This window comes from Kitasatospora sp. NPDC096140 (assembly GCF_040303045.1).
Lineage (GTDB): Bacteria > Actinomycetota > Actinomycetes > Streptomycetales > Streptomycetaceae > Kitasatospora.
Genome location: NZ_JBEOUW010000015.1, coordinates 113,047 through 168,890, shown reverse-complemented (window position 1 = coordinate 168,890; position 55,844 = coordinate 113,047). Strand labels below are relative to the sequence as shown.

At 72.6% G+C, this 55,844-nt stretch carries 53 protein-coding genes and 1 pseudogene (2 of these 54 only partly in view); 30 read left to right on the top strand and 24 right to left on the bottom strand.

Translation table 11 applies throughout. The annotated features are described in order from the left end of the window. Positions 1-1,843 carry the 5' portion of an SdrD B-like domain-containing protein gene (locus ABT048_RS18215; protein ID WP_350522412.1) on the bottom strand. Its footprint begins 332 nt before the window's first position, so only the first 1,843 of its 2,175 coding nucleotides appear in the window; it begins with the start codon at positions 1,841-1,843; its stop codon lies off the left edge, out of view. A 282-nt stretch (positions 1,844-2,125) separates the two neighbouring features. Between ABT048_RS18215 and ABT048_RS18210 the strand changes: the two genes are divergently transcribed. Then, positions 2,126-5,386, top strand: coding sequence for a DEAD/DEAH box helicase (locus ABT048_RS18210; RefSeq protein ID WP_350522411.1), 3,261 nt, complete (start codon positions 2,126-2,128; stop codon positions 5,384-5,386). 97 nt (positions 5,387-5,483) lie between these two features. On the opposite strand, the gene ABT048_RS18205 is transcribed toward ABT048_RS18210, so the two are convergent. After that, entirely contained in the window at positions 5,484-6,086 is a 603-nt protein-coding gene (locus tag ABT048_RS18205; protein ID WP_350522410.1) for a LysE family translocator, read from the bottom strand. A gap of 265 nt (positions 6,087-6,351) precedes the next feature. Beyond that, positions 6,352-7,224, bottom strand: a complete 873-nt coding sequence (locus tag ABT048_RS18200) for a MurR/RpiR family transcriptional regulator (protein WP_350522409.1) — start codon at positions 7,222-7,224, stop codon at positions 6,352-6,354. 75 nt (positions 7,225-7,299) lie between these two features. On the opposite strand from ABT048_RS18200, the gene ABT048_RS18195 reads away from it, so the two are divergent. After that, positions 7,300-8,157 (top strand): EamA family transporter, encoded by an 858-nt coding sequence (locus ABT048_RS18195; protein ID WP_350522408.1) that lies wholly within the window; start codon positions 7,300-7,302, stop codon positions 8,155-8,157. A gap of 109 nt (positions 8,158-8,266) precedes the next feature. On the opposite strand, the gene ABT048_RS18190 is transcribed toward ABT048_RS18195, so the two are convergent. Continuing rightward, entirely contained in the window at positions 8,267-9,445 is a 1,179-nt protein-coding gene (locus ABT048_RS18190) for a Cmx/CmrA family chloramphenicol efflux MFS transporter (protein ID WP_350522407.1), read from the bottom strand. Positions 9,446-9,703: 258 nt separating this feature from the next. Beyond that, positions 9,704-12,043 (bottom strand): GH92 family glycosyl hydrolase, encoded by a 2,340-nt coding sequence (locus tag ABT048_RS18185; RefSeq protein WP_350522406.1) that lies wholly within the window; start codon positions 12,041-12,043, stop codon positions 9,704-9,706. Positions 12,044-12,293: 250 nt separating this feature from the next. Here ABT048_RS18185 and ABT048_RS18180 point away from each other — a divergent pair, with 250 nt between their 5' ends. Beyond that, positions 12,294-13,217, top strand: coding sequence for a phosphotransferase family protein (locus tag ABT048_RS18180; RefSeq protein WP_350522405.1), 924 nt, complete (start codon positions 12,294-12,296; stop codon positions 13,215-13,217). A gap of 112 nt (positions 13,218-13,329) precedes the next feature. On the opposite strand, the gene ABT048_RS18175 is transcribed toward ABT048_RS18180, so the two are convergent. Next, positions 13,330-14,280, bottom strand: coding sequence for an AraC family transcriptional regulator (locus ABT048_RS18175; RefSeq protein WP_350522404.1), 951 nt, complete (start codon positions 14,278-14,280; stop codon positions 13,330-13,332). A 144-nt stretch (positions 14,281-14,424) separates the two neighbouring features. Here ABT048_RS18175 and ABT048_RS18170 point away from each other — a divergent pair, with 144 nt between their 5' ends. Beyond that, positions 14,425-15,141 (top strand): SDR family oxidoreductase, encoded by a 717-nt coding sequence (locus ABT048_RS18170; protein ID WP_350522403.1) that lies wholly within the window; start codon positions 14,425-14,427, stop codon positions 15,139-15,141. A gap of 114 nt (positions 15,142-15,255) precedes the next feature. Here the strand turns inward: ABT048_RS18170 and ABT048_RS18165 are convergent, their stop codons facing one another. Beyond that, the gene (locus ABT048_RS18165) at positions 15,256-15,525 is read right to left on the bottom strand and encodes a lipopolysaccharide assembly protein LapA domain-containing protein (protein ID WP_350522402.1); all 270 of its coding nucleotides are present in this window, start codon (positions 15,523-15,525) and stop codon (positions 15,256-15,258) included. A 116-nt stretch (positions 15,526-15,641) separates the two neighbouring features. Then, a complete protein-coding gene (locus ABT048_RS18160; RefSeq protein ID WP_350522401.1) occupies positions 15,642-18,044 on the bottom strand; it encodes a tetratricopeptide repeat protein in 2,403 nt (800 codons plus the stop codon). A 236-nt stretch (positions 18,045-18,280) separates the two neighbouring features. Between ABT048_RS18160 and ABT048_RS18155 the strand changes: the two genes are divergently transcribed. Both ABT048_RS18155 and ABT048_RS18150 read left to right on the top strand, forming a co-directional pair. Next, on the top strand, positions 18,281-18,739 hold the full coding sequence (locus tag ABT048_RS18155; protein ID WP_350522400.1) for a hypothetical protein: 459 nt from the start codon (positions 18,281-18,283) through the stop codon (positions 18,737-18,739). 11 nt (positions 18,740-18,750) lie between these two features. Further along, positions 18,751-19,842 (top strand): protein kinase domain-containing protein, encoded by a 1,092-nt coding sequence (locus ABT048_RS18150; RefSeq protein WP_350522399.1) that lies wholly within the window; start codon positions 18,751-18,753, stop codon positions 19,840-19,842. Here the strand turns inward: ABT048_RS18150 and ABT048_RS18145 are convergent. The 3 genes from ABT048_RS18145 to ABT048_RS18135 all read right to left on the bottom strand — a co-directional run bounded on the left by ABT048_RS18145 (position 19,823) and on the right by ABT048_RS18135 (position 22,555). Next, positions 19,823-20,185, bottom strand: coding sequence for a hypothetical protein (locus tag ABT048_RS18145; protein WP_350522398.1), 363 nt, complete (start codon positions 20,183-20,185; stop codon positions 19,823-19,825). The genes ABT048_RS18150 and ABT048_RS18145 overlap by 20 nt on opposite strands. A gap of 355 nt (positions 20,186-20,540) precedes the next feature. Next, positions 20,541-21,185 carry a GAP family protein gene (locus tag ABT048_RS18140; RefSeq protein WP_350522397.1) on the bottom strand — a complete coding sequence of 215 codons (645 nt, stop codon included), beginning with the start codon at positions 21,183-21,185 and terminating at the stop codon, positions 20,541-20,543. A 338-nt stretch (positions 21,186-21,523) separates the two neighbouring features. After that, entirely contained in the window at positions 21,524-22,555 is a 1,032-nt protein-coding gene (locus tag ABT048_RS18135) for an SCO2583/SCO2584 N-terminal domain-containing protein (RefSeq protein WP_350522396.1), read from the bottom strand. Between the two features lie 249 nt (positions 22,556-22,804). On the opposite strand from ABT048_RS18135, the gene ABT048_RS18130 reads away from it, so the two are divergent. The 3 genes from ABT048_RS18130 (at position 22,805) to ABT048_RS18120 (ending at position 25,390) form a co-directional block, all read left to right on the top strand. After that, on the top strand, positions 22,805-23,479 hold the full coding sequence (locus tag ABT048_RS18130) for a hypothetical protein (RefSeq protein WP_350522395.1): 675 nt from the start codon (positions 22,805-22,807) through the stop codon (positions 23,477-23,479). 213 nt (positions 23,480-23,692) lie between these two features. Further along, positions 23,693-24,322: a hypothetical protein gene (locus tag ABT048_RS18125; protein WP_350522394.1), complete on the top strand. Its 630-nt coding sequence runs from the start codon at positions 23,693-23,695 to the stop codon at positions 24,320-24,322. A 456-nt stretch (positions 24,323-24,778) separates the two neighbouring features. Continuing rightward, complete coding sequence (locus ABT048_RS18120; RefSeq protein ID WP_350522393.1) at positions 24,779-25,390, top strand: SMI1/KNR4 family protein; 612 nt, start codon at positions 24,779-24,781, stop codon at positions 25,388-25,390. A gap of 163 nt (positions 25,391-25,553) precedes the next feature. Here ABT048_RS18120 and ABT048_RS18115 read toward each other — a convergent pair whose 3' ends face one another. Beyond that, entirely contained in the window at positions 25,554-26,399 is an 846-nt protein-coding gene (locus ABT048_RS18115; protein ID WP_350522392.1) for a leucine-rich repeat domain-containing protein, read from the bottom strand. A 170-nt stretch (positions 26,400-26,569) separates the two neighbouring features. On the opposite strand from ABT048_RS18115, the gene ABT048_RS18110 reads away from it, so the two are divergent. Next, the gene (locus ABT048_RS18110; RefSeq protein ID WP_350522391.1) at positions 26,570-27,001 is read left to right on the top strand and encodes a hypothetical protein; all 432 of its coding nucleotides are present in this window, start codon (positions 26,570-26,572) and stop codon (positions 26,999-27,001) included. Between the two features lie 179 nt (positions 27,002-27,180). Here ABT048_RS18110 and ABT048_RS18105 read toward each other — a convergent pair whose 3' ends face one another. Further along, the gene (locus tag ABT048_RS18105; RefSeq protein WP_350522390.1) at positions 27,181-27,789 is read right to left on the bottom strand and encodes a helix-turn-helix domain-containing protein; all 609 of its coding nucleotides are present in this window, start codon (positions 27,787-27,789) and stop codon (positions 27,181-27,183) included. A gap of 114 nt (positions 27,790-27,903) precedes the next feature. On the opposite strand from ABT048_RS18105, the gene ABT048_RS18100 reads away from it, so the two are divergent. After that, positions 27,904-28,734: an MBL fold metallo-hydrolase gene (locus ABT048_RS18100; protein ID WP_350522389.1), complete on the top strand. Its 831-nt coding sequence runs from the start codon at positions 27,904-27,906 to the stop codon at positions 28,732-28,734. A 514-nt stretch (positions 28,735-29,248) separates the two neighbouring features. Here ABT048_RS18100 and ABT048_RS18095 read toward each other — a convergent pair. Together ABT048_RS18095 and ABT048_RS18090 are read right to left on the bottom strand one after the other, a co-directional pair. After that, the gene (locus ABT048_RS18095) at positions 29,249-29,824 is read right to left on the bottom strand and encodes a GNAT family N-acetyltransferase (protein ID WP_350522388.1); all 576 of its coding nucleotides are present in this window, start codon (positions 29,822-29,824) and stop codon (positions 29,249-29,251) included. A gap of 22 nt (positions 29,825-29,846) precedes the next feature. Continuing rightward, complete coding sequence (locus ABT048_RS18090; RefSeq protein WP_350522387.1) at positions 29,847-30,014, bottom strand: hypothetical protein; 168 nt, start codon at positions 30,012-30,014, stop codon at positions 29,847-29,849. 334 nt (positions 30,015-30,348) lie between these two features. Here ABT048_RS18090 and ABT048_RS18085 point away from each other — a divergent pair, with 334 nt between their 5' ends. From ABT048_RS18085 to ABT048_RS18065, 5 genes are all read left to right on the top strand, one after another. Further along, positions 30,349-32,790 carry a helicase C-terminal domain-containing protein gene (locus ABT048_RS18085; protein ID WP_350522386.1) on the top strand — a complete coding sequence of 814 codons (2,442 nt, stop codon included), beginning with the start codon at positions 30,349-30,351 and terminating at the stop codon, positions 32,788-32,790. A gap of 236 nt (positions 32,791-33,026) precedes the next feature. Beyond that, the gene (locus ABT048_RS18080; RefSeq protein WP_350522385.1) at positions 33,027-33,518 is read left to right on the top strand and encodes a DUF2975 domain-containing protein; all 492 of its coding nucleotides are present in this window, start codon (positions 33,027-33,029) and stop codon (positions 33,516-33,518) included. Continuing rightward, positions 33,518-33,739 (top strand): helix-turn-helix domain-containing protein, encoded by a 222-nt coding sequence (locus tag ABT048_RS18075; RefSeq protein ID WP_350522384.1) that lies wholly within the window; start codon positions 33,518-33,520, stop codon positions 33,737-33,739. The genes ABT048_RS18080 and ABT048_RS18075 overlap by 1 nt, the downstream gene beginning before the upstream one ends. Positions 33,740-34,194: 455 nt before the next feature. Beyond that, entirely contained in the window at positions 34,195-35,244 is a 1,050-nt protein-coding gene (locus ABT048_RS18070) for an NAD(P)-dependent oxidoreductase (RefSeq protein ID WP_350522439.1), read from the top strand. 186 nt (positions 35,245-35,430) lie between these two features. Further along, positions 35,431-36,288: a serine/threonine-protein kinase gene (locus ABT048_RS18065; protein WP_350522383.1), complete on the top strand. Its 858-nt coding sequence runs from the start codon at positions 35,431-35,433 to the stop codon at positions 36,286-36,288. 223 nt (positions 36,289-36,511) lie between these two features. On the opposite strand, the gene ABT048_RS18060 is transcribed toward ABT048_RS18065, so the two are convergent. Continuing rightward, positions 36,512-36,925, bottom strand: a complete 414-nt coding sequence (locus ABT048_RS18060) for a peptidoglycan-binding domain-containing protein (RefSeq protein ID WP_350522382.1) — start codon at positions 36,923-36,925, stop codon at positions 36,512-36,514. Between the two features lie 385 nt (positions 36,926-37,310). Here ABT048_RS18060 and ABT048_RS18055 point away from each other — a divergent pair, with 385 nt between their 5' ends. Then, entirely contained in the window at positions 37,311-37,526 is a 216-nt protein-coding gene (locus tag ABT048_RS18055) for a hypothetical protein (RefSeq protein ID WP_350522381.1), read from the top strand. A gap of 134 nt (positions 37,527-37,660) precedes the next feature. Here ABT048_RS18055 and ABT048_RS18050 read toward each other — a convergent pair whose 3' ends face one another. The 3 genes from ABT048_RS18050 to ABT048_RS18040 all read right to left on the bottom strand — a co-directional run bounded on the left by ABT048_RS18050 (position 37,661) and on the right by ABT048_RS18040 (position 40,496). Then, on the bottom strand, positions 37,661-39,052 hold the full coding sequence (locus tag ABT048_RS18050) for an alpha/beta fold hydrolase (RefSeq protein WP_350522380.1): 1,392 nt from the start codon (positions 39,050-39,052) through the stop codon (positions 37,661-37,663). 76 nt (positions 39,053-39,128) lie between these two features. Further along, complete coding sequence (locus ABT048_RS18045; RefSeq protein WP_350522379.1) at positions 39,129-39,470, bottom strand: hypothetical protein; 342 nt, start codon at positions 39,468-39,470, stop codon at positions 39,129-39,131. 177 nt (positions 39,471-39,647) lie between these two features. After that, positions 39,648-40,496, bottom strand: coding sequence for an SDR family NAD(P)-dependent oxidoreductase (locus ABT048_RS18040; RefSeq protein WP_350522378.1), 849 nt, complete (start codon positions 40,494-40,496; stop codon positions 39,648-39,650). Between the two features lie 104 nt (positions 40,497-40,600). Between ABT048_RS18040 and ABT048_RS18035 the strand changes: the two genes are divergently transcribed. The 4 genes and pseudogenes from ABT048_RS18035 to ABT048_RS18020 form a co-directional block, all read left to right on the top strand. Further along, positions 40,601-41,212 (top strand): CGNR zinc finger domain-containing protein, encoded by a 612-nt coding sequence (locus ABT048_RS18035; RefSeq protein WP_350522377.1) that lies wholly within the window; start codon positions 40,601-40,603, stop codon positions 41,210-41,212. A gap of 91 nt (positions 41,213-41,303) precedes the next feature. Beyond that, complete coding sequence (locus ABT048_RS18030) at positions 41,304-41,588, top strand: hypothetical protein (protein WP_350522376.1); 285 nt, start codon at positions 41,304-41,306, stop codon at positions 41,586-41,588. A gap of 99 nt (positions 41,589-41,687) precedes the next feature. After that, positions 41,688-43,268, top strand: coding sequence for an FAD-dependent monooxygenase (locus ABT048_RS18025; protein ID WP_350522375.1), 1,581 nt, complete (start codon positions 41,688-41,690; stop codon positions 43,266-43,268). 112 nt (positions 43,269-43,380) lie between these two features. After that, positions 43,381-43,761, top strand: a pseudogene (locus tag ABT048_RS18020) (transposase); the annotation flags it as partial. 25 nt (positions 43,762-43,786) lie between these two features. Here ABT048_RS18020 and ABT048_RS18015 read toward each other — a convergent pair. Beyond that, the gene (locus ABT048_RS18015; protein ID WP_350522374.1) at positions 43,787-44,008 is read right to left on the bottom strand and encodes a hypothetical protein; all 222 of its coding nucleotides are present in this window, start codon (positions 44,006-44,008) and stop codon (positions 43,787-43,789) included. Positions 44,009-44,175: 167 nt separating this feature from the next. Further along, a complete protein-coding gene (locus ABT048_RS18010) occupies positions 44,176-44,670 on the bottom strand; it encodes a MarR family transcriptional regulator (RefSeq protein WP_350522373.1) in 495 nt (164 codons plus the stop codon). A 139-nt stretch (positions 44,671-44,809) separates the two neighbouring features. On the opposite strand from ABT048_RS18010, the gene ABT048_RS18005 reads away from it, so the two are divergent. The 4 genes from ABT048_RS18005 (at position 44,810) to ABT048_RS17990 (ending at position 48,425) form a co-directional block, all read left to right on the top strand. Then, complete coding sequence (locus ABT048_RS18005; RefSeq protein WP_350522372.1) at positions 44,810-45,685, top strand: alpha/beta fold hydrolase; 876 nt, start codon at positions 44,810-44,812, stop codon at positions 45,683-45,685. Positions 45,686-45,776: 91 nt separating this feature from the next. Further along, complete coding sequence (locus ABT048_RS18000; RefSeq protein WP_350522371.1) at positions 45,777-46,127, top strand: hypothetical protein; 351 nt, start codon at positions 45,777-45,779, stop codon at positions 46,125-46,127. Positions 46,128-46,216: 89 nt separating this feature from the next. Then, entirely contained in the window at positions 46,217-47,656 is a 1,440-nt protein-coding gene (locus tag ABT048_RS17995) for a tetratricopeptide repeat protein (protein WP_350522370.1), read from the top strand. A 193-nt stretch (positions 47,657-47,849) separates the two neighbouring features. Further along, positions 47,850-48,425, top strand: coding sequence for a hypothetical protein (locus ABT048_RS17990; RefSeq protein WP_350522369.1), 576 nt, complete (start codon positions 47,850-47,852; stop codon positions 48,423-48,425). An 87-nt stretch (positions 48,426-48,512) separates the two neighbouring features. Here ABT048_RS17990 and ABT048_RS17985 read toward each other — a convergent pair whose 3' ends face one another. Next, positions 48,513-49,352, bottom strand: coding sequence for an SDR family oxidoreductase (locus ABT048_RS17985; protein WP_350522368.1), 840 nt, complete (start codon positions 49,350-49,352; stop codon positions 48,513-48,515). Positions 49,353-49,444: 92 nt separating this feature from the next. Here ABT048_RS17985 and ABT048_RS17980 point away from each other — a divergent pair, with 92 nt between their 5' ends. The 3 genes from ABT048_RS17980 to ABT048_RS17970 all read left to right on the top strand — a co-directional run bounded on the left by ABT048_RS17980 (position 49,445) and on the right by ABT048_RS17970 (position 51,936). Beyond that, on the top strand, positions 49,445-49,816 hold the full coding sequence (locus tag ABT048_RS17980; RefSeq protein ID WP_350522367.1) for a winged helix-turn-helix transcriptional regulator: 372 nt from the start codon (positions 49,445-49,447) through the stop codon (positions 49,814-49,816). A gap of 193 nt (positions 49,817-50,009) precedes the next feature. Then, positions 50,010-50,963: an NADP-dependent oxidoreductase gene (locus ABT048_RS17975; RefSeq protein ID WP_350522366.1), complete on the top strand. Its 954-nt coding sequence runs from the start codon at positions 50,010-50,012 to the stop codon at positions 50,961-50,963. 166 nt (positions 50,964-51,129) lie between these two features. Continuing rightward, positions 51,130-51,936 (top strand): DUF2182 domain-containing protein, encoded by an 807-nt coding sequence (locus ABT048_RS17970; protein WP_350522365.1) that lies wholly within the window; start codon positions 51,130-51,132, stop codon positions 51,934-51,936. Between the two features lie 81 nt (positions 51,937-52,017). Here the strand turns inward: ABT048_RS17970 and ABT048_RS17965 are convergent, their stop codons facing one another. Next, positions 52,018-52,530 (bottom strand): peptidoglycan DD-metalloendopeptidase family protein, encoded by a 513-nt coding sequence (locus ABT048_RS17965; RefSeq protein ID WP_350522364.1) that lies wholly within the window; start codon positions 52,528-52,530, stop codon positions 52,018-52,020. Between the two features lie 110 nt (positions 52,531-52,640). After that, the gene (locus ABT048_RS17960; RefSeq protein ID WP_350522363.1) at positions 52,641-53,408 is read right to left on the bottom strand and encodes a glycoside hydrolase domain-containing protein; all 768 of its coding nucleotides are present in this window, start codon (positions 53,406-53,408) and stop codon (positions 52,641-52,643) included. Between the two features lie 434 nt (positions 53,409-53,842). On the opposite strand from ABT048_RS17960, the gene ABT048_RS17955 reads away from it, so the two are divergent. After that, positions 53,843-54,448: a hypothetical protein gene (locus ABT048_RS17955; protein WP_350522362.1), complete on the top strand. Its 606-nt coding sequence runs from the start codon at positions 53,843-53,845 to the stop codon at positions 54,446-54,448. Positions 54,449-54,741: 293 nt separating this feature from the next. Then, positions 54,742-55,844, top strand: the 5' portion of a protein-coding gene (locus ABT048_RS17950; protein WP_350522361.1) for an alpha/beta hydrolase family protein. 169 nt of this gene lie beyond the right edge of the window; only the first 1,103 of its 1,272 coding nucleotides appear in the window; it begins with the start codon at positions 54,742-54,744; its stop codon lies off the right edge, out of view.

Genomic DNA, 55,844 nt, shown 5'->3' with positions numbered 1-55,844 from the left:
GGACGGTGACGCCCTGCGCGGGGAGTTGGCCGGGTTCCTGGATGCCTTCGCGCTCGGGGTCGTACCAGACCCGGTTGCCGATCTGCAGCGGCGCCCGGTCGCAGAGCACTTCGAGGTCGCCCATCGAGGCGCCCTTGCCGAACGGCGCCGGGACGTTCGGCGGGTTGAGGCGCAGTCCGAACGCCGGGTCCTGCTTGCCGTCCGCCCGCCGGAGGAACGACGTGCCGTAGCCGAAGGCGGTGCTGTTGGGGTCGAACCCGGAGATCCCGAGGGTGCTTTCGACCTTGGACAGCGCCATCCCGGCGTAGGCCGCGTTGTGGTGGAAGCCCATCCGGCTGGTGTCGAAGAAGCGGGTGCCCCGGGGCGAGAGTCCGCAGCCGTTGTCGGTGTCCAGCACGTAGGTGCCGTTCACCGGGCAGGCCTTGTCCAGATCGCCGCCCGACAGGACCTGCCCGACGGCGGCGCCCGCCGCTTCCTGGCCCGTCGCCCGGTCGGCGAAGCGGTCGCGGAAGGCCAGCAGCATCGAACCGTCCGCCTCGAAACCGACCTCGCCCAGCTCCGGCTCCGGCTGGGCGCGGAAGCCGGAACAGGTCTGGCCGTTCTGCGTGGTGGGGTAGGTGTCCGTCCACGGGAACCAGCCCGCGCCGTCGCACGGGCCCGCGCCGACGGTCGACTGGCGCGGGTAGTCCAGCGGCTGGTCCAGCACGGCCGGGCGGAACCGGCCGGTGGACGGGTCGAAGGGCAGCACGACCGCCCGCAGGTCCGACACCGCGCCCGTCGACTCGCCCGAGCAGACACCGCCGAGGTAGCCGGTCCCGTCCTGGAAGCCCAGGCCGAAGGGGCGCCAGTCACCCGCCGAGGGGCAGCCCGGGTCGGGGACGGGGTAGACGGCCTTCGGCGACGACGCGGTCGCCGCGGTGGCGTCGTAGCGGTACAGCCGGCGGTCGTTGAGGTTGACGACGAACAGGTCCCTGCCGTCGTCCGTCACCTTGAGCCCGCCGAGGCTCTCCTTGCCCGGCACCGTCAGGAACGCGTCGTCCGTCCCCGGCCCGTGCGCCGTGCTTCCGGCGTCCGGGACGGTGGTGAACAGCGTGGTCCGCTTCTGCGCCAGGTCGGTCACGTAGATCCCGCCGGCGCCGCCCGGGCCGTAGCCGGTGGTGCGCTTGGCCGCCGCCGAGGAGAACACCCGCCCGTCGGCCCTGTTCCACGCGATGCCGAACAGCGTGCCGGTCTCCGCGTCGGTGGCGATGTCCGTGACGTTCACGTCCACGCCGTCCTGGCCGCGCGCACCGTACGGGAAGGACACCAGCGTGCGCTGCGCACCGCCCTCCCACGTGGTGTTCTGGCAGGTCGTCACCAGGGGGGCGTTCTTCTGGCAGTAGTCGCCGGGGCTCCACAGGCCCGTGGTGTACGAGACGTTCCGGCCGTCGGAGAGGTCGACGAACTCAAGGTTGGAGCTGAGCCGGTCGGGCGCCCCGTCCAGTCCCTCCCGCGAGGCGAAGGCGGGGGACAGCACGCCCGGCTTCGGATTCACCACCTGCACCCGGTACTTGCCGCCGCGGTCCCGGTTCTGCGGCGGTGCCAGCGTCACCGTCCCGTCGGCTGCGGTGGTGCCCTCGACGTGGACCCGGTTCCCGCCGGTCAGGGTCACCCGCACGCCCGCCAGGCCCGGTTCCAGCGCGGGCGTCCACGCACCCGTGGCGTCGACGGCCCGGACCACCCGGACCGTCACCGCTCCGTCCGCGCTCTGCGGGTACGCCGCGGGCGCCGTCAGCACCCCGCTGACGGTCAGCGCGACGGTGAGCACCGCGGCCCGCGCGACGCGCGTCCTTCGTCTTGTCATCCCCACCTGGGGCCTCACTCTCGTGGTCGGCGGGCGGACGCCCGATCCGGACAGGACCCCCAGGAGAGCGGCGACCGGTCGTACACGCCCCCGCTTCGGGGCGCGTTCACCGGTGGGTGTGACGGAGAACGAGCCGGAAATCGCATCAAGTTCGGATACGGACTCACAGGTTCGTAGGCAATCGGAGGCGGCGGGGTACCCCGGGTACGCGCCGCCGGCCGCCCATCGCCCGACCGAAACCCCTCTGGCACAGCCGCGGCCCCGGCTGCCACAGTGAGCACCGTGCACGAAACGGAAACCGAGGCAAGCGACCTGACGGTCCCGCAGGTGATGAGCGAACGGTGGGGGAGCGACCTGCCGGACGAAGGGCTGCAGCAACGGTTCACCGAACCGGGCTGGACCTACCAGGAACAGCTGCCCCGCCCGTGCCCCGAGTGCGACCGGCCGCTGCACTCGCTGCGCCGCCCGTACGAGTCCGGCGGACGCCAGTACCGGTACGTCGCCCTGGTCTGCCCCGCCTGCCCGCGCGCGTACACACTCGCCGACCTCGGCGTGAAGACCTACGACAAACTCCTGCGAGCCGCGCCCGCCGCGCCCGCGGCCCCGGTGGTGCCCGCCACCCGCGCGCCCCGGCGGACGAAGGCCGCTTCCACGACGACCGTCCGCGCCGCGGCCCGGCTGGTCGCCGGCCTCGACCCGGGCCGTTGCCCGACCGGGCCCGGCGTGACGGTCACCGCGGTCCGCCTGCCCCACCCCTCCCGGGAGCCCGCACCCGCCCCGGCGGGCCCGGCGTGGCCCGAGGACCTGCCGCTGCCCGCACAGCAGGAGACGCGTGCCCTGTGGTGGGGGAAGGTCACCGACCCCGGCTGGCAGGTGCCCGAGCCCGCGCTGCGCGCAGCCGCCGACGTCCGGGTCATCGTCCCGGCGGGGGAGGGGTTCGACGGCCTGCGCCACGCGCTCACCGGCCTCGGTGCCCGGGTGCGCACCGCCGCGCACTGGGTGGAGGACGAATGCGTGACCACGGTGTCCGACCTCGGCGGGCCCGTCGAGCTGGCCGCCTGGTCCGGCGGTGCGGCGACACCGGCCGCGGGCCCCGCCGCGTACGCCGCCCGGGACGCGTTCGCCGCCCAGTGGGACGCCCTGGACGAGCTTCCCGCCGGCGACATCGAGGCGTTCGTGCCCGTCGAGGAACTGGTCCCCGAACACTGGAAGGACCTGCTGCCGCACCCGGCGTTCAACCCCGTCCAGGCCTCCACCGTCCCCGTCGTCACCGGCGGCGACGAGCACGTGATGGTCGTCGCCCCGACCGGCGCGGGCAAGACCGCGATCGGCATGGTCGCCGCCCTCACCGCCCACCGGCGCGGCCGCAAGGCCGCCTGGCTCGTTCCCCAGCGCTCCCTCACCGACGAACTCGACCGCGACCTCGCCGCCTGGCGCAGGGCCGGCCTGCGCGTGGTCCGGCTGACCGGCGAGGCCGCCGTCGACACCGGCCTCATCCGCGAGGCGGACCTGTGGGTCGCCACCACCGAGAAGTTCGAGGCGATCTGCCGCGCCGGCTCGCTGCGCGCGGCGCTCGCCGAGGTCGGCTGCCTGATCGTCGACGAGATCCACCTGCTCGGCGACCCGGTCCGCGGTCCGGTCCTGGAAGCACTCCTGGCCCGGGTCCGCGAGGACGCCGCCCGGGTACGGATCGTGGGCCTGTCCGCGACCGTCGCCAACGCCGACGAGACGGCCGCCTGGCTCGGTGCCCGTCTGGTCCGCTCGCCCTGGCGCCCCACCCGCCTGACCTGGCAACTACCGGCGATGCCACCGGACGCGGACGCGCCCGACTGGGCCACCCGCAACCTCACCCGCACCTCCCGCACCGTCGAGCTCGCCCGCCGGCACACCGCCGACGGCGGCAGCGTCCTGGTGTTCTGCGGCAGCAAGCGCTCGGTTCGCACCACGGCCCTCGCCCTGGCCCACGACCGCGGCGTCGACACCACCGGCGCCGACCCGGACGACGGCGACCTCGTGGAGCGCCTGTGCACCAAGGCCGGCGTCCGCCTCCACTACCGGGACTGGCCCCACAAGCGCGACGCCGAACAGGCCTTCCGCGCCCGCCGGGCCGACATCCTCGTCGCCACCTCCACCGTCGCCGCCGGCGTCAACCTCCCCGCCCGCGCCGTCATCGTCCGGGACACCCAGATCGGCATGAGCCGCATCGAAGTGTCCATGGTTCAGCAGATGTTCGGCCGCGCCGGCCGCATCGGCGCCGGTGAGCGCGAGGGCCACGCCTACCTGCTCACCGCGCCCAGCGAACGCCACCACTGGCAGGCCCGGCTCGCCGCCGGGTACACCGTCACCTCCCGCATCCGCGACCGCCTGCCCGACCACCTGCTCGCCGAAGCCGTCCAGAACCGCCTGGCCACCGTCACCCAGGCCGAGAACTGGTGGAAGAGCACCTTCGCCTTCCACCAGGGCCACCACCCCTTCGACCCCCTCCACGACGCCACCGACTTCCTGACCGACGCCGCCTACCTCACCCGCACTCCCGACCCCGACGGGGACGACAGGCTCGAAGCCACCGAACTCGGCCGTCTCACCAGCCGGTTCATGGTCGACGCCGACCTCGCCGCCACGCTCGCCGAAGCCGCCGCCCTGCTCCCCGTCCCCACCGACCCGGACGCCGCGGAAGGCGCCCTCATCACCACCCTCGCCACCCGCCTGCCCGCACTCGAACAAGCCCCCTTCACCGACCGCGCCAAGGCCGAGCTCTACAACGTCCTGCGCACCCTTGGCAGGCCCGACGGGAGCGAGCCCGCGGACGAGGAAGAGGAGGACGACGACTGGCAGCCGGTCGCCGGGGACCTCGCCCGCGCCGTCCTGCTCCTCGTCGCCCGCGCACCGCACGCCTTCCGCGGCCGGCCCGCCTACATCCGTGGCATCCCGGCCGACTCCATGGCACCGGTCCTCGACGACGCCCAGCGCTACCTCGCCTGGCTCGGCGCCCAAGGCCCCCTCGTCACCGTCCACCCCTGGATAGCCGTCACCGCCGCCGACCTCGCCCAGCGCATCCGCTGGCGCACCCTCGGCCCCGCACGCGGCGCGGGCCGGCTGCTGTGGATGTGCGAACAGATGGCCACCCCGATGCACGCCCACGCCCTGGTCCCCGCCATGTGGCAGGCAGCCCGCTCCCGCGGCATCGACTCACCGGACTGGCCGGGCACCACCCCGCCCGACACCTGCCGCCTCACCCCGGGCGACTACCTCGCGCTCCTCGCATCCCGGACCACCGGCACCGAGATCACCCTCCACCCCGACCACGCGCACGTCCGGGCGCCGCGCGGAGCCACGGTCGTCACCTGGAACGGAACCGCGGCCACCCGGCACACCGACGCCGGCGCCGCCACCGGCCCCGGCACCGTCGCCGCCGTCGAGGCGCCGTACCCGGCTCCCCGGCAGGACGACCCGTCAGCCGGGCGGACCGGCGCCGCCGTCTTCACCCGGGGCGACCGCACCGCCGCCGGCTGGGCCGCCGCCTACCACCGCATCGGACGCTGAGGAGGGGCGGAGGCCGGAACCCCGGGGGAGCGCCGAGCCCTCCCGGCCGAGTCATGACGTCCGCGTGCGCCGGGTGGTCGCCCCCCGGGCTCGGCCGTCAGGGCAGGGCGACCGCCGCGTCCGTGCGTTCGGTGGCGATCCTGACGGCGAAGCCCGTCAGCGCGGCGCCCATCGCATAGCGGTGCAGGCGTTGCCAGAGCGGGTGCCGGTTGAAGAACCCGGCGACGGAGCCGGCCGTCACGATGAAGAACGCGTTCCCCGCGACCCCGACCGCGATCTGGGTCAGCCCCAACAGCAGCCCCTGGACGCCGACATGGCCGCGTGCCGGGTCGACGAACTGCGGCAGCAGCGAGATGTAGAGGATGGCCACCTTGGGGTTGAGCAGGCAGGTGAGGAAGCCCATCAGGAAGAGCTTGCGCGGCCCGTCCGGTGCCAGTTCCCGGGCCGTGAAGGCGGATCGACCCCCCGGCCGGACGGCCTTCCAGGCCAGCCAGAGCAGGTAGCCCGCTCCGGCCAGCTTGATCGCCAGGTAGATCTCCGGCACCAGTGCGAAGACGGTGGCGATCCCGGCGGACACCGCGAAGAGGTAGACCAGGAAGCCGAGGGCGACTCCGGCCAGCGAGGTCAGGCCCGCCCGGCGGCCCTGGGCGATCGAGCGGGAGACCAGGTAGATCATGTTCGGGCCCGGTGTGAGCACCATGCCGAGCTCCACCGCCGCGATCCCCGCTATCGCTCCCGGCCCGATCACAGAACCACCTCCGTGCGCATGTTCGGCAAGACGAGGCCCGGCAGCCCGCGGCCATGTGCGACTCGGTGCGCGGAGCCCGGACAGCCGTCACCTCGCGACGCAACCTACCACCAAGATCGACACCGGCGTCGGGGGCATCCAGGGCACTCCGCGTCGACGACAACAGCCCGCCGTCGCCCCGTCCCGCGGGACCGGGCGAACGTCGCCCGATGCGGTGTCAGTAGACGTAGTCCGCGCAGACGTCCGCGGCGAGCCGCAGGGCCTGTTCCGCACGCGGTCCGCGCAGCGCCAGCAGGGTCTGGGCGAGCGCGTCCACGGCGGCCAGGTGGGCGAGCCGGCTGGCCGTGGTCTCCAGGCCGAAGACCAGGTCCTGGCCGCCCGCGATCAGGGCGCAGGTCGCCGTCTCGGTGAGCGGTGAGCGGGCGTAGCTGGTGAGCGCCAGCACCTCGGCCCCGGCGGCCCGGGCGCTGCGGGCGGCGGCCACCACGCTGTGGGTGGCGCCGGTGTGGCTGACGGCCAGGCAGACGGCGCCCGCGGAGAGCCCGGTGGCCACCAGCTGGGCGGTCATCGAGTCGGCCGGGGCGTCCACCAGCAGGCCGAGCGCGCGCAGCCGGTAGGCGAGGTCGAGCACCACCGCGCCGGACAGTCCGGTGCCGACCAGGAGCACCCGGGGTGCGTCGTTCAGCAGCTCGGCGGCTGCTCGCAGGTCGTCCGGGCCGAGGGTGGCGGTGATGCCCTCCAGGGCCTCCCGGGCGGCGCGCAGGGTGTCGGCGAGCGCCCGGGCGGCGGGGTCGTCGGTGTCCGCGGCCGGCCCCGGGGCGGGGGTGGCGGGGGCGTGCAGGGCGGCGGCGATCTTGAGCTCCTGGAAGCCGCGGAAGCCGAGCCGCTGGCAGGCCCGGACCACGGAGGAGGGGGCCGTTCCGGCCAGCGCCGCGACGTCGCTGACGCTCAGGTGCACCAGGGCGGTGCCCCGGTCCAGCACCACCTGGGCGACCCTCGCCTCCGTACCGCGCAGCTCGCCGAGACGGGCCCGGATCTGCGCGGCCAGCTGGGATTCCAGGGGCGTGAAAAATTCGGAACCTTCTTCCATGGATCTAGGATACCGTGGAATCCGGTTCCAAGCACTGCCGGGAGTCCGGCAGGCTGACGGGAGGGGAGCTTCGCCATGTCAGAAATCGGGTCGGCCGTGCCGCTGGCCGTGCTCACGGCCGCCGTGCTGCACGCCGTGTGGAACGGGCTGGCGCACCGGATCCCGGACAAGATGGTCGGATTCGCGCTGATCAACCTGACCTACACCGCCTGCGCCCTGGTGCTGGTCGCGGTCAATCCGCTGCCGGCCGCCGCGGCCTGGCCGTACCTGCTGGCCTCCACGGTGGTCCAGACGATCTCGACGGTCCTGCTGCTGCGGGCGTACCAGCTGGGCGACTTCGGGCAGATGTACCCGATAGCCCGCGGCTCGGCGCCGCTGCTGGTCGCGCTGCTGTCGGTGACGGTGCTCGGCCAGCACCTGGGGGTGGGCGAGCTGGCGGGTGTGGTGGTGATCTCCTGCGGGCTGATCGGGCTGGCCTTCGCCCAGGGCATACCCGGGCGGGCGCAACTGCCCGCTCTCGCGGCCGCCGCCGGTACCGGCACGATGATCGCCGGCTACACGGTGCTGGACGGCAGCGGCGTCCGGCACGCCGGCACCGTCGGCGGCTACGTGGCCTGGCTGTTCCTGCTCCAGGGGCCGACACTCGTCGCGGTCGTCTGGGCCCGGCGCGGCCGCGCCCTGCTCACCGGGGTGCGCAGCGTGCTGCCGGTCGGGATCCTCGGCGGGGTGCTGTCGCTGACGGCGTACGGCCTGGTGGTCTGGGCGCAGTCCCGGGGCAACCTGGCGTCGGTCGCGGCGCTGCGCGAGACCAGCATCGTGATCGCCGCGCTGATCGCCACCGTGGTGTTCCGCGAGCGCCTCGGGCGGCTACGGCTGACGGCCGCGGTCACCGTCCTCGGTGGGATCGCCGTCCTGGAGTTCGCGCGGGCGTGATCCTTCGCCCGCCAGTCGACGGGGCGGGGGCGCCGGCCGCGAGCGCCCACGTGCTGGAGGCCGCTGACGATGCGGCACGCAGGACGTGGGCTCTCGGCGTTCGCCCGCGTCACCGGAGCACCTCCGCGCTTCGGCCGGCCGCGACCACACTGCGGAGGGGGAACGCGAGGAGCAGCGCGACGGCGACCAGGAATCCGCTCGACCACAGCGGCCCGAGGTTCCCGGCTCCGGTGCCGAGGGTGGTCGCGGCGATGAGGGGGCCGGCGGCGGCTCCGACGTTGAGTGCGGCGGTCGCGTACGACCCCGCCAGAGAGGGGGCTCCCGCGGCTTCGTAGAGGACCCGGGTGATCAGGGTGCTGCCCAGCGCGAACGACAGGGCACCCTGGACGAACACGAGGGCCAGCAGGGAGACCGGCTGGTCCGCCAGCAGGGCCAGTGCCGGCCAGCCGACGAGCAGCAGCGGGCCGCCGACCGCGACGACCGGCCCGGGGTACCGGTCGGACAGTCGACCGGCGACCGTGACGCCGGCGAACGACCCGGTACCGAAGAGCACCAGCGCGACGGAGACCCACAGCTCGCTCAGCCCGGCGGTGCCGGTCACGACGGGGGCGAGGAAGGTGAAGCCGGCGAAGGTCGCCGCGTTCACCAGCGCACCCAGCAGCATCACCAGGACCAGCCTCGGCCTTGCCAGTTGGGCGAGTTCCGCTCGCAGGGTCGGCCCGCCGGTGGTCCGTTCCTCCGCGCGTCCCGCCGGGATGCCCTTCAGGACGCCGAGAGCTGCGGGCAGGCAGAGCGCGGCGACGGCCCAGAACGCGGCCCGCCAGCCGAGCAGGGTGCCGAGCACCGAGCCGCCGGGGACACCGGCGATGGTGGCCGTCGTCGTGCCTGACAGCAGCACGGCCAGCGCGCGTCCTTTCTTGTCGGGCGGGACCAGCGTGGCGGCAGCCGTCAGGGCGACGGCGAGGAACCCCGCGTTCGCGAGCGCGGCAACGACGCGGGTGGCGAACAGGACCGGGAAGCTCGTGATGACGGCGCCCACGGCGTGCGCCGCCGAGAACGCGAGGACGAACCCGAGCAGGCCGGCGCGCCTGGGCCAGTTGCGGGAGAGTGCGGCCACCAGGGGGGCGCCGACGATCATGCCGATCGCGAAGGCCGAGGTGAGCACGCCCGCCGTGCCGACGGTGACGTCGAGATCCGGGGCGAGGTCCGGCAGGAGGCCGGCGAGCATGAACTCCGAGGTGCCCATGGCGAAGACCGCCACGGCGAGCAGGTACAGCGGAAGGGGCATCGAGAGGCTCCGGGGCGAGGAGAGGCACGAGAGGGTCATCTCGTCACCGCGGCCGGCCCCCTGAGGGCGCACCCGTCCGACCGCAGAACGCGGTTCGACGACGGGGCTTACGAGCTCAGTGGTGAAGGGGGCTGACGGCGTGACCGAAAGCCCCCACCTCGTCTGACTCAGGACTCGACATGATCCGCACGCTACCCGACCACTGCCGGCCGAGGCATCCCGTTTTCACGGTCGTGGCCACCGGCGCGCCGCGGTGGTTCACCGCGCGCCTCCGGGCTGGTGGTCCCGCGCCGGAGTCTGGGCCTGGTCCGGGGCCGGGGCCTGAGCCGGGGCCTGGACCTGCGCCGGGGCCGGGGGCGGCGGGAAGGACGGCGGTGCGTCGGCAGGGTCGCTGCCCCAGGATGGGTCGGGTGTGTCGGAGAGGGTGAAGGCGAGGGTGCCGCCGTGGCGGACGAAGTCCTCGCTCACCCAGGGGCGGCCGGTGGGACGGCCGTCGGTGCGCAGCGCGTGGACGTAGCGGACGGTGTCGGAGGCGCCCGGGGCGCTGATGTCGATGGTGGGGCCGTCGCCCCGGCGGATGGTGACGGCGGGGAACCGGGGGCTGGCCAGGACGAGTTCGGCCCGGCCGGGCACCTGCGGGTACATGCCGAGGGCGGCCCACACCGCCCAGGAGGACATCTGCCCGAGGTCGTCGTTGCCGGGTTCGCCTCCGGGGGTGTCGGTGAACAGCGTGGTGAGGGCGCGCCGGACCACGTCCTGGGCGCGGTCCGGGCGGCCCGCGTAGGCGTAGGCCCAGGGCGTGTTCAGGGAGGGTTCGTTGCCGAGGTAGGCGTAGGGCGCCCGGGAGCCGGCGTTGAGCTCCGTGAAGAAGGTGTCGAGCCGGTTCACGGCGGCCGCACGGCCGCCCATCGCGTCGAACAGGCCGCGCTGGTCGTGGGGCACCATCCAGGTGTACTGGGCGGAGTTCCCCTCGGCGAACCCGCCGGGCCGCTCGGGGCTGAAGGGGGGCCAGCTGCCGTCCGCGTCGCGCGGCTGGACGTAGCGGCTGGTGTCGTTGAAGACGTTGCGCCAGTTCGCCGAGCGTCGCAGCAGGACGTCACGGGCGGCGGAGTCCCCGAGCCGGGAGGCCAGTTGGGCCAGCGCGAAGTCCGTGGTCGCGTACTCCAGCGTGATGGACGCGCCTTGCCCTTCCGTGTCCGCCGGGACGAATCCCGTTGTGTCGTAGGCCTCGTGGCCGGGGCGTTGGCGCGGGTCGTCCCTGCCCTGCCGGGCCAGCCGCAGCAGCCGGGCCGCGTCGAAGCCGGTGGCTCCGAAGGCGTGGACGGTGGCGGCCATGGTCGGCAGCGGGTCACCGACCATCACGCCGGTGCCGCCGTTGGCCAGGGTCCACCGGTCGAAGTAGCCGGCTGAGTCGCCCTGGTCGGTGATCGACTGCGCGATGTCGGCGGCCTCGTCCGGGGCGATCAGTGCGATCAGCTGGATCTGCGAGCGGTAGACGTCCCAGCCGGAGAAGTCGGCGTACTGGGCGTGGCCGCGGTGGGTGGCGCGGAGCCGGCCGTCGAAGCCCGGGTAGCGGCCGTCGGTGTCGCTGAACACGCTCGGGTGCAGCAGGGCGTGGTAGAGCGCGGTGTAGAAGACCCGGCGCTGCTCGCTGGTGCCGCCCGCGACGGCGATCCGGCTCAGCAGGTCGTTCCAGCGGGCGCGGGAGCGGGCGCGGACCTCCGCCAGCGGGGCGCCGCGCTGCTCGCTCTCCAGGTTGGCGCGGGCACCCTCGACGCTGACGAAGGAGATCCCGACCCGGGCGGTGACCACGCGGTCGGGGCCGGTGTCGAACGAGACCACGGTCCTGGCGTCGGGCGAGCGGTCGCCGGCGTCCACGTGGCTGAAGGGGCGGTCGAACGCGGCGTGGAAGTAGACCCGGTAGCGGTTGGACGTGCCGCAGAAGCCGCCGCCGTCGGTGAACCCGGAGATGGTGGAGCCCTCGACGGTGAGTTCGCCCGACGCCGCGTTGAAGGCCCGGCCCGCATCGACGGTGAGGGACGCGGTGTGTCCGGCCGGATAGCTGAAGCGGGCGATCCCGGACCGCTGGGTGACGGCCAGGTCGATGCCGATGCCGTTGTCGAGGGTGACACCGTACGACCCGGGGGCGAGGCGCTCGTTCGCGTGCGAGAACGCGGAGGACGCCGTCGGCGTGCCGTCCAGGACGGGCATGAACGGGGTGGTGCCGTAGTCGCTGCAGCCCGCACCGGAGATGTGGGTGAGGCTGAGGCCGCTCAGCCTCGGGTCGTCGTAGGCGTAGCCGCCGTGCTGGTAGGTGGCGGTGTCGGGGCTCCACTGCATCATGCCGAACGGCGCCGACGCCCCCGGGAAGGTGTTGCCGGCGCCGCCGCCGTGGCCCCGGTCGGGAGCGCCCGCCCGGGTGCCGACGTACGGGTCGACGTAGCCGGCGGCGTCCTCGACCACCACGTGGGCCGGGAGCCGCCCGGCAGCGGGCAGGCCCGCGGCGGCCGCTGTGCGCGGGTTCGGCCCGGCGGCCGCCATCGCGGCCCCGAGGAGCAGGACGACCCCGGCCCGCGCAAGGGAACGGAGACGGAACACGGGGACCTCCCGAAGGCACCTGGTTGACTGCCGATCAGGGCATTCTGTCGGTGTCGGCACGGCTGACCCGGCCGCGACAGGCAGCTTGTCCCCCGTGTGGCCCGGGGCCGACGCGGCCCGTGGCCCGGAGCGCTCGTCCCCGAGGGCCGGGGCCGACCGTTCCCCGGCGGCCGGGGCCGACCATTTCCCGGCGGCCAACGGCGCGCAAAAGTCCGGTGCGCCGCCGGACCGCCGGCCCTAGCATGCGGGGGTGAACCTTTCACATCTCGGCGTGCCGACCGGGCCGATGATCCGCGTCCACGGCGGGTTCGCCAACCGGATGTACCGGCTCGACACCGACCAAGGGTACTTCGCGGTCAAGGAGTTGAACCTCGCCGACCGCCGCCTGACCTATCACGTCGAGGACGTGTTCAGGTTCGAGCAGGCGGCCTTCGCCGCCGGCATCCCGATGCCGGAGCCGATCTCGGCCGACCACGACACGCTCGTTCACCGCTGGGCCGAGGGCGAGAAGGTGCCCGAGGCCCCGGTGTCGGCGGCGTTCGCGTTCGAGATCGGTGGGATTCTGGCGCGCATCCACGCGCTCGACGTCGCCTGGCCCCACGTGCCGGCCGAGGACCCGACGCCACGGGACTGGCCCGAACTCGCCGCGCGGGCGCTGGCGACCGGACAGCCGTGGGCCGACGAACTCGCCTCCCACGTCGGGACGTTCCTCGCGATCGCGCACTTCGTCGACACCTGCGAACGGCCGGGCCCCGTCGTGCTGACCCACCAGGACATCCACCCGTGGAACCTGCTGGCCCGGGAGGGCCGGCCGGTGGTGCTCGACTGGGAGCTCTCCGGCATGCTCGACCTGTCCGGCGAACTCGGCTCGACCGCGCTGAGCCTCGCGAAGGGCCCCGGCTTCGACGACATCAGGCCCGCCGTCTTCCGCTCGGTCCTCGACGGCTACGCCGCGGGGGGCGGGGCGCTGCCACCGCCGGGTCCGAGCTGGTTCGTGTACACGGTCGGGGGCTGGCTGGGGCACACCAGGTGGAACGTCCTCCGCTGCCTCGCCGGTGTCGAGGCGGCCACCGGCCCCGACCTCGCGCTGTCCCACGAGTCCGCACGCAACGGCGTGCGCGGCCTGCCGGAGCTGTTCGGCCGACTCCCGGAGCTCGAAGCGCTGCTCCGGTGAGCGGCCCCCGGCCGTGCGTGGGTGAGCGACCCCCGTCCGCGCGTGCACGCGGCGTACCGGGACAGCGGCCACCGCTTCCCGGTCCGCCGCGGTGACGTCCCACCCCGCACCGTCAGGCGTGTCCGCGCGGTTCGTCGCCCGCCGTCGTCCTGACCTGCTTGCGGTATGCCCCGGGCGGCGACCCGAAGTGCCGTTTGAAGGCCTTGGCGAAGGCGAACTCCGACGTGTACCCCGTGTGCTGCGCGATCGTGCTCAGCGGGGCCGGCGACCGGTGCAGCAGCTGCGCCGCGGTGGCCATCCGCCAGTTGGTCAGGTAGGTCAACGGCGGCTCGCCGACCACCGAGGCGAAGCGGCGGGCGAACGCAGCGCGAGACAGCCCGGCGCGGGTGCCCAGCGACTCCACGGTCCAGGGGTGGCCGGGATCGTCGTGGATCGCCTTCAGGGCCGGGGCGACCGCCGGGTCGGTCAGCGCGGCCGCCCAACCCCGGGTCCGCTCCTGCGGCAGGTCGGCGTACCAGGACCGGAGGATGTACAGCAGCAGCAGATCGACGAGCGCCGTGACGACTGCGTCCGAGCCCGGCTGCGGCGCGTGGAACTCGGCGCACAGCTGATCGACCGCCGAGCGCAGCACCGGGTGGCGGCCCGGAACCGCGGGGAGGTGGATCACCTCCGGCAGATCGCCGAACAGCGGATGCGGGCGATCGACGTCGATCGCGTACGCGCCGCACACCAGCACCGTGCGCGGCCCCGGCCCGTCCACGGTGACCTGGCCGATCGGCGAGGAACGGTCCACGCGCTCCGGGACGAAGTCCACCGGCTCGCGGCCCGGCACGTCGCACAGGGTGTGTCCGCTGCCGCGCTGCAGGAACACGATGTCGCCGGGCCCGAGCGCGAGCGGTCGGCCGTGCGGTGGCAGCAGGTGGCAGTGTCCCTCCACCACCACGTGGAATCCGGCTCCCGAGACGGGTTGGAACCTCAGGGCCCACGGGGCGTGCGCATCGGTGCGAGTCACCATCGGGCGCCCCGTGCGCAGGACTTCGAGGGTGTCGCTCAGGATGTCCATGACGCCACTCTAGGCCCTGTACGGCGAGACGATGTGACAGGGAATCGAGACTTCAAGGCATTCACCGTCTCGATGGTGGCGGCGTACGTTCGTGCCACGGCGGTCGCCGAACCCCGGCGCCGCATCGAGGAAGGAACGGACCCCATGGACCTGTCCGGCAAGAAGATCGTGATCATCGGCGGAACCTCCGGCATCGGCTTCGCGGTGGCCCGACAGGCCGCGGCGGCCGGTGCGGCCGTCGTGGTCGCCTCCAGCAACCAGGACCGCGTGGACGCCGCGACGAAGCGCTTGGGCGAGCCGGCCGAAGGCCGCCGCCTGGACGTCGCCGACGGCGACGCCATCGCCGCGTTCTTCGAGCAGGTCGGGGAGTTCGACCACCTCGTCTACACCGCGGGCGAATCCCTGCTGATCAAGCCGCTGGCCGACACCACCCCGCAGGAGGCCAGGGCCGTCTTCGAGCGCCGGTTCTGGGGCGCGTTCCTCTCCGCCCGGTACGCCGCACCGCGACTGCGCGAGGGCGGCTCGATCACCTTCAGCTCCGGCGTCCTCGCGATCCGCCCCCTGTCCGGAACCGTGCTCACGGCCGGCATCACCGGCGGCATCGAGGCCCTGTCCCGGGCACTCGCCGTCGAACTCGCCCCGCTGCGCGTCAACGTGGTCCAGCCCGGTGTGATCCGCACCGAGCTGTGGGACGGCAGCGTCCCGGACCCGGAGGCCTTCCTCCAGGGCGCCGGGTCCGAGCTGCTCACGCGGCGTGTCGGCACCGCCGAGGAAGCCGCGGCGGCCTATCTCTTCGTGCTGTCCAACGCCTACGTCACCGGCACCACGCTCGCGGTGGACGGCGGCGCGGCCCTGGTGTGACACGAGCGCCCTGCACCCGCGCGGCAGGCGGAACGGCGCCGGGGCACCGGAAAGGCGCAGCCCGCGCTGGGGCTGCCGCGCGGGCCCCTGGGCGCCGACCCACGGGCCCCGGGATCACGAGCGAGCCGACTTGCGGGCGGCGCGGCGGCGGGCCAGGAAGACGCCGATCAGCATGCCGACGAGGATCGTGACGGTCAGGACGACCCAGAGCGGCATGGTGACGTCGGAGACCCACAGGGTGATGGTCACCGAGGCGGTGTTGACCGCGATGAACCAGACGGCCAGGACCGCGATGACGGCCATGGCAATGGTGCGCAGTCGTACCTCGCGGCCCTTGACCGTGAGACGCGACGGCTCGTGGTGCGTGCGGGCGTTCTGCGACATGGCTTCAGTATCGTGCGGTTTGCCCGCCGCCGCGCCGCGCGGCGGTCCACCCCCGTCCCCCGCCCCGTCGCGCACGGTGATCGGCCGAGCTCCCGCTCCCCGGGGCGGCCGGGACGTCAGCGCCTCCCGGGGACACCGTCGGCGCCACCGCCACCGCCACCGCCACCGCCGCTGCCACCGCCGCTGCCACCGTCACCGCCGCTGCCACCGTCACCCCCTCCGGGGCCGGGCGGCCCCTGCGCCCGCACCCGCTCGCGATTGGTCAGCGCCTTGGCCGCGTTGTGGTCGTCGCCGAGCTCGCGGAACAGCGCCGCGGAACTGCCGAAGGAGTTCAGGGCCGCCCCCGTCAGACCCGCCCTCTGCTGGGCGAGGCCGAGGTTGTTCAACGCGCCGCCCTCGCGGTGGCGGTCGTGGAGCGCACGGTGCGCCTCGACGGCACGGGTGAGGGCGGCGATGGCCTCCTCGACCCTGCCCGCCGCCTTCAGGGCGGCGCCGACGTTGGTCAGCACGGTGGCCTCGCCGTGGAGGTCCTGGAGTTCGTCGAACGTGCTGCCCGCGCCGGTGAGGGTGTCGATGGCCTCGTCGAACCGGCGCATCTCCAGCAGGACGAGCCCCAGGTTGTTGAGTGCCCTGGCCTCGTTCCGGCGGTCGTGGCAGCGCGCGTAGGTCGCGGCGGCCCGGGAATGGGCGTCGACCGCGTCGTCGAACCGGCCCTCCTCGCGCATCGTGGCGCCGAGGTTGCTCAGCACGATGGCCTCTCCGTAGAGGTCGCCGAGTCCACCGTAGACGGCGGCCGCCTCGGTCAGGGTGTCGATGGCTTCGTCGAAACGGCGTTCCTCCCGCAGGGCGAGCCCCAGGTTGTTGAGTGCCCTGGCCCTGCCGAGGTGGTGGCCGAGCGCACGGAAGACGGCGGCCGCCCGGGTGTGGGCCGCGCGGGCCTCGTCGAATCGGCGCAGTTCCAGCAGGGCGAGCCCGAGAAGGTTCAGTGCGCTGGCCTCGCCGTGCCGGTCGGCGCTTTCCCGGAAGAGTTCCAGGGCGGTGGTGGTGACGTCGAGCCAGTCGTCGAGATGACGACGGTGACCGAGGTACCGGGCCAGGTCCAGGGCGAGGGTCGTCGTGGTCCCGGGCCGCCCGAGGGGTGGGGCGGCGCCGATGAGGGCGACGAGGTTGGGCCGTTCGGCATCGAGCCAGGCCAAGGCCGTCGCGAGGTCGGGAAAGCGGGGCGAGGGCGGATCGGACAGCGTGGCCAGGTGGGAGTCGGCCGCACGGACGGTGGCGGTGAAGTGCCCGTGGAGCCGGTCCTGGGCGGCGTCCCGGTGGTCGGCCGCGGCGTGTACGGGCAGGCGCCCCTGTTCGTCCGCGTAGAGGCGGACGAGGTCGTGCATGCGCCAGCGCCCCCACACGCCCGCCACCTCGACGAGGTGCGCGCGGGAGAGGTCGCAGAGGAGCTGCTCGGCCTCGATGTCGTCGACCCCGGCCAGCACGGCGGCGGACTCGGTGGCGAAGTCGGGGCCGGGACTGAGGGAGAGCAGGCGGAACAGACGGGCGTGGGCGGCGCCCAGGTGCCCGTAGGAGAGGTCGAACGCCGCCCGGACGGCGCGGTCCGCGTGCTGCAGGCGCTCCAGGCGGGTGTGGTCGGCGGCCAGGGCCTCGGCCAGGGAGGACACCGGCCGGTCGGGGCTGTCGGCGAGCAGCGCGCCGGCGATGCGCAGGGCCAGCGGCAGGCCCGCGCACAGCCGGACGACGGCGGCCGTGTCCTCGGGGGCGTCGGCCACGCGGGTGTCGCCCTCGCCACGGGCCTGGCGCACGGCGTGGGCGAGGAGGCCGACGGAGGCCCGGTCTCCGAGCTCGGTGAGTTCGTGCAGCCGGGCGTCGACGGCGAGGCTGTCGCGGGACGTGACGATCGCCGCGGTGACGCCGTCGCCCGGCAGGAGCGGGCGGACCTGGTCGGGGCCGGCGGCGTTGTCGACGACCAGGAGGACCGGGCGGCCGGCCTCGGCGTAGGCCGACAGGACGCTGCGGAAGAGCCGGGAGCGGTCCTGGACGCCGGGCGGGATGTGCGCGGGCGGGACGCCGAGCGCGCGCAGCCAGCCGTCCAGGGCGTGGTCGGGGGAAAGGCGGCGGTCCGGGTCGTAACCGAGCAGGTCGACGAAGAGGACACCGCCGGGGAACCACGTCTTCCTGCGGAGAGCCTCATCGGCGGCCTGAACGGCGAGCTCGGTCTTCCCGATCCCCGCGAGCCCGGCCACCACGTGGACGCGTGGCGACCGCCCGACGGTCTCCGGCGCCAGTCCCGCGAGGAGCGCGGCGAGCTCGTCGTCGCGGCCCGTGAAGGCGGAGGAACGCTGCGGCAGGCCGGTCAGCGCGCGCTCGGGGTCGCGGGTGAGCCGCAGTTCGACGTGTCTGCCCTGGATCACGGTGCCGAAGAAGTGCCCGCCCTCGATGATGTTGCGCATCTGCGGAGACGCATCGTCCCCCGGCTCGTCCCCCGGTGCCGTCCCGACCGACACGTCGGTCACCGCCCCTCGATCCCTGTTCCCCCACACCCTAGGGAAGGCCGTGCGCCCGCGTGCCGCGTTCCGGCGAACGCAGGAACTGCCGACGACTCCGCGTGACCACCGGCCGGGGCGACCGAAGGCATTCGGACTACGCCGCTGTGGTGATCCGGACCGCCCGGGTGCCCGTGTTGCCCGCCGGGCGACGGCGTGGTTCGGACACTGACTGGAGTTTCGTCCGTCAGAAAGGATCTCGCCCCATGAGCAGGAGACTGGGCCCGCGGGCCGTCGTCGCCGCGTTCGCCCTCGCCGCCGCCTTGACCGCCGTACCGCCCGCAGGCGCCGCGACCACCGACGTGTGCGGCGGCTCCATCAGCGACTACGTGGGCGGCGACAGTCCGGACACGGAGTTCACCGGCGCTGCCTCGGCCAACGGCAACGACCGCGCGATGACCGTCACCCCGGTCGTTGCGGGCGTCAACACGTTCAAGACCGAGATCGCCACCGGCCCCAGCGATTCCCGCTACGCGATCGGCTCGTTCGAGATCAAGGTCGACACCAGCGGCCGCGGCCAGATCCGCTTCGTCTCCTACGCCGGTCACGCCATCGGCGACAGCGTCGTCTGCGCCGGAGGCGGCACCCGCGTCACCACGATCAGCGGCGAGGTCCGCGTCCAGGACGTCACCAAGCGCATCCCCTTCACGGTCAGCCGGACCTGACACCGCCGCTCGTGGGACGCGCGCCGGCCGCAGCGGCCGAGCGCGCGTCCCACACCGCCACCGTCGTCCCCGCCCACGAGGAAGCGATGCCCCGTACCCTCCCGACCACCCCACCGGCGCGTCCGCTGCCCGCACCCTCCGCCCGAAGCCGGACGTCCGGCACGCCACAGCCGCGACCGGACCTTCCGGACCGTTCCGAGCGCGCCCGCCCGTCCCGCCGCTGCCCGCACGGCCGCACCCCCCGCCGGCTCCTGCACACCACGATCGCCGGCTACCGCCCCCTGGAACTCCTGCGCCGCCGCGGCTGCCAGAACGTCTTCCGAGCCGCAGCCCCCGACGGCACGCACGTGGCACTGAAGACCACCTGTCACGACGCCGACCACGACGTCCTCGCCCGAGCCCACAACGAGGCCCACGGCCTGCGCGCCGCGGCCGCACACCCCCACGTCGCCGACCTCGCCGGCGAGGGCGTCCACCGCGGCCTGCACTACCTCGCCGTCACCTGGCAACAGGGACCGACCCTGCATCACCTGCTCGAACACCTCGACCACTCCATGGCCGCATGGTCACCCGGCAGCGCCGACGTCTTCACCCGCCTCACCCTGGCCCTGTGCCACGCCCTCGAAGGCCTCCACCACCACGAGGTCGTGCACGCCGACCTCAGCCCCCGCAACATCGTCGTCGGCCACGGCCACACCCTCACCCTCATCGACCTCGACAGCTGCGCATGGCACGGCACCCCCACCCCCGACACACTCCACCGCTGCGCCACCACCGTCTACGCGGCACCCGAATGCCTCGCACCCTGGCCGCGGCCGGTTCCCACGGCGGCGAGCGACCAGTACAGCGCGGCAGCGATCCTCTACCGCGTGGTCCAGCAACGCCACCACCTGCCCGACACCGGCAGCCGCACCCGCACCCGCACGCACCAGCTCACCCGGAGCCCCCGCCCCCTCACCGGCTGGCCCGCCACCACCTGGCCCCACCTCCAGCAGACCCTCCACCGGGCCCTCGACCCCGACCCCGACGCCCGCCACCCCACCACCGGCGACTTCACCAGCCACCTGCGCCACGCCCTGACCCTCACCGGAGAGCGCCCATGAACCAGCCGGCCCGCCGCACCTTCCTCCTCGCCACCGTCGCCCTCGTCATCACCCCCGCCACCCGCGCCGCCGCTGCGACCACCACCGGAACCGGCACCGGCGCACGAACCCGGGCCGCCGGGTCCGGCGGCGGCACTGGGCACAGCTCGTCGCACCACTCGCCGTCGCATCCGTACAAGCAGTCCGGCTCATCCCATCCGCACAGGTCATCCAGCTCATCCAGTTCGTCCGATTCGTATAGCGACTCCAGCTCATCCAGTTCGTCCAGCTCGACCGAGACATCCTCCTCCAGCGGCTCCGTCGGCTCGGGCAGGCCCTCGGCGAAGGGATCCTCGTCATCCAAGAGGAGCCACGGAACCAAGCCCAGCCGCGGAAGCGGGCCCAGCCATGGGAGCAAGTCCAGCCACGTGAGCAAGCCCAGCCGCGGGAGCGGGCCCAGCCATGGGAGCAAGCCCAGCCGCGGGAGCCGGCCCAGCGGCAGAAGCAAATCCGATACCGACCACGCCAGCGTCAGCACCAAGGCCAGCGCCAGCGCCAGCGCCAGTGCAAGCGCGGACAGCGGTAGCAGCCGGAGCAGCAGCAGTTCGGATTCCGAGAGCGGCAGTGCCAGCGCCAGTGCCAGCGCCAGCGCGTAGGAAGGCAGCAGCGAACCCCGAACCCCGGAAGCCGTGACGAGCCCGAAGCCGCCCGGGGGGTCCTCAGGTGACGAGATGGTAGATGCTGCTGCCGGTGAGCCAGAGTCCGGCCAGCAGCGAGAGGGTGATGATCAGCTGGTCCTGGTGCTGTTCGAGCCAGGTTCGCAGCGCGTCGAGCCGGGCGCGGGAGGTCTCCGGAGCCCAGACGGTGTACAGCTCCATCACCAGCAGACTGAGGGTGGCCAGCAGGCAGTAGCCGGTCAGGTCGAGCCAGGTGTAGACGGAGGAGAGGTCGGCGTCGACGACCGTGGCGGCGCCGGCCCCGACCAGAGCCCAGGGCTGGAGCAGCCAGGCGAGTCCGGCAGCGGTGCCGAGCGAGGCGTTGTCGACGCGCCCCGCCCAGCTCGGTGGCCGGTACGGGCGGGGAGGCTGCCGACTCCGGTAGCCGCCGAACACGACCAGGCCGACGCCGATCGCGAGCTTGGCGGCGAGGGCCGCGCTCGACGGCGAACTGTGGTGGACGGGTGGCGTCCCGCCGGTCAGCAGCAGCACACAGGCGACGACGGCGACCAGGTTGGCCAGCCAGGACAGCAGGAAGGCGAGCCCCTTGTGGACGCCGCGCCGCGAGGACAGCAGGAGGACGAACGCGCTGTTGTGCAGCGGCCCCAGGGTGATGGCCATACCGATCACGATCAAGTCGACAACCATCGGATCACCCGCTCCCTCACGTCGACGCTCCGCCCGGCACGCCGGACCGGCTCAGGCCCCGCAGCGGGCCGACTGCCGATGCCCGCACACGGCCGCACCCGACTCTGCGGGGCCCGACCCGACGGGTCAAGCAGGCCACGCCGACAGCCCCTCTTCGACGTCGCGGCCCCGTCCGCGGCCCCGTCCGCGGCCCGTCACCGCACCGGACGGAGCCGCCCGACCGCCGCGCTGCCCACCGCCGGCGGGTGCGTGGTCGGCCGGAGGCCAAGCAGACCGCCGAACTGCCGTACCGCCGGACCCGGTTCAGCGTCGTCGGACCTCTGCTCAGGTGGATCCGGTCAGTGAGGCATCCGGTTGTCGGTTGCCAGGACGTCGCCCGGCACCGTCGAATCCACCTGGCGGCGCAGTGCGCCGATCGCCGGATCGGAGATGGAGACCGTGAGCCGGTAGGGCGGCTGGCCGATGATGGTGTTGTGCGAGTCGGTCGGTGACATCAGGCGTTGCTGGACGGCGAAGCCGTCGAAGCCCGGGCACAGGGCCCCGGCCGGGAGGGTCAGCTGGACGGAGGCGCCGCCCTCGGGTCCGACGTGGACGGTGCCGCCGGCGGCGGACGGGGTGTCGTCGTCGCGCGTGATCGGGAGGCCGTGGGCTCCGCCGACCAGGCCGTCCGGGCCCTCGATCTCCACCGCGACGCCCTGCGGTCCGAGTGGCGTGGACAGGTCCAGCGCGCGGTCGCCGGCGCCCGGACCGAGCAGCAGACCGATGGTGAACTGCCCGGGGTCCTTCGCCGAGGCCCGTGAGAACCCGTAGGAGCCGAGGACGAGTTGCGGTCCTGGCGGTGGGGCGTCCGGCTGTGATCCGCCGGCGAAGGTGAAGGATGCCGGAGCCGGGTCGAAGTGGTGGAAGCCCTTCGTGCCGCACCTGGTGCCGTCGGAGACCCCGCCGCCGGGCAGCGCGACATCCGCGGTCGGCCGCGGCGATGCGGGCACGGCCAACGGGCCGCGTACCGCCGGGCTGTCCCGGTTCAGCAGGCCGGCCGGGTCCGCTCCGACCGCGACGGCCAGCAGCGCCGCGAAAGCGGTGGCCGCGATCAGCACGGTGCGCCGGCGTCCCGGCCGGGTCCACTTCGAGCGGGCCGTGCCGGAGGCCGCGCCCGGTGCCCAGCGGCGGCCTCCGGGGTCCATCGGCGGCTCCTTGCGCCACTGCGCGGCGAGCATCCGGGTCCGGGCGGTCGGCTCCTTGACGGCGGCGTCCTTGATGAACCGTTCGTCCAGGACGAGTCCCTCGAACGGGTCGGGTGTCGCCCGGCCCGGCGCTATCGGCTCCGGTTCACGAGACGGGGGCTGCTGGGGTTCTTCGGCGGTCGGCACGGCGCCATCATGCCCGCCCGTTCGGACACACCGACCGGCGAGGTGGCCCGGAACGCCCCGCGGCCCGGACCCCGACGGTCACTCAGCAACCGGCCCCGGGCTGCCTCGTCCACCCCTGAGCCACCGAAGACCCCACGTAGCTTCTGGGCGACGCAGCTTCCTGATGATCATCACCGGCCTCCGGTCCAGCGGTCTATGTCAGGGCCGCGGTCTACTCTCCCTCTCACCTACGAATTATCGGGAGACCGGATGTCCTACGACGATGACGACGACCTTGACGAGTTCGAGTACCCGTACATGCCCGCGCTGAGCACGGCCCTGGCCGATCCGTTCGAGGGGACGCGAACGGTCGACGGCTGGCGGATCGAGCGGCTCGGCCTGATCCAGGGAACCTGCGACCACGGCACGATCTACGACCCGCTGGGGCCCGAGGGCGGCGGCTTCCCGATGCGGCCCGGTGGCACACCGGTCTACCTGGTCGCTCGTGAAGCCGCACCCGGGGTGCCGGTGGCGGTCCTGGTGCACCCCGGCGAGACCGTCCCGGTCAGCACGGAGGACTGCGGCGACCGGGTGGCGACCCCGTCCGGCCTGGCCGTGATACACGCGAATCCCAGCACGACCTGGATCGAGCCGGGCACCGGGATGCTCAAGCGCGCCTGGGCCACCCTGTCCGCGCGCGCCGCCGGTGGCGAAAGCTGGCGGCTGGAGCGCCTCCGCGAGATGCTCCAGGACGCGTCGGTGGACCCGACCGACTGGCCGGTCGAGCCGGCCGAGGGCGACTTCGCGAACGACTGGCTGATGATCCCGGACGAGGACGGCACCGGCACCGTGCTGGGCATCCTTGCCGACCCGGACGGCTCCAACACCACCGAGTGCCTGGACGCCGAGGGCAACACGGTCGCGATCCTGCTCACCCTCGACTAGCCCGGCCATTGACGCGAGACCGGCCGCACCGCACCCGCCCGAGGCACCCGCCACGACGGGGGCAGTGCGGCCACACGAGCCCGCCCCGGCGAGGACCGCCGACGCCGGGGCGGACGCCTTGACGAGGCGCCAGGGGGCGGCTGCCGGCTGCCGGCTGCCGGGCTGTCAGTCCTGGGACGGGCGGTGCCGGTAGCCTCCGGTGCGATCGGGCGGATGACGGGGGTAGACGTGAATATTGAGGAGATGCTGGACCGGCTCGGCGCGGTCATCGGGCCGCCGCCAGCGGACGGAGTGGTCCCGGTCCCGTGGGAGCTCGGGCCGGAAGCGCTCGGTTTCCAGCTGCCCGCGGACTACCGGGCGTTCGTCGACCGGTACGGGATTGTCAGCATCAGCGACGAACTGCATATCTGCACGCCATCGGCAGCGCCCACTCCCAAGACCTGGCAGCCGCTGGGCTTCGAGGGCTTCCTGTCCTACACGACAGAACCCTACGGATACTGTGCCTGGCTGGCAGAGGTCCACCGGGACGGGGACTACGACGAGTGCCCGTATCCGCTGTTCCCGGCCGAGGGCGGGCTCCTGAAGTGGGCCAACAACTACAACTCCGACCATTTCTTCTGGCTGATGCGGGGCCCGGACCCGGACCGGTGGCCGGTCGCTGCGAAGTTCCACTCGATGCGGGAGTGGGACCTGTTCGACGGCGGCTTCCTGGAGTTCCTGCTGGCGGCTGTGACGGAGCAGTATCCGTACCACGGGGACGTTGTTCCCGGCGGGATCAAGCAGGTCGGTGATGGCCGTGCCTATCTCCCTCGGGGTGACTGGTCGAAGCGGCTTTGGCAGTGAGCCCGCGAACACGGTCAACGGCCATGCCGGGGCGGCGCCGGCTTGTCCTACGCCTTCGAGTGCTGAGCCTCGGGCGCTCACTGCCGTCGGACGAGCAGCTCGTCCCGCATGCCCCGGCCGGAACGGGCGTTCGAGCTGGTGGCGCCAGTGCGTCCGTTCCGATAGCCGATAGCCGATAGCCGATAGCCGACGGGCGGAGAGAGCTTCACCGGGTTGGTGTGACACCGGGACGACCCGGTCCCACGTCGGTTACGAGGCAGGGCTGAAGCGTGACCGGATGCTCGTCCGGGCAGTGCGGCGGGGGCAGGTGCGCAGCCGTCGGCTGTGCCCTCCAGTCGATCCGGCCTTGCGCGGCTGAGTCGATGTCACTGGTCCCGGTTAGCCTCGCGGCACGCCCCAACGTTCGTGGTGGCGATGGCGCGGCGTCCTGACGCCCGAACCCGATGAGGAGAGCCGATGCGAGACCATCTCGCCGACGTGTTCGCCATGCTCGGCCCGGGCGAACGGCGCTTCGCCAGCCCGGAAGCATGGGCCGAGTTGGAGGCCGAGATCGGTATCGACTTCCCCGAGGACTACAAGGCGATTGTCGACGCCTACGCTCCGATGCAGATCAACGGGCACCTGTACCTCTCGCATCCGGCCACCGAGTGCTGGAACCTCGGGAAGGAGATCCGCGAGACCTCCCAGGCCTGGGCCCGACTCGACTGGGACCGGGAGCACTGGCTGGAGCCGGAGGAGAACATCCGCGCCGCCCTCGGCCTGCAGGAGGTCAGGTTCGGGACCAGGGACGGCCTGATCCCGATCACCAACACTGACCGCGGCGAATACGTCTTTCTGGCCCCGTTGCCCGACCGGACGGGACAGCGGATCTGTGCGGTGGAGCACGACGGATCCTGGTACGAGTACCGGATGAGCTTCTCCGAATGGCTCTACCGCTACCTCGTCGGCGAGGACATGGTCGGCCCGAACAGCTCCGCCTTCTACCCCGGCCCGGTGCTGCTCGAACCGCTGCCGATGTTACCCACCGAACGCCCCACGCCGATCTACGGCCCCGAGCGCGGCATGTGACCGGTGCCAGAGCTCCGGCCTGACGACGGTCCCGGGGCGCTTCACGCGGTGAATGCCGCTCCCGCCCCGGTGGAGTCCTGCGCGAAGAGCGTGTTGCGCCCTCCTTCCGTCAGCGACAGGGTGACTGCGCCCACCCACCACGGGTCCTGTGGATCGTCCCAGGTCATAGGGTCCGCGAGCACGGCGTCCAAGTCGCGCGGGCGGTCGGCTGCGCAAGGCCGGGGCCACCGGAATGCGGGTGCCGGAGGTGGCCCTCCGGGGGCTCGGGAAGGGCCTGCAGGCAGGATGTGGAGCAGGCGTTGACCAGCAGGGGCAGGACGTCGGTGGCAACTCGCAACGAGATCCACGCCTGGTGGATCCCGGTGCCTTCCAATGACCGGTCACAGACGCTGCACTTGTGGATCGTTGCTGAACCCCATGTTCCGGGATCGGTGCCGCCGTGCCCGAGCCCGAGGCCAGTGGCCACGGTGCCGGCGGGCTGGAGCAGGGGAAACGGTGGGCGGAGCTTCTCGTTCCCGTACAGGGCCCGCGTGCTCACCGTGCTGCGCTTCAGGTTCGGGCACCTGGTCAGCTCGTACGGGAACCAGTGCAGCCGGTACGACGTGTACGGGGTGAACTCCTGCAGGCTGCTCATGGCGCCGATCTCCGCAGGGATCCGAACGAGGTTGCTGCCGTAGAGGGTGAACTGCTTGACGGCGGTGAGCTTGGCGATGCTGGGCGGCAGGGTGACGATCTGGCGCCGATCCTCGGGGCTCATCTCCATCAGTGGTCGAAACACCTCCCGTCCGTCCGCGGCGGCCTCCTCGATCAGCGCCAGGAGGTGCTGCCAGGCGGGCGAGGAGGTGTCCTGACGCTCATGGTGGAAGCTCACCCGCCGCCGGTTGCTCGCCCGCCGCTGGTCGAAGCAGCTGCACGTGCCCTGGTGGGAGGCGGTGCCGTCCGTGGCCGAGTTAGACCTGTTGCCGTGCCTGTCGGTGCGGCGGGATGCCGGCTCCGCTTCATTCGCCATGGCGTACACGATACGAAGGCGTGGGTGCGGCCGGCCAGTTGGGGGTTTCGGCTCAGGAAGGCGCAGGGTCCGATCACGAGACCTGCTTCTCGTCGGGGGAGATGATCGGGGCGGCCGCCGAGCGTCTAAGTTGGGGCCCAAGCAACCCGATCCCGATTGGCACTGGTCAGATGGCTCACAACTCCACCACCGTTCCGGCTCGCTCGTCCTCGGACGACCGGTGGCCGCTCTTCACCACCATCGCGATCCTGGCCGTCCCGGTCGGGCTGGCCTGCACCGTCTACGCGTTCTGGGCCCACGGCCACTACGTCGGCGGACTGGTGTGCGTCCCCACCCCCGCGATACCCGTGTCCGCACAGGTCGCCGCATGGGCCGGTCCTGCCATCGGCATACTCGCCGCGCCCTTCCTCGCCGTGCTGCTGTGGGCCGCGGTGCGGGGGCGGAACGCCATGGCGCGGCCCCTGATGCCGCTGCTGATCATCGCGCTCGTCATCGACCTGTTGCTCATCGTGCCGGAGGTGGTCAACCTCCACTCGGTGCTCCCGGACTTCGAGCCGCACAAGGTCACCGCCACGTTCTGCGGGAAGGGCTACAGCTTCTGAGATCCGCGATCCCGCGGGCAGCGGACCGAGGGTTCCGCGTTCCGGTCGGTTGTCCCGGCAGGGTGGCCGGGCCCTCCTCCGGCCTTCGGCGGCAGGCGTCAGGGGCAGTGCCAGGGTCAGGATCAAGGTCACTGCGGAGGCTTGGGCCGGGTTCGTCGAGCCCCGCACACTGCCGCCGATCAGGTTCTGCGCGAGATGACCATGATGTATTCGCAGGGGGCGTTCGTCGGGTTGGCGAAGCCGTGGTCCGCGTCGGCCTGGAAGAACAGGGAGTCGCCCGTGTTCAGGGTCTCGCTGATGCCGCCGATCGCGACGGTCACGGTGCCTTCGAGTACCACGAGTTGCTTCTCCACACCCGGCGGGTACGCGGGCAGCAGCCCGGTGGAGACGTGCGGGGGAAGGTGGTGGACGACCATCTCGGCTCGTCCCGCGCCCGGGGCCGCCGACACCATGTGCCGCTCGAAGCCGGTCTCAGGGTCACGGAAGACGGGGCGATCGGTCTTGCGCATGACGAGGGCGACACCGGGCGCGGCGGCCGCCGGCGTACCGATCAGGTCCGAGAGCGACGCGTCGAGCGCGTGGGCGATCCTGGACGCGACGCCGATCGTCGGGCTCTTCTCGCCGCGTTCGACCTTGGACAGCATCGCCCGGCTGACCGACGACCGTTCGGACAGCTGCTCCAGCGTCAGGCCCGCCTCCTCGCGGCGCCGCCGCACGTTGCCGCCGAACGCACCGGCCAGGTCGTCACCGTGCTGCGGTTCGGCCGCGGTTCCGTCTTGCTCGACCACCGTGCTCCTCGATCGATGGGGTACTGCGCTGCCCACAGTGTAGTGTTCTTCTAAAGGAGATCTGATCTCCTATCGGAGACGCACGATGTGCGCCCGACATGACGGAGGGGTTCCATGCGTTTGATCTCGTGTGGTCGGCACCACGCCACGTTCGAATTCGGCGACCTGCAGGTGACCTCGTTGCGAGACGGGTACATCGACATGCCGCCGACACGGCTCCGCGGCGAGGACGGGCGCGCGCTCGACGTGCTGCCGCCCGCGGTCCCGCTGGCCGGCGACAACCTGCGGCTGTCGGTCAACGCCTTCTTCGTCACCGACGGCACGCGGTCGGTTCTCGTCGACACCGGCGCGTCCGACGTCTGGCCCGACCCCACCATGGGACTGATCTACGACGCGCTCGACGAAGCGGGAGTCGACCGCGCGCGCATCACCGATGTGGCCATCACCCACCGGCACGAGGACCACGTGAGCGGACTGATCGCTCCGGACGGCTCGGAAGCGTTCGCGGGCCTCGAACGCGTGTGGATCGGTGCCGGCGACGCCTCGGTGTTCACGGGGCGGCTCGAACCGATCCGCGACCGGGTCGTACCCGTGTCGGGGAAGGTCGCGATCAACGACTGGACCACCGCGATCCCGACACCGGGCCACACGCCCGGTCACACCGTCTACGACGTCAGAAGCGGCACCGGGCATCTTCTCGTCTGGGGTGACACCGTCCACGTCCCCACCCTCCAGTTCGATCAGCCGAACGTGGCCTGGGAGTTCGACGGCGACCAGTCCCAGGCCCGCGACGCGCGGGCGGCCCTCCTCGAACGACTGACCCGACCCGACCACTTCGTAGCCGGCGCCCACCTCGACTCACCCGGGATCGCCCGCGTGACCCCCTCCGGCGACGGCGACGGCCACGGCTACGCGCTGGAGTACCTCGCACCACCGATCGGCTGATCGCGCCTGCCGGTCCCGGGTCGCGTCCGCGACGGCGGGCGGGGGAGGGCAGGGTCGTCCGGCCAGGCAGTCGACCGTCAACTCGACTGCCTGGTGTGACAGTTGCCGTCGCTCGCTTTCCCTGGTCGTCAGCCCGCCCTTGAGCTTGCCGGGCTGACGACTCGGGGATCAGCCGTCGAACCACAGCAGCTTTCCGCGCTTCCACCGCACGCCGTAACGTCCCGTGATCTGGTCTGCGTAAGCTCAGAAAGAGCACTGCCAGCGCATTGGTGGCCCCTGGTTACAAGCGTCCACCGTGATGCGGATCCAGGTCAGACCGCCGGAACCGGAGCAAGTTGTGGGGTAAGTCATCCCTACGCCCGCCCGCTCCTGACGGAGCAAGTTGTCGTATAGGACGGTCCTACCGCCCGCCACACGGATCTGCCTTCGCCCAGGGGTGCGAGGGCGGCCCCGAAGCCAAGGCCAGCGGGGAGGTTGCGAAGATGCTGCGTTGCCAGGCCTGTAGGCCCAGAACTCAGCTCTCGTAATCGGCGGCGATTCCCAGTACGCCGTTTGGCGACCACTCGTGCTCCAGGATCGAGTAGGTGATCGAGTCTCGCCAGGCACCGTGGACGAACACGTGGTCGCGGATCCGCCCGTCTTCCGTCATACCGGCCCGCAACAGGGTGCGCGCCGATGCCTCGTTGAGCGGTGAGCGTGCCGCCCAGATGCGGTGCAGGCCCAGGGTGTTGAAGCCGAGGGCGCACAGCAGATGGACGGTTTCCGTGCCGAGGCCCTTGCCCCACTCGGCCGGGTGGAGGGCGAAGCCGATGGTCGCGGCCTGCTGCGGCTCGGTGGCTAGACGCGCGTAGCCGATCAGCTGGTGCTCGCCGAGCCGGGTGACGGCGAGGCAGTACTCGGTTCGCGGGGTGGCGTTCGCGGAGGCGATGGAGCGGGCGGTGATCGCCTGGACCTGCTCGCGGGTGCGGGGTTCGAAGCTGAGGTGTCGGGTGGCCTCGGAGTCGCCGTAGATGGCCAGGAGGTCGTCGGTGTCGTCGGGTTCGACTTCGCGCAGTGAGAGGCGGGGGCTGGCCAGGTGGAGTGGGGTCATGGCTGCCGAGCCTATCCGTGGGTCACCGGACGAGGACCGAGGTCGGGGTGGCGGTGAAGGCCTCGATCTCCTCGCGCAGGTCGGCCGCCGCACCGACGCCGCGGCGGCCGTCGCCGTGCAGGGCGGCGTGGACGCGCCGGGCGCTGCTGACGATGCCGAAGTTCCGCTGCTCGATGGGGAGGTCGAGCACCGGGCGGACGGCCTCGGCAGCCCCCTCGACCTCGCCTCGGGCGAGCTGGTCTCATTCACCCCGTCCAGGCGGGTCCGGCCGCTGCTCAGCGGTCCGCTCCGCTGCAGGTCAGGGCGAGTGTGAACCCAGGCGGACGGGGTGCGGGAGAAATGGAAAGCGCGTTGGGGGCAACCCCTCACGAGTTCGAATCTCGTTATCCTCCGCCCCCGCCCGCCAGGGCGAACGAGGGCCCGGACCGCTGTGCGGTCCGGGCCCTCGTCGCACTCACCCCCGTCGGTACGTCATCCTTGTGCTCTCGGCCGACTCCGGCAGGGCATGGACGTCCTCCTATGTGGTGAGGTGCCCCATCAGCAAGAAGAGTGGATCGGCACTGGCCGCGTGGCTGCGCGGTCTGGACGCGGCCGGGTTGGAGCGGGTCCTGGCTGCGCGCCCGGACGCCGTGTCGGCTCCGGAACCGCGGTCGGTCGGCGAACTGGCGGACCGCCTCCAGCGCCCGGCGTCAGTGGCCCTGGCCCTGCCTCGCCTCGCGCTGCCGTGCTTGCAGGTGGCGGAGGCCGTCGCCGCGCTGACGGGCGTGTCACGGGACGGTCTGGCGGGCCTCCTCGACGCGACGCATGGTGACCGCGCCCACGGGTTGGATGCCGTCCTGGGAACGCTGGCCGATCGCGCTCTGGTGTGGCCCGACGGCAACGGCCTGCTGCACATGGCGGCGCCGCTGCGGAACGCGTGGGACGCGCCGCTGGGGCTCGACGCGCCGCTCGCGCGACTGCTCGCGGGCTTGAACTCCGACGAACTTGGCCGCATGTTGGCGAAGCTCGACGTCAAACCTGCCGCCAACAGGAAAGAGATGCGTCTGACGGCGCTGATCGACCACCACAGCGATCCGGCTCGGGTCGCCGCACTGGTGGCCAAGGCGCCCGGAGCCACTCGGAAGCTCCTTGAACGGCGGGCGCATGAGGTTCCGGAGCAACCGGGCTTCATCATGTTCGGGGCTCCGCGGACCGACTCCCAGCCCGGCGAACAATGGGCGGTGGAGCGGGGGCTGCTGATCCGGGACCAGCATCGGTACGGGCCGGCCCGCATGCCTGCGGAGGTGGCACTCACGCTGCGCGGCTCCGACTGGCACGCCCCGTTCACACCCGTGCAGCCCGGCGTACGGTCGGTGCCCGCCACCGTCTCGGGCGTCGAGCGGGAAGCCGCAGCCGCCTTGATGGCGTTCGCCGCCCACGCCGTGTCCGTCCTCGGGGTGTGCGCCGCCGCTCCACCGGCCCGGCTGAAGGCCGGCGGGGTCGGCGCCCGCGAGCTGGCCAGGATCGGCAAAGCGGCGCGGTGCGACGAGATCCTGGTACGCCTCGTGCTGGAGACGGCGAGCGCGGCCGGACTGCTGGCCCGGGACGGCGACCGGGTCGCGGCGACCGCGTCCTACGACAACTGGGCCGAGCAGGAACCGGCCGCCCAACTCGCCGTGCTGCTCCGGGCGTGGTGGGCGCTCCCGCTGTCCCCCGGCGGGAGCCGCGACGAAGACGGGAAGGCTCTGCCGGCGCTCGCCGGGGCAGCGCCCTGCGGAGGCTGCGTGCAGGCCCGGCACGGGCTACTCGCAGCCGCGTCGCAGCTCCCCGCCGGCGAAGGCGCGGCGAACTCGGCGGACCTGGGGGTGCTACTCGTGTGGCTCCGCCCGCTCGTCGACGAACTCCCCCAGGACACCACACCGTTCGCCACCCTGATCCGGGAGGCGGAACTGCTCGGCGCACTCGCCCTCGGAGCCGTGTCCCCGATCGGGGCCGCCCTGCTCGCCGACGACGCCGAAGCCCTGACCGACGCCTGTCGGCGACTGCTGCCCGCCGCCAGCGGGACCGCCCGTTTCGGCAGCGATCTCACGGCCGTGGTCGCCGGCACGCCGTCGGCCCGCATCCTCGCACTGCTGGACTCCGTCGCGGACCGGGAGACCGCCGGTGCGGCGTCCGTGTGGCGGTTCAGCCCGGGAAGCGTCCGCCGTGCCCTCGACGCCGGCCTCACCCCCGCCGGCCTCACCGCCGACCTGGCCGCCATCGCCGTCGAGCCGCTTCCCCAGCCGCTCTCGTACCTGATCCACGACACCGCGCGCAGCCACGGTCGGATGCGCGTCGTCTCCGCGGCCTGTGTGATCCACGGCGAGGAGCCCGCCCTCCTGGCCGAACTGGCCGCGCACCGCAAGCTCACCCAGCTCGGCCTGCGGCTGCTGGCACCGACGGTGCTGATCAGCCGTACCCCACTGGACAAGACGCTCACGGCACTGCGGTCCGCGGGCTACGCCCCCGTCGCCGAGAAACCCGACGGGACCGTGCGGATCGAACGGGCCCAGCACCACCGCGCGGCGAGCCCCGTTCCGTCCCCGCGCCTGCCCGGCGGCAGGTCCCGCACGCAGCGGACGGACGCCCGCACCGCGAACGCGGGAGCGCCCGTCGATCTGCGCGCCCTCGCCACCCGGCTTCGGGACGCCCCGCAGGACATCCCGGAGCCCGACCCTTGGGACGGTCGCCCCTACGACAGCGACACCGAGGAGATCATGGCTGGGTACGCGCGCAATCTGTCCTTCACCGACGTCCGCCAGCTGGCCGATGCCGTCAACGACGGCCGGACCATCACGATCGAGTACGTCGCGACCTCGGGCAACGCGACGGTCCGCACCCTCAGCAAGCTCGAACTGGATGCCCCCTACCTCCGCGCCTGGTGCCACCTGCGGGACGACGAGCGCGTGTTCACCATCTCGCGCATCCACGGGGTCATGCCCGCGTAGCGTGGGAGGCAACCCCTCACGAGTATCCTCCGCCTCCGCCCGCCAGGGCAGACGAGGGCCCGGACCGGTTCACCGGTCCGGGCTCTCCGCGTGTTCGGTGGCGGTGCCCGCCGAGGCGGTGCCCGCCGAGACTGTGCACGCCCGGTTCGGCCGCTGGGCCACGGTGGAGCCCGCGGCCTTGCCTCACCTATCGATATTCGATAGCTTTCCATCGTAAATCGATGCAAGGATGGGTCATGGGAAAGCTGGCAGTACGCGCGCTGCGCGCCGTGCTCGTGGTGGTGCTCACGGGCACCGTGTTCGTGCAGGCATTGATGGTGTGGACGTTGGTCACCGGGAGTGACCCGGAGGACGGGTCGATCCCGCTGACCCCGCTGCGCGTGATCACGATCCTGGGCATCGGGGCGGCCCAGGTCACCATGGTCTGCGTCTGGCGACTGGTGACGATGGTGCGACGCGGAACCGTGTTCTCCCACGCCGCCTTCCGGTACGTGGACGTCATCATCGGCGCGATCGCTTCGATCGCTGTCCTGTGGCTGGCGGTCACGGCCGTGAACGCGCCCGGTCAGCGGGACGACCCGGGCGTCACCCTCATCATGGGCGGGATCGCCATGGCCATCCTGGGAGTTGCGCTCATCGTGCTCGTGCTGCGGATGCTGCTCGCCCAGGCCGTCGCCCGCGATGCCGAAGCGACGCTGATGCAGGCCGAGTTGGACGAGGTCATCTGATGCCGATCGCCGTCGACATCGACGTGATGCTGGCCAAGCGGAAGATGTCCGTGGGCGAACTCGCCGACCGCGTGGGGATCACGCCCGCCAACCTGGCAGTACTCAAGAACGGCCGCGCCAAGGCGGTGCGCTTCGCGACGCTCGCCGCGCTCTGCGAAGTGCTCGGGTGCCAGCCGGGCGACCTGCTTCGCTGGGAGGCCGGGGACACCGCAGGCGAATGAACCGTGCCGGCCGGGCCGTCATTGCCGAGCCCGGGTGCCTTCGGTACAGCGCCCGGCGGAAGGCAGGCGCGACCGGTCACGGGCAGGCCCGCCCCGGACAGCGGCTGCGCCCAGCACAAGGATCGTGGCACGGGACAGGCGAGGGGGGTGTTTCACGATGACTCCTTCAGAAGTTGCACGCTTCCTGACACCCCCGCTGGGGACGGCACGCCCCGGAGTCCCGTCCCGGCGGCACCCGGCACATCGCCACCCCGGGGCGGCCGGTCAGGCCCGCCGCAGGAAAGGGGGGCAGAGGAACATCTCAATGGAACCGGCGCTCCGAGGCATGGCCAGAAGGCGCCGGATCGACCAGGCCGGCACCACCGAGGCGGGTCCGATTCGCAGGCGTTGCGAAGATCAGCTGCTGAAGCGCAGTAGGGTTCGGTTCCGGTGAAGGGGGTCATCACGTGGAACGAATGCGGGTCCTCCTGCTGGACGCGGCTCCCGGCGAGCTGCTCGACCGGGAGTTGCAACGTCTGCTGGGCCATGGCCTGGCCGTCACGTTGAACCTCCGGCGGGTGACCGACAGAGCCGAGGCCCGGGCCACCTGGGACGGCCGCGTGGACTTTGCCGATTTCGACGCCTTCGACGAGCCGACATTGATCGCCGAGACCGTCCGGGACGGAGTCGGCTATCACGCGGTCAAGTCCCGCGGAGGCGTCCCGCTGCGCGCAGCATTCCTCACGGCAGCCACCGACCCCACGCTGGCCAACCGGCTGCGGGTGGTCGGCCGGGCCGGGGCGGGCACCGATCATGTCGAGTTGGCCGCCGCCGTCCGCCACGGCGTCGTCGTCACCCACACCCCGGGCTCCAACGCGAACGCCGTCGCCGAGTTCGCCCTGGCTCAGCTCCTCGCGCTCACCCGGAACCTTCCGGCACACAACGAGGCCGCGCACCGGAGCCGTTGGACCACACCGGCCGCCCCCGCAGTGGAGCTGTCGGAACTGACCCTGGGCGTCGTCGGGTTGGGCCGGAGCGGCCTGGCGCTTGCCGAACGAGCCGCCGCCCTGGGCATGGCGGTCCAGGGCCTCTCACGGCGCCCGACCGGGAGCTCCGTCCCCCGTGCCGAGTCCCTCGACGCGCTGCTCGCCACCAGTGACGTGGTCTCCCTGCACCTTCCGCTCACCCCGCAGACCCGGGCGATGATCGGTCGGGAGGAGCTGGCAGTCATGCGGCCAGGGTCGATCCTGCTGAACACCGCCCGGGGCGGGATCGTCGACGAACAGGCACTGGCCGACGCCTTGCGCGACCCGGCACACCCGCTCCTGGCGGCAGCCGTCGACACCTTCGAGCACGAGCACGCCGCCTTCGCCTCGCCGCTCTTCGGTCTGCCGAACGCCCTGTTGACCCCGCATGTCGCCGGGATGACCAGGGGCGCCATGGCGACGGCGGCGATCCGGTGCGCGGACCACATCGCGTCGCTGCTCGACGGCCGCCCGGACGGCGTGCCCGTGGTGACCGGCTGACGTCGGCCCATCGTCAGGGGAACGCCATCGGACGCGCGGGCTTCTCCGGCGGGGTATCCCACCCGATGGCAGGTCGAGAGGTGCCCCGGCCGGGGTACGTCCGGTGTCCGCGAGCCGGGCCATGTGGTCTCGAAACCTGTGCCGATGCCCTACTGTTTACCCGATCTCACAAGGGGCGGGGGTCCGATGCAGGGCGTGCTGGTCGGCGAGCGCTACCGGATGGCCGAGCTTCTCGGCGCGGGCGGCATGGGTGCGGTGTGGAGTGCCCATGACGTCCGGCTGGAGCGGGACGTTGCCGTCAAGCTCGTCCTGCCGCGCTTCGACGGTGAGGACGGCGCCGCGGCGCAGGCCCGCTTCGAGCGGGAGGTGCGGATCACCGCGCGGCTCCGTCATCCGAACATCGTGGGTGTCCACGACTGCGGGACCCGCCGGGATGCCGGGCGGTCCGTGCCGTTCGTGGTCATGGACCTCCTGCCCGGGCGGTCGCTCGACGCGGTGCTGAAGTCCGGTCAGCGCCCGGGCGTCGGGCAGGTCGTGGACTGGGGCGTGCAGGTCTGCCGGGCGCTGGCCGCGGCGCACCACGAGGGTGTCGTGCACCGCGACATCAAGCCGGCCAACCTCTTCCTGACCCGACGTGCCGACGGCACGGAGGCCGTCGTCGTCCTCGACTTCGGCATCGCCGCCTACCTGCAGGGGGACCACACCCAGCTGACCGCCGACGGTCACATGATCGGCACCGCCGCCTACACGGCCCCCGAGCAGGCCATGGGCGAGGCGGGGCGGCGCTCCGACGCGGCGGTGCTGCTGGGAGGGGTGGCCGCCGATCGGGCGCGCGTGCTGGGCCGCGATCATCCGCACACGCTGACCGCCCGGCACAACCACGCGTACAACCTGGGCGAGGCCGGGCGGTACACGGAGGCGGCCGGACTGCTGGAGGGGGTGGCGGCCGATCGGGCGCGCGTCCTCGGGACGTCCCACCGACTGACGGTCATGTCCCGGCGGAGCCAGGCGGTCTACGCCGGGAAGATCCGGCGGTTCGGCTGACCTTCGGCCGGACTGACTCTCGGCCGGGCTGATCCTCGGCCCGGCCGCCACGGTGGTTCGGCCCTGGGACCTCCCACCGGCCGGTCCCACCGGCCGGTCCCGGGGCCACACGTGCGCTCCCGGGACCGGTCTGTCTGCGTCCGGTGAGTCCGGTCCCGTGGTGGGGCGGTCCCGGCCCGGCGCTGGAGATGCCGGCGCCGTCGATGCTGGCGCCAGCCGCGTGTCAGCTGTGGGTGGGCAGCACGTGGTAGCAGTAGCTGGCGTACGCCCCGAAGCCGGTGTTCCAGTCGTAGCTCTGCTGGATCTCCTCGTTGATCTGCTGCCACAGCACCGTGCCGGTGTCCGGGCCGACCACGCCGTCGGGGTCCAGGCTGAAGTCGTGCTGCAGCTGCTGGAGTGCCCCCAGCGTGGCCGGGCCGAACTCGCCGTCCTGCGAGATGATGTCGGCGCTGGTCCGCCGCTCGATGTGCGCGTGGTTGATGGCTGCCTGCACACAGTAGGCCGACAGCCCGCTCGCGCCGTAGCGGACGTACGACACTCCCGGCTTGGCGCTGGCCGTACCGGCGGTGACCGCCAGGACTGCGGCGGAGACCGCGGCCACCGTACTGATCGAACGGGCACGCTTGCGTATCGACATGTGTTCCCCCGTGGAATGGTTGTCGGCGGACAGCCGGCGCCGGCCCGGTCCGGTCCGGCGCGTGGCTGCCCGAGATCGACTGGATCCTAGCCCGACACCGGTTCGAATGTGATCGGATGACGAAGACCGAGCGCCATCCGGAAGGCCGGGCGGGGACCGACCGCACCTTCGACGCTGTCCTGCAGCTGTCGAGCGCGAGAGGCGTCACGACTGATCTCCCTGTCTCCCGAGAGCACGAGGAGGCAGAATGATCGCCATGACGACTTGAAGAGCACCGGCCGGACGCAAGTCCTGGCGAAGGGGCGCAACCGGGTGGTGCGTTCGTGACGGTGAACGCGCGGTCTGCACGGTGTGCCGGGAGCCGGTCCGTTCGTACCAGTACCGCGTGTACCCGCCCGAGTCCTCCGGCTTCGAGCGGTGTATCGCGTTCGGCTGGTGCTCGGGGTGCCGGATCTACTCGGGCAACATGGTCCACATTCACCGCAAGCGGGTCTTGATCGACGCGCTTGCGTCGCTGTCGGCCGATGACCGCGAGCGGTTGCTGCGCAAGGAGGCCGCGCTGATCGACTACCTCGACAGCCAAGGCGTCGGCCGGCACTGAGCGGAGCACCCTGGTGAGCCGTGGGTGCAGAGGGTCGGGCGAGGCGAGAAGCCGTCAAGGCCCGGGCGTCGTCGCCGGCCGGAGAGCAGGGGCAGGAGGAGGGAGTCGGCCTTGGCGGTGATCGCTGCGCCCGCCTACTTGAGCAGGAAGTCGTAGACCGCCTGCCGTCCGGCCGGGTTCGCCGCCCGGTTCTGCACCGAGTGCGCCGCCCCGGACACGATCACAATCGTCGGGTCGTGTGCCAACTCGGCCTGCTGGTACAGCCATTCGTACGGCGTGGCCAGGTCCCGGTCGCCGCCGAGCAGCAGCACCGGCACGTCGGGCAGCTTGCGGTGTGCCGGCGGGATGGGCGGTACCGGTTCGCGGGGCCAGTCCAGGCAGACCAGCAGGCTGCCGAGCCCGGTGGCGGTCGCGGCGTCGTACGGCCAGGTCTGCTCGGCGGTCAGCCGCTGTCGGGTGCGCTCCAGCGCCGCCGCGCGCCCCGCGACGGGGGTGTCGGTGGTGCCCCACGGGAAGTGCGAGTCGGCACACAGGGCGGCGGAGTGCAGCCCCTGGCTGAGTTCCTCGGCCGAGGCGGAGTCGACCTCCCGGTGGATGACCGCGAAGAACTCCTGGAGCTTCGCGGGCTGCCCGGCGGCGGCCTCGTGCAGGATCTCGGGGACGCCGCCGTAGTCCGGGTCGATGAACTCGTAGCCGGTGAGCGCGCTCAGGATCTGCGCCCCGTTGCCGTACCGCCGGACGGTGGCGGCGAGGTCGGCGGCCGGGTCGGTGGTGCAGCCGGTGGCCCGGCAGGCGGCCCGCAGGACGCGGGCGGTGGCGGGCAGCGCGGCCAGGTCGAGGGGGTCGAAGCCCTGCGGCGGGGCCACCGAGTCGAGCACCAGGCGGGCCACGTGGGCCGGGTGGGCGAGCGCGTAGCGCTTGGCGACGACGGTGCCGTAGGAGACGCCGTCGAGGGTGAGGCGCCGGTCGCCGAGGGCGTGGCGCAGCAGGTCGATGTCGGTGACGGTGTCCGCGGTGCTGTAGTAGCGGGCGTTGGGTCCGAGGGCGGCGGCGCAGTCGGCGATGGACTGCCGGCGCGGCGCGGCGAGGTCGGAGGAGCCCATGTCCTCCTGGAGCCCCGGGCACTGGAGCGCGCCGCGGCCGGTGCCGCGCTGGTCGTACATGACCAGGCGGTAGTCCTTGAGGACGGGTTCGAGCTTGCTCGCGATCCGCTTCATCGACGGGACGCCGGGCTGGCCGGGGCCGCCGGTGAGGAACAGCAGGTCGCCCTTGGGGGCGTCGGTGTTGCGGGCGACCGCCACGGCGAGGTCGAGGCTCCCGGGCGTGGCACCGCTGTGGTCGAGCGGGACGGTGAGGGTCCCGCAGGTGAACTCCGGCGCGTCCGGACAGGGCGCCTGTCTGGAGATCCCGCCCCCGACTCCGGCCGGTTCGGCGGCCGCCGCGAGGGCGGGAGTGGCCAGGGTGGTGCCGGCGACCACCGCGACGGCTCCCAGCAGGGCGGCGACGCGGCCACGCGTGCTCGTCATGTTCGTCCTTCCGCTCAGGCCGCGTCCGTACGGACACGGTCACGGTCACGGTCAAGGCCGGGCGCCGGCACGCTCGCTACGGGACCGCCCGGCCGCGTTCGTCGGGCCAGCCCGGCCGCCACCTCGCCAGGTACTCGTCGAAGTCACCGGTCACGAACTGCGGATCCACCGCCTTGAGGCGGACCTGCTGCCGCTCGTCCGCCCACCACAGCTCGAACTCCGTGACCGTCCCCACGGCCGGCCAGCGGTCGGCCTCCACCGGCAGCAGACGGCAGTCCACGAAGCCGCCGACCGGGAGGCCGATGTCGACGAAGACGCCGATGGCGCCCGGGTTCGGAACGAGGGTCACCGTCCCCTGGAAGCGCTGCCCGAAGCGGAGGCCCCGGCGGATGCAGTCCCATTCATCGGTGGTCAGCATCCCGGCATCGTTCCACAGGGCCACCCGCCGGCGCACCGGAGCAGGCGCCCGGATGGCATCCGTCGCGGCACGACGTCGGCCGTCGGGGCCGACCTTCACCCCGTGTGGGCGGACCGCGTCGCCGTGGCGCCGCGGGGCCTCGGCCGTCGGCGCCGAGGCCCCCTGCGGGACCTGCGGTTACCTGTCGACGGCGACGGTCACGCCGTTCCAGTCGTCCAGGTCCGCGGTGCGGGCCTCCAGCGCGGTGCGCATGCCGGTGGCGCTGGAGGTGCCGAGGGCCAGGCGCAGCGGGGGGTTGGGGCTGTCGACCGCGGCCCGGATGCCTTCGGCGATCCGGGCGGCGGAGGAGAACGCGTCTGCGGGCAGTTCTCCGATGCCCTTCTGGACCTCGCGGACGGTCCGGTCGTAGTCGTCGAGGCCGGCGGCGACGTCGAGGTTGGCCAGGAAGGGGGTGGCGGTCATTCCGGGCTGGATGATCGTGACCTTGATGCCGAGCGGTGCGACCTCGGCCACCAGGGCGTCCGACAGTCCCTCGACCGCGTACTTGGTCGCGGCCAGCAGTCCTACGCCGGGGTGGGCGGACTGCCCGTAGACGGACGAGCCCTGGAGGATGTGTCCGGATCGCTGGGCGCGGAGGACCGGAAGGGTCGCGCGGAGCACGTTGAGCACTCCGAAGACGTTGGTGTCGAACACGGCGCGGACCTGCGTGTCGGAGGCTTCCTCGACGGCTCCGAAGAGTCCGTAGCCGGCGTTGTTGGCGACCACGTCGATGCGGCCGAAGCGCGAGAGCGTGCGCTCCACCGCTTCCCGGACGGCCTGCTCGTCCCGCACGTCCGCAGGGATGAGGAGCAGGCGGTCGCCGTGCGCCTCGGTCAGTTCGTCCAGGGGGGCGGTGTCGCGGGCGAGTGCCGAGACGACGTCGCCGTTCTCCAGTGCCAGGAGGGTCAGTTCGCGGCCGATGCCGGACGTCGCGCCGGTGATGAGCCAGGTGCGGGGGCTGGTCTGCTGGTTCGGTGTTCCGTTCATGTTGCGACCGTAAGCGGTTAGCTCATAACGAGTCAACCGGGGTGGCGCTCTGCGTTGCCTGTTAGGCGGCTTAGTGCCTCGTCTTGCTGAGGTACGATGGCGTGATGAGCAGTGCTGCAGCCGGATCTGCGAAACCCAGCCCGCGCACCGTCATGCCGGAAGTGGAGACCGTGCTCGCGTTCGTGAACACGCGCGCGGACGGAGGCGGACGGCGAGAACTGTTCGGCGACGGGCACTCGTTCGCGGCGTGGCTCGCGGAGCACGACGAGTTCGGCGGCGAGACCGTGGCGACCGACGCCGATGCCGCGGCCGCACGCGAGCTGCGTGACGCCCTGGTGACCCTGCTGCTCGCGCACTCCGGCGACGAGGAGAGCCAGGGCGAGCCGCTCCGGCGCGCCGAGCAACACCTGCGCCGCGCCGGTGCGCTCTACCCGCTGGCGACGGTGGTCACGGCCGGCGGTGTCGAGCTGGCATCGCCGCAGGCGGGGGTGCCGAGGGTGTTCGGGACCGTACTGGCCGCGGTGACGACGTTCGCGCAGACCGGCGACTGGGGGCGCATCAAGGCGTGCCGCAACCCCCCGTGCCATTTCGGTTTCTTCGACCGCACCCGCAACGGGGCAGGGCTCTACTGCAGTACCGGCTGCGGCTCCCAGGTATCCATGCGCAACTACCGCCGGCGGCAGCGCCAGGAGGACGAGGCGCCGCCCGAGGCGTGAGGCCTCAGCTCCACGGGTGGCCACCCGTTGAAGCCGTGGCCACCCGTGTGAGCTTGCCGGCCCCAAGGTGCGCCGCTCCCAGAGTGGAACGTTGCTCCAAGTTGGCTCGGCGCTCTACGCCGCCTCGACGCTCGTGCACTACATCCTCGGCGCGATCAGCCAGAACGCCCGCGTCGAAGGGGACACTTCGGGCATCGACCCGGGGGTAGACCGCGAGGAGTTCTTCGACGCGGCCTCGCAGGCGTGGCAGGGCCTCGACGCCGAGTCCCACCCGTTCATGCACGCCATCGCGGGCCAGATGAGGGAGCGCGACGACCGCGAGCAGTTCCTCACCGGCATCGCCGTCGTCCTCGACGGCCTCACCCGTCTGCGCTGACCCCGCTCCACCGGGCCAGGCCGCGCCGGGCGGGGTCGAGTCGGGCAGGGCCGGGTCGGGTCGGGCAGCCAACTGGACTTCCCCGAGGGGAGATTGCTCATGCACGACACAGTGATCGTCGGCGCCGGCCCGGTCGGCCTGTTCCTGGCCGGCGAACTGGCCCAGTCCGGCTGCTCGGTCCTGATCATCGAACGGGACCGGGAAACCACCTCGCCGCTGAAGGCACTCCCGCTCGGCCTGCGCGGCCTGCGCGGCCTGAACGCCGGCTCGGCCGAGACGCTCCACCGCCGCGGCCTGCTCGAAGCGATGACGGAGGCCTCCGGCGTCGACGGGAAGGCGGTCGGTGCGGACCCCGACGCGAGTGGACCGCCCGCTCCCCGCAGCGTGTCCCACTTCGCGGGCATGGGCCTGGACGCGGGTGGCATCGACGCGTCCGCTCTGCCGTTCCGGCTGCCCGGCCCGGCGACGGAAGGGTTCATGACGAGCCTGGAAGCCGTCTCGACGGTGCTTGCCGGGCGGGCCGCCTCGCTCGGTGTGGAGATCGTCCGGGGTGTTCCCGTCACCGCCGTGACGCAGGACGACGACGGGGCGACCGTCATCGCCGGTGGACAGGAGTACCGCGGGCGCTGGCTGGTGGGCTGCGACGGCGGGCGCAGCGCGGTGCGCGCGCTCGCGGGCTTCGACTTCGTCGGCACCGACCCGCTGTTCACCGGCTACGCCGCCAAGGTCACCTTCGCCGACCCCGAGCAGCTGCCGCTCGGCTTCAACCTGACGCCGACCGGCATGTACCTGCGCACGCCCTTCGAGGGCCACCTGGGCATGAACGACTTCGACGGCGGCACCTTCGACCGCTCCCGGCCGCTGACCCGCGAGCACCTCCAAGCGGTCCTGTGCCGCGTCTCCGGCACCGACGTGACGCTGACCGACGTCGAGCTGGCCTCCAGCTTCACCGACCGCGCCATGCAGGTCACCGGCTACCGGAGGGGCCGCGTCCTGCTCGCCGGTGACGCCGCGCACATCCACGCACCGCTCGGCGGCCAGGGCCTCAACCTCGGCATCGGCGACGCCGTCAACCTCGGCTGGAAGCTCGCCGCCACCGTCCACGGCACCGCGCCCGAGGGCCTGCTCGACACCTACACCGCCGAGCGGCACCCCGTCGGCGCCGCCGTCCTCGACTGGTCCCGCGCCCAGGTCGCCGCGATGGAGCCGGGCCCCAACGCCCCTGCCCTGCGCAAGCTGCTCCTCGACCTGATGAGCACCCCCGACGGGGTCACCCACGTGCACCGGCAGACCTCGGGACTGTTCCACCGCTACGACCTGGGCAGCGAGCAGCCGCTCGTCGGCCGCAGCGCCCCCGACTTCCGCTTCCGGGACGGCACCCACCTCGGTGAACTGCTGCGCCAGGGCCGGGGCGTGCTCCTGGACTTCAGCCCTGACCGCGCGCTGCAGACCGCGGCCGGGGGCTGGGCGGGCCGGATCCGCTACGCGGCCGGACCGGTACGCGACGACCTGGGCTTCACCGCCCTGCTCGTCCGGCCGGACGGCATCGTGGCGTGGGCGGACGACCACGCCGACCAGGAAGCCTTCCGGCACGCCGCGACCCGCTGGCTCGGCCAGCCGCAGAGCCAGGCCGTTTCTTTCCGATCATCGGATCGTTGGTCTGGTCGTGCCGTTGACTGACGCGCAGCGGGCGCGGACAGAGCCGTTGTTGCCGGACCGGACGCCGAAGCGGGGTGGGCGGTGGCGCGACCATCGGCACGTGATCGATGCGATTGCGTGGAGGTTCCGGATCGGTGACGCGCCCGCGTTCGAGCACGTCATGGCAGCCCTGCCCGTGCCCAGACCAGTCGGCAGGCCGCGCACCCGGCCCTCCGTGGTCCGGGCCGACCGGGCCCTACTCGTCCCGGGCGACCCGAGACCACCTGCGATGGCGTGGAATCCAGGCGGTGATCCCGCAGCCCGCCGACCAGATCGCCAACCGCAACGCAAGGGCAGCAACGGAGGCCGCCCGCCCGCCTCCTACCACCGGGCCTACAAGCAGCGCAACACCGTCGGGCGCTGCATCAATCGGCTCAAGAACTGGCGCGGCCTGGCCACTCGCTACGAGAAGACCGCCACCGTCTTCCAGGCGGGACTCCACATTGCGGGCATCTCCATCTGGTCTGCTCGCTGATCCGAGAGGAGCCGGGTGAGGAGCGTCAGTTCCATGGCTCCCGGTAGGGGTTTTCGCCCAGCAGCTTCGCCGCAGCCACGCAAAGGTCTTCGCCGAAGAGCTGGTTACTGCCCCATTCGGAGCCCCATAGGTCGGACGCGGCCTGGGCAACGGCGCGCCATGAGTAGTCCTCATCGCATCGCCAGGTGCGGATCTGGGCAGCCATCTCCGGCGTGATCGTCGCCGGGTCAACGGTGTCATGTGTCACCTCGGCGACCCTAGGGACGTTGCGAGGAAGATGGCCACCGGATTTCGCCTTCGCCCGCCCGGCGAACAGCCCCAGGTCTTCGCCCGCAGGCGACAACGTGGGGGCACTCCCAGCGCCGGGAGATGGGAGTGCCATCTGGTGAACCCTCAAGATCCGCAAGAGAGGCCCTAGCGGGAGCGGGCGGCGGCGGGGGTGAGGTGGCGGGCCAGGGTGTCGATGGCGGTCGCCACCTCGTGGAACAGCTGGGGGTCGGGGGCGGTGCCGTCGGGGGTGGTGAGGGCCGCGGTGAGGGCGTCGTCGATGGTGGTGGCGCGGACCTCCGCGACTCGGGCGGACGGGTGCGCGGCCGGGTGGACGAGCCGGCGGCGGCGGTCGGCCGGGTCGGGTTCGGTGGTGACGGAGCCCGTCTCGACCAGGCGGGCGACGGCGGTGGAGACCTGACTCTGCGGCAGGCCGGTGCGGGCGGTGATCTCCCCGACGGTCGTCCCGGGATGCGCGACGACGTCGCCCAGGGTGACCAGGACCGAGCGGACCGAGCCGCGCGCGCCCGTCTCCGACGGGTCCGACTGAGCCGGCTGCTCCGACCGGTCCGGTCGGGGCATCGCCTGTTCGCCGATCTTCATGAGGGTGCGGCCCAGCAGGAACAGCTCTACTCCGTTCATGCCCGCAAGAGTACATCGACGTATCGAAGCAGATGTATTGAGTGAGATGTATCTATCTTGATGCATCTGTTTCGATGCGATACGGTCGCAGTGCCGGGCGGGAAACGCCGCCGGCAAACCGACCGAGGGGGAACACGCCATGACCACCGAGCCGACCGCACCTGCCGCCGCCCGCACGCTCGCCGTCCCGGGTGCCACGCTCCACTACCAGGTCGAGGGCCGCGGGCCGGTGCTGCTGCTCGCGCAGAGCGGAGAGGGCGACGCGGACCGCACCGTCGACCTCGTCCCGCACCTGGCCGACACCTTCACCGTGGTCACCTACGACCGCAGGGGCCTGTCCCGCAGCGTCCTCGACGACCCGGCCGCCCCCGTCACCATGGCCGACCACGCCGACGACGTCGCCCGGCTGCTCGCCGAGGTCACCGACGAGCCGGCCCTGATGGCCGGGTTCAGCATGGGCGCCGCGATCGGCCTCCAGGTCGCCGCCCGCCACCCGGGCGCACTGGACACCCTCATCGCCCACGAGCCCGTCGCACCGAACCTGCTGCCGGCCGGCGAACGGGCCGAACACACCGGAGAACTGCTGCACATCCAGAAGGTCCACGCCGAGGGCGGCATGGCGGCCGCCTTCCCGGCGATCGCCCGCCACCTCGGGATCGACCCGGCCCACGACCCGGCCGAGGACGGCCTCACCCCGCAGCCCATGACGCCCCGCCGGCTGGCCAACTTCGGGTTCTTCATCGCCACGGAGTTCACCGCCGTCACCACGGACGGCTTCGGACCGGCGGAGATCGCCCGCACCGCGGCGACCGCCGGCGCCACCCGGATCGTCCCGGCGACCGGCGAGACGACCCGGCCGACGGTGCACACCTACCGCTGCGCGCTGGCGCTGGCCGAGCTGCTGGGCACGGAGCCGGTGGTCCTCCCCGGCGGCCACAACGGGAACACCGCCTTCCCGCGGGCCACCGCGCGAACGCTGAAGGCCGTCCTCGGCGTTGACCGCCACCGCCCCTGACAGCACCGCCGCCCCTGACAGCACAGCCGCTCCTGACAGCACCGCAGCCGCCCCCTGACAGCACCCCGACGCGGAGGTTAGGGTGCGGAGCATGCCGCTCGTCGAAGTGACCTACGCGCCCACGGTGCCCGAGACCCTCCTGCGCGAGCTGGGCTCCGTGCTGCCGCACCTGGTCTCCCTGGCCGTGGAGTGCCCCGAGGAGCCGTACGACGGCGATCTGCAGCCCGGGGACGTCGAGATCCGCTTCCGGGCGCTGAGCCCGCTGGACCGCAGCGGCCTGCCGGTGGTGATCGAGATCAAGTCGAAGTGGACCGCGGACAGGGAAGCCGACCGCCAGGAGCGCGTGGACACGCTCCACGCGCAACTGCGCGCCGCGACCGGACTCGTCGACTTCGGCGTCTACCTGTCGATGCCGACCGCCGCCTGGTCCCAGGGGGACTGACCGCCCGGCCCCGGCTCGGCCGGCGGCCGGCGGCCGGCGGCCCGGGACGGCCCGGGTGACTTGTCGGTGGCGGTTCGTAGGATGCCCGCATGAACGTCGACGATCTTGTGTGGCAGGCGCGCAACCACGGCGGCGTCTCGCCGCGGATGGTGCAGACCTTCCTCGACCTGGGGCAGTCGGACCTGCTGATCCGGGCGGCGCAGGAGCGTGGTGACTGGAACTGCGCGCAGGCGGCGGCGCGGGAGCTGTGCGCCGCCGCGGAGTTCGAGCGGGCGCTGGCACTGTTGGAGCCGTTCACGGACGTCGGCTGGCGGGCCGCCGAGTCGGCCACCGCCGAGATCATGATCCGGCAGGGCCGGGGCGACGAGGCGCTCGCGATGGTGCGCCCGGACGCGGCCGAGCCGGGAGACGGCCACGTCTGCGCGCGCTACGCGGAGTTGCTGGTCAAGGCCGGGCGGGCCGACGAGGCCATCGACGTGCTCACGCCCCATCTCGGGGAGTACTGGCTTCGGACGCGCCTGGTCGACCTGACCGAGGAACAGGGCCGTGACGGACGGGTCCTGGAGGTCCTCACGCAGGTGGCGGAGTGCATGGAGCGTTCGGCGGACGCGGCGTGTGGGAACTGCGGTCGGTCGTGCCCGGCCGACGGGACGGACCGGTGGCACGTGCTGATCATGATCGCCCGGGTTCTGGAACGCTCGGGCCGAGCGGAGGAGGCCGTCGAAGTCCTGCGCACCGAGACGGCCTCGGGCCGACGCCACCCCGTCAACTTCCCCGAGTACTACGCGAACCTCCTCGCCCGGCAGGGCCTGATCGAGGAGCTGGGATCCCTCGCCGCCACCGAGCCCTACGCCGCCTTCGCCGTGTACGCGAAGGCCCTGGAGGACGCGGGGAGGGCACCCGAGGCCGAGGCCCTGCTGCGCGGACGCATCGAGGCCCACGACCACTCGAAGGACCGCGCCGCGCTGATGGGCCTCCTCGTCCGCCGCGGAAGGATCGACGAAGCCGTCGAGACCGGCCGGCCCACGTACGACTACTACGACTGCGGGAACCTCCTCCACTGGGCGCTGGACCTGCTCGTCGACGACGGCCGCCCCGGCCGCGCGCTCGACCTCCTGGACGGGCTCACCGGTGCGTGGGCCGAGGGACACCCGGACCAGGTGCTCGGCCTGCGGCTGTGGCTGCTGGGCGAGGCGGGCCGCTGCGCGGAGGGCATCGCGGAGGCCGCCGCCCTCAACGAGCGGGAGCCCGGCGAGTGGGACACCGAGCTGGCGCGGCTGCTGGAGCGGGACGGCCGGCCGGAGGAAGCCCTCACGCTCCTCCGCTCCTCCACCCACTACCTGGCCGACCTCGACCTGGCCGAGATGCTGATCAGACAGGGCCGCCCCGCCGAAGCCCTGGCCTCCATACCCACGATCGCCGAAGACCGGGAAGCGGCCGAGCGGCGGAAGCGGGAGGCGGCCGAGCAGCGCGAGCAGGAGGACCCCTGGGCCGAGGTGGGCGAGCCCACCCAGAAGCCCCCGTTCTGACGGGCGCCGCACTCCGACGCCGGGAAACGCACCGAGCAGCAGGGACGGGCCCGTTCGTCAGCGGAAGGTGTCAGGACGGAGCGATTCGATCCAGGACGCGAAGTCCGCGGACTCGACGCCGAAGTCCCGGGCCGACTCTCACCGCCCCGGCGTGGGGCCTGCGGTGTCGGACGGCGTGGCTACCCTGCCGGGCATGGGATACACCACGGAGTTCACCGGTCGGATCGCGGTGGAACCGCCGCTCAACGAGCAGGAGATCGGCTACCTGCGGAGGTTCGCCGGCACCAGGCGCATGGACCGTGACAACGGTCCCTACTTCGTCGACGGCACCGGCTACGCGGGACAGGGCCATGATGCGGACATCCGCGAGTTCAACACGCCCCCGGCGGGCCAGCCCGGCCTGTGGTGCAGTTGGGAACCGACCGATGACGGGGCCGCAATCGAATGGAACCGGCAGGAGAAGTTCTACGCCTCCGCCGAGTGGATGCGCTACCTGGTCGACCACTTCCTGAAGCCCGGCGCCCATGCCCAAGGCGAGCCCGGGTTCGAGGAGTTCACCTTCGACCACGTGCTCGACGGGGTGATCGACGCGCAGGGCGAGGAGGCCTGGGACACCTGGCAGCTGATGGTGCGTGACAACGAGGTGACCGTGTCCGGGCCCGTGGAACCCGAGACGGCGTGGCTCTGCGGGGGCTGCCTTGAGGCGATCGCCGCTGAGGACACCGTCTGCTGCCCGGGTTCGGAGGCGGTGCCGGCGGACGTCGAGTAGTGGCCTCCCACGCGGGCGCACCCGGCCGGCAGCCTCGTGCGGCCGCAGTCGCACGAGGCTGCCGGGGTGGTGCGGTGGCGCCGCGCCTCAGCGGAACGCGGCGATGTTGCGGGCGACCCAGTCGTCGAAGGGGCGCGGGGCGCGGCCGAGGACTCGTTCCGCGTCCGGGCTGATCCGCAGTTCGGCCGGGTTCGGGGCGGAGATGATGTCCAGGGTGTCGTCGGCGAGTTCCGCCGGTACGTGCCGGGTCATCATGGCCTTGGCCTCGCCGCGGGTGAGTTCGTGGAACCGTACGGGGGAGCCGAGTGCGGCGGCGATCGCCTCCGCCTGCTGACGCGGCGTGATCACCTTCGGCCCGGTCAGCTCGTACACCCCGCCGGTGTGTCGCTCGTCCAGCAGGCTGGCCGCCGCGACCGCGGCGATGTCCGCCGGGTCGATGACCGGCACCCCGACGTCGCCGAAGGGCGCGGCGACCGTCCCCTGCGTGCGGACGGACTCCGCCCAGGCCAGGGCGTTGGAGGCGAAGCCGCCCGGTCGCAGGACGGTCCAGTCCGGGCCGGAGTCCCGCAGCGCGTCCTCCACCGCGCGCATCGCGACCCGCGACGGGCCGAGCGGCCTGGTCGCCACGCCCTGTGAGGACAGCAGGACGATCCGGCGGACCCCGCGGGCCGCGGCCAGGGCGATGATGTCGGCCGGCCTGGCTCCGGGGGCGTGCAGGTCGCCGGACAGCAGCAGGAACAGCGCCCGCGCCCCGTCCAATGCGGGTGTCATGCTCGTCGGGTCGGCCAGGTCGGCCGCCACGTGCCGGACGCCGTCCGGCATCGGCACCGCGTGCCGCGACACTGCCGTCACCTGCTCGCCGGCCTCGGCCAGGGCCTGCGTCAGAGGCCGGCCCACGTTTCCGGTAGCCCCGGTCACCACGATCATGTTCAGCTCCTCGTCGGTTGTGTGCTGAGGCAGCTGACGCTAGGAGTCGGGCTTACTTTTCGTAAGAACGTACCGAAAGGTAAGCTCCGAACATGAGGGAAGGTGCGCAGCTGAAGCAGGCCGGGGCGGGCGAGCGGTATGAGGTGTTTCACACCGACTGCCCCGCGCGCGGCATGGTCGACCACGTGACCAGCAAGTGGGGGGTGTGGGTGCTGATCTCCCTGCGGAGCAACGACCTTCGGTTCCACGAACTGCGCGACGGCATCCGGGGCATCAGCGAGAAGATGCTCACCCAGACCCTGCGCGCGCTGGTCCAGGACGGCCTGCTCCGGCGGGAGGTGGAGCCGACCACGCCGCCCCAGGTCACCTACGGGCTGTCCGAGTTCGGCCGGGACGTCAGCGAGCCGCTGACGGACCTGCTCGACCGGATCACGCAGCGCCTGCCACCGGGCAGCCCGGGGTAGTGCGGTCCTGGCAGGAGGTCCGGGCCGGCCCGCCGGGCGATCCGCGGTGGCAGGTTCGCCGAAGATCCCTGGAACGGCCGATGCCGGGCGACGGTGCCGCCTGTGATGCTGGTCCTGGCGGCGTGGGCCTTCGGAACGGCCCCGCCCGTGCCACGGAAGCGAGGGCGATGGCCCGATGAGCACGATGAGCCCGATGAGCACGATGCGCGCGGTACGCGCCCACCGGCGCGGCGGCCCCGAGCAGCTGGTCCACGAGAGCGCGCCGCGTCCCGAACCGGGGGACGGTGAGGTCGTCGTCGCGGTCCGGGCCGCCTCGGTCACCGCGGGCGAGCTCACCTGGGACGCCACCTGGACCGACAGCTTCGACGGTTCCGGGCGGGACCGGACGCCCGTCATCCCCGCGCACGAGGTGTCCGGCGTCGTGGTCGAGCACGGAACCGGTGTCACGGCCCCGGCCCTGGGCGCCGAGGTGTACGGACTCATCCCGTTCCTGCAGGACGGGGCCGCCGCCGAGTTCGTCGCCGTGCCGGCCCGGATCCTCGCCGCCAAACCGGCCCGCCTGGACCACCGCAGCGCGGCCGCCGTCCCCCTGGCGGCGCTCACGGCCTGGCAGGCGCTGGTCGACCACGCCCACCTGGAGCCGGGCCGGCACGTCCTCGTCCACGGCGGCGCCGGAGGCGTCGGCTCCTTCGCCGTCCAGATCGCGGCCGCCCTGGGCGCCCGGGTCACCGCGACCGCCTCGGCCCGCGACGCCGACTTCGTGGCCGGCCTCGGCGCCCGCAACGTCATCGACTACCGGGACGGCCGGTTCGAGGACCACGTGGCCGACGTGGACGTCGTCCTCGACACGGTGGGCGGCGACACCCAGACCCGGTCCTGGGCCGTGCTGCGCCCCGGTGGTGTCCTGGTCGGCATCGTCGAACCGCCCGACCCCGGCGCGGCCCGGGACCCTGCCACGCACGGTGTGTTCTTCGTCGTCGAGCCCGACCGCGACGGGCTCGACTCCATCAGCGAGTTGATCACGAGCGGACGGCTGCGCCCCCAGGTCGACCGGGTCGTTCCCCTCGCGCAGACCCGCGCCGCGTACGAGGCGCTGGAGAAGGAACACCGGCGCGGCAAGGTCGTCATCGAGGTCGCGGACGGCTAGCCGACCGCAGCTCCGGGGCGCCCGCCGGGGCGCCGGGCGCCGGATGGTGAGGCCCTCGGGCGGCCGGAGTCCGTGGGCGGCCCGGCCGCCGGCCGCGGTGGCCGGCGGCGGGAGTGTCGCGGGGGCGGGATCCGTGCTGTGCTGGAAGGGTCCGAGGGAGTGCGTCATGCGTACGATTCAGCGGCCGATCACCAACGACCATCCGTTGCGGCCGGGGGTGCTGCTGCCGGCCCGGGAGCTCGCCGTCGCCTGGTCACTCATCGTCCTCATCGCCGTCCTGGCCTGGGTGCTCACCGTGGGCCAGGCCCTGGACATGGGCATCGGGCCCGGCACGATGGGGATGGCGCTGCCGCTGTTCCTGGTGCTGTGGCTGGCGATGATGGCCGCGATGATGCTGCCCTCCGTCGCACCCGTCGCGGTGACCTGGGCCAAGGGGATCGCCCGGCAGTCCAGCGGCGCCACCAGGGCGCTCCGCACCACCGAGTTCATCGCCGGCTATCTGATCGCCTGGACGGTGTTCGGCCTGGTCGCCTACGGTGCGCTCGCCGTCACCGGCGACCTGGTCGACCGGGATCCGGACGCGGGGAAGTGGATCGGCGCGGCCGCCTTCGCCCTGGCCGGCCTGTACCAGCTGGGTCCGCTCAAGAACGTCTGCCTGCGGCACTGCCGCAGTCCGATCGGCCAGCTGTTGCACTACGCCTCGTACCGGCCGCGGATGCGCGACCTGCGGGTGGGGCTGCACCACGGCGCGTACTGCGTCGGCTGCTGCTGGGCGCTGATGATCGCGCTGATCCCGCTGGGCGTCATGAACATCGCGGCGATGGCGGGACTGGCGGTGCTGATCTTCCTGGAGAAGCTCTGGTACCGGGGGCCGCAGCTCGCCCGGGTGGCCGGCGTCGTCTTCCTGGGGATGGCTGTGCTGGCGCCCTTCCAGGACTGGCTGCTGCCCGGTCTGCAGCCGTCGATGATGTAGTCGGCCACTGCTGCCGCCGCTGCTGCTGCCGTGCTGCTGCCGCCGCCGCTGGGGTCGGGCCGGGCGAGGAGGTCGGGACGTTCACTTGTGCGTCGGGGGCGTGCCGTCCTGCATGAAGGTCACGGTGGTGACCTCGTCGGTGTTCCTGGTGTCCAGGAAGAGCTGGTACAGGTCCACGCCCTGGTAGGTGCCGTTGATGATCTCGACGAGCGCCAGGTGGAGGTGCGCCGCGGTCGAGGTGACCTTGTAGACCGTGCCCAGGTAGTCGCCTCTGCTGATCGAGGATCCGACCGCCAGATCGGACGGAACAGCGGTGAGGTGGGTGTAGAAGCCGCCCATCAGATCGTTCGGTGCCCGCATGAACAGCTCGGCACCGTACACCTTCGGCGTGTCCTGGGCAGGGTCGTGCGGCTTGTACTTGGTGATGTGAGCGTCGAAGGCGGCGTAGACGTCCGTTCCGCCGGGCGCGGCCAGGTCCATGCCGAACTGGATGTACCAGTGCGGCGGTTGGTGGTCGCCCGTGTTGGGGCCACCGAGGCCGCCGGTGCAGCCCGAGGGGAACGGATTGGACATGTCGATGTCGAACGCGGGCATGGAACTGTTCCTCTCGCCTGTACGGCCCGGGGCACCTGTACGGTCCGGGGCACCTGTACGGTCCGGGCGGGCACGGAACCGTCGGTCCCGACGGGAGGACGGGCCCCGATTCAGTGGGCGCCGTGGCGCGGTCCGCTGTGTTCGAGCTGCCGCTTGCGCCGGCGGGTGGCCTTCCGGTCCGTGTGGTCGGGGTGGGACGGGTCCAGGCAGGTGGCCGAGTCGAGGTCGACCTGCTGGAGGTGCTTGGGCGTTGCGGAGTCGGTCCAGTTGAGGTTGACGGATCCGCTGAGACTCATCCGGTACTGCCAGACGAGTGCGCCGGCGAAGCCGGAGTCGGTCGGGTCGGGAGGGTTCTCGGTGGCGAGGTCGATCTGGCTCGGCCCGGCGTCGACGGGGTGGAAGACCCAGACCGGGATGGTGCCCACCTCGGCGGTGATCTGAGCGGCGGTCTGGGAGAACGAGCAGTACACGCCGGGGTTGTAACTGGTTTCTGCGGTAACGGAGTTGGCCCAGGCGGCGACATAGGCGAGGTGGTCCGGGGTGAGCCGTCCCCCGATCTCGACGTCGAGGTAGACGACCGCGCCGGGAGCCAGGCCGGCAGTCTGGCCGAGGCTTTCGGTGGTCTGCGCGTCCACTGTGCCCTGGGCCGCCGTGAGCACGTGGGATCCCGGGCCGCCCGGGGCCTGCTGGCCGACGAAGACGGGAGCCAGGCCCCAGCCCATGCCGGTCAGGGTGGATACGGCCGACATCCACGAGGTGTTGGGGTGACTCGGGGCCGGGGCGAGGTAGGCGGCGGCGAAGGCCAGCGGGGTGTTGTCCCAGAGGGACTGCATGACGGCGTCGCCCGGGTAGTCGGATCGATCGAATCCGAGATGCATGATCAACAACTCGATTGCAAGGAGTGATTCGGCGGGATGCGCGGACCGGTCGCAACGGCGATCGGTCGCAACCGCAGTGCCGACCGGCGCGGAACCCCGTCGGCCGGCTACCGCGTGAGAGCGGACTGCCCGGCCGTGGCGCGGGCTCCACCCGTCCCGTTCCTGGAGGCCCGGGTGCACACAGGGACCCGAGGCCGACTCGATTCTAGTCGCATTCGCCCGCAAAGTCGCTCCCCCGCCTGACGGTTCGACACGCAACCATGCAGCCGACGAAGGTGATTTCACAGAGCGTCACGACTGACCGGCGCGCAGGACGGCCGGGCTTCCGGTCGACGGGCGGAGCGGTGGCCGCTCGCATCGCCACGGGCGCGTCGGGCGGGGAGACTGGCCGGAGGGGGATGCCAGGGAAGTACCCGCAAGGACGGGAGATGGTCATGCGAAAGAGTTCACTCGCCGTGCTGTCGCTCGCGGCGGCCGGTGCGCTGGCGGCCGGGGTGTGCGCGGCGCCGGCACAGGCGCAGACACCGCCACCGGTCGTCAGCGTGCAGAGCCCGGGCACGTCACCGTCGGTGAACGCGGCACTGGCGCTCAAGGCCGTCCAACGGCTGTTCCCGGAGGTCACCCGGGTCGTCAGCATCGGTCCGGACAGCACCGCCGTCGGTCGGCCCACGGCCACCATCGCCGTCGTGCTCGCCGACCCGACCGGAACCAAGAAGGTCACGCTCTCCGTCGACGTCTACGACAGCTCCTCCGCCGCAGCGGCCGCCTTCCGGCAGGCCGCCCGGGCAAGCCGCGCCGTCCCAGGCTTCACCCCGCTGACCACGCCACGCCTCGGCACGGCGACCACCGGCGGCACGGTCACCATGGGAGGCGAGACGCACATCGGCATCGGCGTCCTGGACGGGAACCACCTCGTCGGGGCGACCATCGCCGGCTTCGACGCCACACCGGCCAACACCGCCCGCCTCGTCGCCCTCGTCCGCGTCCAACTCGCCGCGGTCGACGCAGCCCTGGGCGCCGCCACGTCGGCCGCACGGTAGCCGACCCGAGGGGCCGCGGGCCCGCCCAGGGGCAATCCCGGCCGGGGGCAACCCGCCCGGGGACAACCCCGCCCAGGGCGCCCGCGTGCCCCTTCAGGCTGCCTGAGGGAGCGTCAGATCCAGGCCCGACGCTGAAGGCAGGGAATCAGCTGCCGGGCGGGGCCCGGACTCCGCCGTCATACCGCAGTGCTACAGGAGGACTTGGCACCCCGGTATGACGGTTTCCGTTCCTCCTCGCCCGTACCGTCGCCCGTGGTGAAAGCGACGACGGAACCCCACGAGGAGGAACGGCGATGAACAGGCGAGGACGGGTCGTGGCGGCGGTGCTGCTGGCGGCGACGGTGACACTGGGCGCGGCCGGCGCACCGGGCGCGGTGGCGGCATCGGGCCGGGGCACCGAGCAGCAGGCCGGGGCCCGGCTGCCGCAGCCGACCGGGCCGTACCCGGTCGGCACGACGTCCCTCCAGCTCACGGACGACACCCGGGACGATCCCTGGAAGCCCGGGCAGCACCGCACACTGATGATCAGCTTCTGGTACCCGACCACCCGGCCCGCCACCGGCGACGACCGCGCGCCGTACATGGCCCCCGCAGCCGCCGACCACTTCGGCAGCGCCGGGAGCGTCGCCCAGAGCGACTACGGCTTCGAACCCGGCCGCACCGACTGGGCGGGCATCCGCACCCACGCCCGCGCCGACGCGCCCGCCCTCCCCGGCGGCAAACGGCCCGTCGTGCTCTACTCGGCGGGCTTCGGCGACCCGCGCACCTGGGGCACCGGCCTGGTGGAGGACCTCGCCTCGCGCGGCTACGTCGTCGTCACCGTCGACCACACCTACGACGCCTCCGAGGTCGCCTTCCCCGACGGGGACCTCGCCACCTCCGTCCTCCCCGCGCTGATGGCCCAGCCCGGCCTCGACATCGGCGCCCTCCTGCGCAAGACGCTGCAGACCAGGGTCGACGACACCCGCTTCGTCCTGGACCGGCTCGCCGGGCTGCGCCACGACAAGCAGCTGCCGGCCGGCCTCGCCGCAAGCCTCGACCTCGACCGGATCGGCATGGTCGGCCACTCCGGAGGCGGCTCCACGGCCCTCCAGACCATGCACGACGATCCGCGCCTCAAGGTCGGCGTCAACCTCGACGGCCAGCTGCACTTCCCCGGCCCGGACGGCACCGGAGTCCACCTGCCCACCGTCGCCGAGGACGGCCTGACCCGCCCCTTCCTGCTCATGGGCACCCAGAACCCCGACTCCGGCAGCTACCACCAGCAGCCCGGCTGGGACGCCCTGTGGCAGCACAGCACCGGCTGGCACGCCGATGTCACCCTCACCGGCTCCCGCCACAGCTCCTACACCGACGCGCAGTCCCTGCTGCCCCAGCTCGCCCGCCAGGGCGCGAT

Excerpts from the sequence above, each read along its gene's own strand:
- ABT048_RS18205 (WP_350522410.1), bottom strand. The coding sequence starts at position 6,086 with ATGGTGCTCACACCGGGCCCGAACATGATCTACCTGGTCTCCCGCTCG.
- ABT048_RS18200 (WP_350522409.1), bottom strand. The coding sequence starts at position 7,224 with ATGGAAGAAGGTTCCGAATTTTTCACGCCCCTGGAATCCCAGCTGGCC.
- ABT048_RS18195 (WP_350522408.1), top strand. The coding sequence starts at position 7,300 with ATGTCAGAAATCGGGTCGGCCGTGCCGCTGGCCGTGCTCACGGCCGCC.
- ABT048_RS18190 (WP_350522407.1), bottom strand. The coding sequence starts at position 9,445 with ATGCCCCTTCCGCTGTACCTGCTCGCCGTGGCGGTCTTCGCCATGGGC.
- ABT048_RS18175 (WP_350522404.1), bottom strand. The coding sequence starts at position 14,280 with ATGGACATCCTGAGCGACACCCTCGAAGTCCTGCGCACGGGGCGCCCG.
- ABT048_RS18170 (WP_350522403.1), top strand. The coding sequence starts at position 14,425 with ATGGACCTGTCCGGCAAGAAGATCGTGATCATCGGCGGAACCTCCGGC.
- ABT048_RS18165 (WP_350522402.1), bottom strand. The coding sequence starts at position 15,525 with ATGTCGCAGAACGCCCGCACGCACCACGAGCCGTCGCGTCTCACGGTC.
- ABT048_RS18155 (WP_350522400.1), top strand. The coding sequence starts at position 18,281 with ATGAGCAGGAGACTGGGCCCGCGGGCCGTCGTCGCCGCGTTCGCCCTC.
- ABT048_RS18140 (WP_350522397.1), bottom strand. The coding sequence starts at position 21,185 with ATGGTTGTCGACTTGATCGTGATCGGTATGGCCATCACCCTGGGGCCG.
- ABT048_RS18130 (WP_350522395.1), top strand. The coding sequence starts at position 22,805 with ATGTCCTACGACGATGACGACGACCTTGACGAGTTCGAGTACCCGTAC.
- ABT048_RS18125 (WP_350522394.1), top strand. The coding sequence starts at position 23,693 with ATGACGGGGGTAGACGTGAATATTGAGGAGATGCTGGACCGGCTCGGC.
- ABT048_RS18120 (WP_350522393.1), top strand. The coding sequence starts at position 24,779 with ATGCGAGACCATCTCGCCGACGTGTTCGCCATGCTCGGCCCGGGCGAA.
- ABT048_RS18115 (WP_350522392.1), bottom strand. The coding sequence starts at position 26,399 with ATGGCGAATGAAGCGGAGCCGGCATCCCGCCGCACCGACAGGCACGGC.
- ABT048_RS18110 (WP_350522391.1), top strand. The coding sequence starts at position 26,570 with ATGGCTCACAACTCCACCACCGTTCCGGCTCGCTCGTCCTCGGACGAC.
- ABT048_RS18100 (WP_350522389.1), top strand. The coding sequence starts at position 27,904 with ATGCGTTTGATCTCGTGTGGTCGGCACCACGCCACGTTCGAATTCGGC.
- ABT048_RS18095 (WP_350522388.1), bottom strand. The coding sequence starts at position 29,824 with ATGACCCCACTCCACCTGGCCAGCCCCCGCCTCTCACTGCGCGAAGTC.
- ABT048_RS18080 (WP_350522385.1), top strand. The coding sequence starts at position 33,027 with ATGGGAAAGCTGGCAGTACGCGCGCTGCGCGCCGTGCTCGTGGTGGTG.
- ABT048_RS18075 (WP_350522384.1), top strand. The coding sequence starts at position 33,518 with ATGCCGATCGCCGTCGACATCGACGTGATGCTGGCCAAGCGGAAGATG.
- ABT048_RS18070 (WP_350522439.1), top strand. The coding sequence starts at position 34,195 with ATGCGGGTCCTCCTGCTGGACGCGGCTCCCGGCGAGCTGCTCGACCGG.
- ABT048_RS18065 (WP_350522383.1), top strand. The coding sequence starts at position 35,431 with ATGCAGGGCGTGCTGGTCGGCGAGCGCTACCGGATGGCCGAGCTTCTC.
- ABT048_RS18060 (WP_350522382.1), bottom strand. The coding sequence starts at position 36,925 with ATGTCGATACGCAAGCGTGCCCGTTCGATCAGTACGGTGGCCGCGGTC.
- ABT048_RS18050 (WP_350522380.1), bottom strand. The coding sequence starts at position 39,052 with ATGACGAGCACGCGTGGCCGCGTCGCCGCCCTGCTGGGAGCCGTCGCG.
- ABT048_RS18045 (WP_350522379.1), bottom strand. The coding sequence starts at position 39,470 with ATGCTGACCACCGATGAATGGGACTGCATCCGCCGGGGCCTCCGCTTC.
- ABT048_RS18040 (WP_350522378.1), bottom strand. The coding sequence starts at position 40,496 with ATGAACGGAACACCGAACCAGCAGACCAGCCCCCGCACCTGGCTCATC.
- ABT048_RS18035 (WP_350522377.1), top strand. The coding sequence starts at position 40,601 with ATGAGCAGTGCTGCAGCCGGATCTGCGAAACCCAGCCCGCGCACCGTC.
- ABT048_RS18025 (WP_350522375.1), top strand. The coding sequence starts at position 41,688 with ATGCACGACACAGTGATCGTCGGCGCCGGCCCGGTCGGCCTGTTCCTG.
- ABT048_RS18010 (WP_350522373.1), bottom strand. The coding sequence starts at position 44,670 with ATGAACGGAGTAGAGCTGTTCCTGCTGGGCCGCACCCTCATGAAGATC.
- ABT048_RS18005 (WP_350522372.1), top strand. The coding sequence starts at position 44,810 with ATGACCACCGAGCCGACCGCACCTGCCGCCGCCCGCACGCTCGCCGTC.
- ABT048_RS18000 (WP_350522371.1), top strand. The coding sequence starts at position 45,777 with ATGCCGCTCGTCGAAGTGACCTACGCGCCCACGGTGCCCGAGACCCTC.
- ABT048_RS17995 (WP_350522370.1), top strand. The coding sequence starts at position 46,217 with ATGAACGTCGACGATCTTGTGTGGCAGGCGCGCAACCACGGCGGCGTC.
- ABT048_RS17990 (WP_350522369.1), top strand. The coding sequence starts at position 47,850 with ATGGGATACACCACGGAGTTCACCGGTCGGATCGCGGTGGAACCGCCG.
- ABT048_RS17985 (WP_350522368.1), bottom strand. The coding sequence starts at position 49,352 with ATGATCGTGGTGACCGGGGCTACCGGAAACGTGGGCCGGCCTCTGACG.
- ABT048_RS17980 (WP_350522367.1), top strand. The coding sequence starts at position 49,445 with ATGAGGGAAGGTGCGCAGCTGAAGCAGGCCGGGGCGGGCGAGCGGTAT.
- ABT048_RS17975 (WP_350522366.1), top strand. The coding sequence starts at position 50,010 with ATGAGCACGATGCGCGCGGTACGCGCCCACCGGCGCGGCGGCCCCGAG.
- ABT048_RS17970 (WP_350522365.1), top strand. The coding sequence starts at position 51,130 with ATGCGTACGATTCAGCGGCCGATCACCAACGACCATCCGTTGCGGCCG.
- ABT048_RS17965 (WP_350522364.1), bottom strand. The coding sequence starts at position 52,530 with ATGCCCGCGTTCGACATCGACATGTCCAATCCGTTCCCCTCGGGCTGC.
- ABT048_RS17960 (WP_350522363.1), bottom strand. The coding sequence starts at position 53,408 with ATGCATCTCGGATTCGATCGATCCGACTACCCGGGCGACGCCGTCATG.
- ABT048_RS17955 (WP_350522362.1), top strand. The coding sequence starts at position 53,843 with ATGCGAAAGAGTTCACTCGCCGTGCTGTCGCTCGCGGCGGCCGGTGCG.